This is a genomic window from Ferrimonas futtsuensis DSM 18154 (genome assembly GCF_000422645.1).
Taxonomy (GTDB): Bacteria; Pseudomonadota; Gammaproteobacteria; order Enterobacterales; family Shewanellaceae; genus Ferrimonas; species Ferrimonas futtsuensis.
This window is the reverse complement of sequence record NZ_KE383896.1, coordinates 119,263-175,545: the sequence shown is the minus strand read 5'-3', so window position 1 is coordinate 175,545 and position 56,283 is coordinate 119,263. Positions and strand designations below refer to the sequence as shown.

Annotated in this window: 52 protein-coding genes (2 of these 52 cut by a window edge); 30 read left to right on the top strand and 22 right to left on the bottom strand. The window is 59.5% G+C overall.

Annotated features, from left to right (window positions below; translation table 11 throughout):
* Together G505_RS0118490 and G505_RS0118485 are read right to left on the bottom strand one after the other, a co-directional pair.
* Positions 1 to 434, bottom strand: partial view of a GNAT family N-acetyltransferase gene (locus G505_RS0118490; RefSeq protein ID WP_028110881.1) — the 5' portion only. The gene continues 70 nt to the left of window position 1, outside the view; only the first 434 of its 504 coding nucleotides appear in the window; it begins with the start codon at positions 432 to 434; the stop codon falls past the left edge of the window.
* Positions 435 to 534: 100 nt separating this feature from the next.
* Complete coding sequence (locus G505_RS0118485; RefSeq protein WP_028110880.1) at positions 535 to 1,857, bottom strand: SLC13 family permease; 1,323 nt, start codon at positions 1,855 to 1,857, stop codon at positions 535 to 537.
* Between the two features lie 207 nt (positions 1,858 to 2,064).
* Here G505_RS0118485 and G505_RS0118480 point away from each other — a divergent pair, with 207 nt between their 5' ends.
* Positions 2,065 to 3,123, top strand: a complete 1,059-nt coding sequence (locus tag G505_RS0118480; protein WP_028110879.1) for a permease — start codon at positions 2,065 to 2,067, stop codon at positions 3,121 to 3,123.
* 58 nt (positions 3,124 to 3,181) lie between these two features.
* Here G505_RS0118480 and G505_RS21990 read toward each other — a convergent pair whose 3' ends face one another.
* The 9 genes from G505_RS21990 to G505_RS0118435 all read right to left on the bottom strand — a co-directional run bounded on the left by G505_RS21990 (position 3,182) and on the right by G505_RS0118435 (position 13,197).
* The gene (locus G505_RS21990) at positions 3,182 to 4,453 is read right to left on the bottom strand and encodes a quaternary amine ABC transporter ATP-binding protein (protein WP_051216445.1); all 1,272 of its coding nucleotides are present in this window, start codon (positions 4,451 to 4,453) and stop codon (positions 3,182 to 3,184) included.
* The gene (locus G505_RS0118470; RefSeq protein WP_028110878.1) at positions 4,446 to 5,345 is read right to left on the bottom strand and encodes an ABC transporter permease; all 900 of its coding nucleotides are present in this window, start codon (positions 5,343 to 5,345) and stop codon (positions 4,446 to 4,448) included. Before G505_RS0118470 ends, G505_RS21990 begins: the two co-directional genes overlap by 8 nt.
* Positions 5,346 to 5,419: 74 nt before the next feature.
* Positions 5,420 to 6,427, bottom strand: a complete 1,008-nt coding sequence (locus G505_RS0118465) for an ABC transporter substrate-binding protein (RefSeq protein WP_028110877.1) — start codon at positions 6,425 to 6,427, stop codon at positions 5,420 to 5,422.
* A 497-nt stretch (positions 6,428 to 6,924) separates the two neighbouring features.
* The gene (locus G505_RS0118460) at positions 6,925 to 8,313 is read right to left on the bottom strand and encodes a DUF4397 domain-containing protein (protein ID WP_028110876.1); all 1,389 of its coding nucleotides are present in this window, start codon (positions 8,311 to 8,313) and stop codon (positions 6,925 to 6,927) included.
* Positions 8,314 to 8,708: 395 nt separating this feature from the next.
* Positions 8,709 to 9,194, bottom strand: coding sequence for a DUF4920 domain-containing protein (locus G505_RS0118455; protein ID WP_084644066.1), 486 nt, complete (start codon positions 9,192 to 9,194; stop codon positions 8,709 to 8,711).
* Between the two features lie 357 nt (positions 9,195 to 9,551).
* Positions 9,552 to 10,916 (bottom strand): AmpG family muropeptide MFS transporter, encoded by a 1,365-nt coding sequence (locus G505_RS21985; protein ID WP_035385547.1) that lies wholly within the window; start codon positions 10,914 to 10,916, stop codon positions 9,552 to 9,554.
* 3 nt (positions 10,917 to 10,919) lie between these two features.
* On the bottom strand, positions 10,920 to 11,501 hold the full coding sequence (locus G505_RS0118445) for a peptidylprolyl isomerase (protein ID WP_028110874.1): 582 nt from the start codon (positions 11,499 to 11,501) through the stop codon (positions 10,920 to 10,922).
* A gap of 12 nt (positions 11,502 to 11,513) precedes the next feature.
* Positions 11,514 to 12,068 carry a YajG family lipoprotein gene (locus G505_RS0118440; RefSeq protein WP_028110873.1) on the bottom strand — a complete coding sequence of 185 codons (555 nt, stop codon included), beginning with the start codon at positions 12,066 to 12,068 and terminating at the stop codon, positions 11,514 to 11,516.
* 25 nt (positions 12,069 to 12,093) lie between these two features.
* On the bottom strand, positions 12,094 to 13,197 hold the full coding sequence (locus tag G505_RS0118435; protein ID WP_028110872.1) for a methyltransferase: 1,104 nt from the start codon (positions 13,195 to 13,197) through the stop codon (positions 12,094 to 12,096).
* A 216-nt stretch (positions 13,198 to 13,413) separates the two neighbouring features.
* Here G505_RS0118435 and G505_RS0118430 point away from each other — a divergent pair, with 216 nt between their 5' ends.
* The 7 genes from G505_RS0118430 to luxS all read left to right on the top strand — a co-directional run bounded on the left by G505_RS0118430 (position 13,414) and on the right by luxS (position 20,230).
* Positions 13,414 to 14,850: a glutathione synthetase gene (locus G505_RS0118430; protein ID WP_245568401.1), complete on the top strand. Its 1,437-nt coding sequence runs from the start codon at positions 13,414 to 13,416 to the stop codon at positions 14,848 to 14,850.
* Between the two features lie 87 nt (positions 14,851 to 14,937).
* Positions 14,938 to 16,077 carry a sugar diacid recognition domain-containing protein gene (locus tag G505_RS0118425; protein WP_028110870.1) on the top strand — a complete coding sequence of 380 codons (1,140 nt, stop codon included), beginning with the start codon at positions 14,938 to 14,940 and terminating at the stop codon, positions 16,075 to 16,077.
* A gap of 215 nt (positions 16,078 to 16,292) precedes the next feature.
* On the top strand, positions 16,293 to 17,180 hold the full coding sequence (locus G505_RS21980) for a glycerate kinase family protein (RefSeq protein WP_084644064.1): 888 nt from the start codon (positions 16,293 to 16,295) through the stop codon (positions 17,178 to 17,180).
* A complete protein-coding gene (locus G505_RS0118415; RefSeq protein WP_051216439.1) occupies positions 17,180 to 17,800 on the top strand; it encodes an alpha-ketoglutarate-dependent dioxygenase AlkB family protein in 621 nt (206 codons plus the stop codon). The genes G505_RS21980 and G505_RS0118415 overlap by 1 nt, the downstream gene beginning before the upstream one ends.
* 54 nt (positions 17,801 to 17,854) lie before the next feature.
* Positions 17,855 to 18,166 (top strand): BolA family protein, encoded by a 312-nt coding sequence (locus G505_RS0118410; RefSeq protein ID WP_028110868.1) that lies wholly within the window; start codon positions 17,855 to 17,857, stop codon positions 18,164 to 18,166.
* Between the two features lie 400 nt (positions 18,167 to 18,566).
* Positions 18,567 to 19,661, top strand: a complete 1,095-nt coding sequence (locus tag G505_RS0118405) for a TRAP transporter substrate-binding protein (RefSeq protein ID WP_028110867.1) — start codon at positions 18,567 to 18,569, stop codon at positions 19,659 to 19,661.
* Between the two features lie 59 nt (positions 19,662 to 19,720).
* On the top strand, positions 19,721 to 20,230 hold the full coding sequence (luxS, locus tag G505_RS0118400) for an S-ribosylhomocysteine lyase (protein WP_028110866.1): 510 nt from the start codon (positions 19,721 to 19,723) through the stop codon (positions 20,228 to 20,230).
* Between the two features lie 68 nt (positions 20,231 to 20,298).
* Here the strand turns inward: luxS and G505_RS0118395 are convergent, their stop codons facing one another.
* Positions 20,299 to 21,837, bottom strand: coding sequence for an MFS transporter (locus G505_RS0118395; RefSeq protein WP_028110865.1), 1,539 nt, complete (start codon positions 21,835 to 21,837; stop codon positions 20,299 to 20,301).
* A gap of 455 nt (positions 21,838 to 22,292) precedes the next feature.
* Between G505_RS0118395 and G505_RS0118390 the strand changes: the two genes are divergently transcribed.
* The 11 genes from G505_RS0118390 to G505_RS0118340 all read left to right on the top strand — a co-directional run bounded on the left by G505_RS0118390 (position 22,293) and on the right by G505_RS0118340 (position 33,662).
* A complete protein-coding gene (locus G505_RS0118390; RefSeq protein ID WP_028110864.1) occupies positions 22,293 to 23,633 on the top strand; it encodes a Na(+)-translocating NADH-quinone reductase subunit A in 1,341 nt (446 codons plus the stop codon).
* On the top strand, positions 23,633 to 24,859 hold the full coding sequence (locus G505_RS0118385; protein WP_028110863.1) for an NADH:ubiquinone reductase (Na(+)-transporting) subunit B: 1,227 nt from the start codon (positions 23,633 to 23,635) through the stop codon (positions 24,857 to 24,859). Before G505_RS0118390 ends, G505_RS0118385 begins: the two co-directional genes overlap by 1 nt.
* Positions 24,852 to 25,628 carry a Na(+)-translocating NADH-quinone reductase subunit C gene (locus tag G505_RS0118380; protein WP_028110862.1) on the top strand — a complete coding sequence of 259 codons (777 nt, stop codon included), beginning with the start codon at positions 24,852 to 24,854 and terminating at the stop codon, positions 25,626 to 25,628. The genes G505_RS0118385 and G505_RS0118380 overlap by 8 nt, the downstream gene beginning before the upstream one ends.
* A complete protein-coding gene (locus G505_RS0118375; protein ID WP_028110861.1) occupies positions 25,628 to 26,257 on the top strand; it encodes an NADH:ubiquinone reductase (Na(+)-transporting) subunit D in 630 nt (209 codons plus the stop codon). Before G505_RS0118380 ends, G505_RS0118375 begins: the two co-directional genes overlap by 1 nt.
* 9 nt (positions 26,258 to 26,266) lie before the next feature.
* Positions 26,267 to 26,875 carry an NADH:ubiquinone reductase (Na(+)-transporting) subunit E gene (gene nqrE / locus G505_RS0118370; RefSeq protein WP_028110860.1) on the top strand — a complete coding sequence of 203 codons (609 nt, stop codon included), beginning with the start codon at positions 26,267 to 26,269 and terminating at the stop codon, positions 26,873 to 26,875.
* Between the two features lie 34 nt (positions 26,876 to 26,909).
* Positions 26,910 to 28,133: an NADH:ubiquinone reductase (Na(+)-transporting) subunit F gene (gene nqrF / locus G505_RS0118365; protein ID WP_028110859.1), complete on the top strand. Its 1,224-nt coding sequence runs from the start codon at positions 26,910 to 26,912 to the stop codon at positions 28,131 to 28,133.
* Between the two features lie 13 nt (positions 28,134 to 28,146).
* Complete coding sequence (locus tag G505_RS0118360) at positions 28,147 to 29,184, top strand: FAD:protein FMN transferase (RefSeq protein ID WP_051216437.1); 1,038 nt, start codon at positions 28,147 to 28,149, stop codon at positions 29,182 to 29,184.
* Positions 29,181 to 29,405 (top strand): (Na+)-NQR maturation NqrM, encoded by a 225-nt coding sequence (nqrM, locus tag G505_RS0118355; protein ID WP_028110857.1) that lies wholly within the window; start codon positions 29,181 to 29,183, stop codon positions 29,403 to 29,405. The genes G505_RS0118360 and nqrM overlap by 4 nt, the downstream gene beginning before the upstream one ends.
* A 426-nt stretch (positions 29,406 to 29,831) precedes the next feature.
* Positions 29,832 to 31,835, top strand: coding sequence for a methyl-accepting chemotaxis protein (locus tag G505_RS0118350; RefSeq protein ID WP_028110856.1), 2,004 nt, complete (start codon positions 29,832 to 29,834; stop codon positions 31,833 to 31,835).
* Between the two features lie 113 nt (positions 31,836 to 31,948).
* On the top strand, positions 31,949 to 32,998 hold the full coding sequence (gene dinB, locus G505_RS0118345) for a DNA polymerase IV (protein ID WP_281169902.1): 1,050 nt from the start codon (positions 31,949 to 31,951) through the stop codon (positions 32,996 to 32,998).
* Between the two features lie 256 nt (positions 32,999 to 33,254).
* Positions 33,255 to 33,662, top strand: a complete 408-nt coding sequence (locus tag G505_RS0118340; RefSeq protein ID WP_028110854.1) for a hypothetical protein — start codon at positions 33,255 to 33,257, stop codon at positions 33,660 to 33,662.
* 75 nt (positions 33,663 to 33,737) lie between these two features.
* Here G505_RS0118340 and G505_RS0118335 read toward each other — a convergent pair whose 3' ends face one another.
* The gene (locus G505_RS0118335; RefSeq protein WP_035385545.1) at positions 33,738 to 35,195 is read right to left on the bottom strand and encodes an aminoacyl-histidine dipeptidase; all 1,458 of its coding nucleotides are present in this window, start codon (positions 35,193 to 35,195) and stop codon (positions 33,738 to 33,740) included.
* Between the two features lie 120 nt (positions 35,196 to 35,315).
* Here G505_RS0118335 and G505_RS0118330 point away from each other — a divergent pair, with 120 nt between their 5' ends.
* The 5 genes from G505_RS0118330 to G505_RS22585 all read left to right on the top strand — a co-directional run bounded on the left by G505_RS0118330 (position 35,316) and on the right by G505_RS22585 (position 43,021).
* Positions 35,316 to 36,836: a M17 family metallopeptidase gene (locus G505_RS0118330; RefSeq protein WP_028110852.1), complete on the top strand. Its 1,521-nt coding sequence runs from the start codon at positions 35,316 to 35,318 to the stop codon at positions 36,834 to 36,836.
* 1,657 nt (positions 36,837 to 38,493) lie between these two features.
* Positions 38,494 to 39,783: an NCS2 family permease gene (locus G505_RS0118315; RefSeq protein ID WP_028110851.1), complete on the top strand. Its 1,290-nt coding sequence runs from the start codon at positions 38,494 to 38,496 to the stop codon at positions 39,781 to 39,783.
* A gap of 128 nt (positions 39,784 to 39,911) precedes the next feature.
* Positions 39,912 to 41,030 (top strand): glutamate 5-kinase, encoded by a 1,119-nt coding sequence (gene proB / locus G505_RS0118310; RefSeq protein ID WP_028110850.1) that lies wholly within the window; start codon positions 39,912 to 39,914, stop codon positions 41,028 to 41,030.
* Complete coding sequence (locus G505_RS0118305) at positions 41,027 to 42,274, top strand: glutamate-5-semialdehyde dehydrogenase (RefSeq protein WP_028110849.1); 1,248 nt, start codon at positions 41,027 to 41,029, stop codon at positions 42,272 to 42,274. Before proB ends, G505_RS0118305 begins: the two co-directional genes overlap by 4 nt.
* 60 nt (positions 42,275 to 42,334) lie before the next feature.
* Entirely contained in the window at positions 42,335 to 43,021 is a 687-nt protein-coding gene (locus G505_RS22585) for a hypothetical protein (RefSeq protein ID WP_051216435.1), read from the top strand.
* Here G505_RS22585 and G505_RS23150 read toward each other — a convergent pair.
* Positions 42,921 to 43,796 (bottom strand): U32 family peptidase, encoded by an 876-nt coding sequence (locus G505_RS23150; protein WP_028110848.1) that lies wholly within the window; start codon positions 43,794 to 43,796, stop codon positions 42,921 to 42,923. The two genes, G505_RS22585 and G505_RS23150, sit on opposite strands and share 101 nt — an antisense overlap.
* 8 nt (positions 43,797 to 43,804) lie before the next feature.
* Complete coding sequence (gene ubiU / locus G505_RS0118290) at positions 43,805 to 44,800, bottom strand: ubiquinone anaerobic biosynthesis protein UbiU (protein ID WP_028110847.1); 996 nt, start codon at positions 44,798 to 44,800, stop codon at positions 43,805 to 43,807.
* Positions 44,801 to 44,939: 139 nt separating this feature from the next.
* Between ubiU and ubiT the strand changes: the two genes are divergently transcribed.
* Positions 44,940 to 45,380 carry a ubiquinone anaerobic biosynthesis accessory factor UbiT gene (gene ubiT, locus G505_RS21970; protein ID WP_051216431.1) on the top strand — a complete coding sequence of 147 codons (441 nt, stop codon included), beginning with the start codon at positions 44,940 to 44,942 and terminating at the stop codon, positions 45,378 to 45,380.
* Here ubiT and G505_RS0118280 read toward each other — a convergent pair.
* Complete coding sequence (locus tag G505_RS0118280; RefSeq protein WP_028110846.1) at positions 45,349 to 45,600, bottom strand: YfhL family 4Fe-4S dicluster ferredoxin; 252 nt, start codon at positions 45,598 to 45,600, stop codon at positions 45,349 to 45,351. The two genes, ubiT and G505_RS0118280, sit on opposite strands and share 32 nt — an antisense overlap.
* A gap of 460 nt (positions 45,601 to 46,060) precedes the next feature.
* Here G505_RS0118280 and G505_RS0118275 point away from each other — a divergent pair, with 460 nt between their 5' ends.
* Positions 46,061 to 46,339 carry a hypothetical protein gene (locus G505_RS0118275; RefSeq protein WP_028110845.1) on the top strand — a complete coding sequence of 93 codons (279 nt, stop codon included), beginning with the start codon at positions 46,061 to 46,063 and terminating at the stop codon, positions 46,337 to 46,339.
* A gap of 65 nt (positions 46,340 to 46,404) precedes the next feature.
* On the opposite strand, the gene trhP is transcribed toward G505_RS0118275, so the two are convergent.
* Complete coding sequence (gene trhP, locus G505_RS0118270) at positions 46,405 to 47,778, bottom strand: prephenate-dependent tRNA uridine(34) hydroxylase TrhP (protein WP_028110844.1); 1,374 nt, start codon at positions 47,776 to 47,778, stop codon at positions 46,405 to 46,407.
* 100 nt (positions 47,779 to 47,878) lie between these two features.
* Entirely contained in the window at positions 47,879 to 48,733 is an 855-nt protein-coding gene (queF, locus tag G505_RS0118265; RefSeq protein ID WP_028110843.1) for an NADPH-dependent 7-cyano-7-deazaguanine reductase QueF, read from the bottom strand.
* A 57-nt stretch (positions 48,734 to 48,790) separates the two neighbouring features.
* Here queF and syd point away from each other — a divergent pair, with 57 nt between their 5' ends.
* The gene (gene syd, locus G505_RS0118260) at positions 48,791 to 49,411 is read left to right on the top strand and encodes a SecY-interacting protein (RefSeq protein WP_028110842.1); all 621 of its coding nucleotides are present in this window, start codon (positions 48,791 to 48,793) and stop codon (positions 49,409 to 49,411) included.
* Positions 49,412 to 49,994: 583 nt separating this feature from the next.
* Positions 49,995 to 51,968 (top strand): Ig-like domain-containing protein, encoded by a 1,974-nt coding sequence (locus G505_RS0118255; RefSeq protein WP_157509282.1) that lies wholly within the window; start codon positions 49,995 to 49,997, stop codon positions 51,966 to 51,968.
* 68 nt (positions 51,969 to 52,036) lie between these two features.
* Here the strand turns inward: G505_RS0118255 and exaC are convergent, their stop codons facing one another.
* From exaC to G505_RS0118240, 3 genes are all read right to left on the bottom strand, one after another.
* On the bottom strand, positions 52,037 to 53,554 hold the full coding sequence (gene exaC / locus G505_RS0118250; protein WP_028110840.1) for an acetaldehyde dehydrogenase ExaC: 1,518 nt from the start codon (positions 53,552 to 53,554) through the stop codon (positions 52,037 to 52,039).
* A 196-nt stretch (positions 53,555 to 53,750) separates the two neighbouring features.
* Positions 53,751 to 54,527 (bottom strand): Zn-ribbon-containing protein, encoded by a 777-nt coding sequence (locus tag G505_RS0118245; RefSeq protein ID WP_028110839.1) that lies wholly within the window; start codon positions 54,525 to 54,527, stop codon positions 53,751 to 53,753.
* Between the two features lie 69 nt (positions 54,528 to 54,596).
* Entirely contained in the window at positions 54,597 to 54,881 is a 285-nt protein-coding gene (locus tag G505_RS0118240) for a hypothetical protein (protein WP_028110838.1), read from the bottom strand.
* A gap of 156 nt (positions 54,882 to 55,037) precedes the next feature.
* Between G505_RS0118240 and G505_RS0118235 the strand changes: the two genes are divergently transcribed.
* Positions 55,038 to 55,424, top strand: a complete 387-nt coding sequence (locus G505_RS0118235) for a DUF3192 domain-containing protein (RefSeq protein WP_028110837.1) — start codon at positions 55,038 to 55,040, stop codon at positions 55,422 to 55,424.
* Positions 55,425 to 55,477: 53 nt separating this feature from the next.
* On the opposite strand, the gene G505_RS0118230 is transcribed toward G505_RS0118235, so the two are convergent.
* Positions 55,478 to 55,711, bottom strand: a complete 234-nt coding sequence (locus tag G505_RS0118230) for a DUF2789 family protein (RefSeq protein WP_028110836.1) — start codon at positions 55,709 to 55,711, stop codon at positions 55,478 to 55,480.
* 149 nt (positions 55,712 to 55,860) lie between these two features.
* Between G505_RS0118230 and G505_RS0118225 the strand changes: the two genes are divergently transcribed.
* Positions 55,861 to 56,283 carry the 5' portion of a GNAT family N-acetyltransferase gene (locus G505_RS0118225; RefSeq protein WP_028110835.1) on the top strand. 222 nt of this gene lie beyond the right edge of the window, so 423 of the gene's 645 nt are visible here — the first part of the coding sequence; it begins with the start codon at positions 55,861 to 55,863; its stop codon lies beyond the right edge, outside the window.

The following is a 56,283-nucleotide window of genomic DNA, read 5'->3' as shown; positions in this document are numbered from 1 at the left end:
TAGTGCGCGGGCACTCCAGGGTATTCGAGAGTCTCATCGTGCCTGAAGCCGAACCTGGCGTAGTAATCAGGTTCTCCCAACACCACCACCCCCATGCTGCCAAGGCTTTTCATCTGGCGAAGTCCCTCTCTAATCAGTTCAGAGCCTATACCTTTGCTCTGGTGACCAGGCATAACTGATACCGGACCCAGTCCATGCCAGCTGCAATTGGCGCCATTCAGTTTCACCGGGGAAAGGGCCAGATGGCCCAGAATTTCACCATCTTCCTCTGCGACCAAGGATAGCGTCAGGGCGCCAGCCACTCTAAGGTGGTCGATGATCAAGTGCTCCCTAGGCTCTGTCCCTGGCGCATGGTGGGGATGCCCTTTAAAGGCGGTATAGGTCAGTGTACGAATCGTGTCGTTGTCTGATGGGGAGGCGGCTCGAATATGCATGATGCTCTGTTCCTCTGGGAGTATTAACAATTGTGCGCACTGTAAACTGTGAAGTAATAGACAGGTAAACCCCCAGATCCGCTTTTTTCGTTTCGGGGCGTTAAGGTGGGCTGAATGCCATGCCCCATAGCAGTAGGGTCAGCACCAGCGCCGCGGAGATCTTGTACTTCAGTCCAAATCCGCGTAGCCCTTGAGGGGTGACGTTGCCGCTGCCCACCACCAGGGTGTTGGCCGGGGTTGCACTGGGGAGGACAAAGGCCAGGGAGCAGCCAATGCCCACCAGGGCAGAGATCTGGGTCAGGCTGGCGCCTTGTGGCTGCAACAGCAGCAGCATCAGTGGCGCCAGCAGAGAGGCACTGGCCACATTGCTCATGTACTCGGTAAACACGCAGATCAGCAGCAGGAACACACCAATCTGAAGCATCAGAGGCAGATCGAACAGCAGGGGCGACAGCCACTCCACCAGTTGGTTACCGCCGCCGCTGTCGTGCAACACTTTGCCCAGGGTGATGGCGCAGACAAAGATGGTGATCACCCGCCATTTCATCGATTTGACCACCCCTACCGGGGTGATCAGTCCCCTCAGTATCAGCACGGCGACGGAGAACAGCGGCACCAGGGCATAGGCTTTGCTCATCCCCCTCAGGGCCAGTGCGCCACCGACCCAGCCAATCAGGGTGAGCAGCACAATGACCAGAGACTCTTTCTGAGCACGGGTGATGGCGGGGGCCTGGGGCAACGTCAGGGGCTGACTGAAGTCCGGGGAAAAGTGGCGTTCCAGCATCCACACCATCAGTAGCCACAGCAGCAGGGCGATGGGGGCGGCGGTCACCAGCCAGCCAATGAAGTCCACGCCGGCCAGTTCACTGGCGATCAGGCTGGTGGAACTGCCCACCTGGGTGGCCATGCCTCCCAGGGTGGCACTGAAGGCGATGCCGATGCTGAGGAACTGGATTTTCCCAACCCTGTGAGGGTCTGTGGCGGTCAGGGCGACGCTCATGGCCAGAGGCAGCATCAGGGCGGTGGTGACCACATTGCTGGTCCACATGGAGATAAGGCCGGTCATGGCAAACAGCAGACGGCAGGCGCGTTGCTCGTTTTCCCCAGACAGTCTGCTGAGCAGCGCCAGGGCCAGTCTGTCCAGCTTCTGCTCCCGGCTCAGGGTGGCGAAGCTGAAGCCGAAGATGAAGATCGCCAGGACCGGCGACATCAACATCTGAGCCAACTCGGCGGGGGTGATCAATTGCAGCAGCAGCGCCAGGACGGGGATCACCATCATGCCCGGCAACTCCCCCAGCAACCGGCTGGTCCACAGCACCACGGCCATCAGGAACAGGGCAAGCCCCTGCTCGAGATCGGTCAGGCCGACCAGAGAGGGCCAGGCGATGGTGAGAAACAGCAATGCGAGAAACCAGTGACGCATAAGACTCCCTTGGGTGAAGGTCCACTCTACTGAAAACTCAGTGGGGATGCTGCCGGACAGTTCAAAGAACAACACCCTGGCAATGAACTGAGTTCGCCCAAGTTGATTAACGTTATAGAAATTAGTTCGAAAAAAATAGAAATAAAGCCTTGACGGCAATATGCGTGGAAACTAACATTTCGACTAAGTTCGAAATGAGGTGTTCCCATGAGTCCCGAGTTTTACGCAAAACTGGCCGAAGCGGCCGACATGTTCCTGTTCCTTGCCACCGAACTGATCATCCTGTTTCTGGTGATCAGCTACCTGGTGGGAGTACTTCAGGAGTTTCTGACCCCGGAGAAGATCCAGTCGATACTCAGCTCTCGCAAGGGCAAAGGTTACATAGTGGCGGCGTTTCTGGGGGCCATTACCCCCTTCTGCTCCTGCTCCACCATCCCCTTCCTGAAGGGGTTGCTCAGGGCCAGGGCAGGGTTCGGCCCGATGATGGTGTTCCTGTTCTCCAGTCCTCTGTTGAACCCGGTGATCATCGGTCTGTTTGTGATCACCTTCGGCATCAAGGTGGCGGCCTTCTACTTCGTGGTGGCGATGGCGGTGTCGGTGAGTGCCGGTTACCTGCTGGAGAAGCTGGGTTTCGAGCGCTACGTCAAGCCCGAGGCCTATGAGGTGGCCGGTGCTACCACCAGTTGCTGTGGTGACAGCAAGCCGGTGGCCACAAACAACTGCTGTGACAGCCAGCCTAACGCCAAACCTGAGCCTGCAGTCAGCTGCTGCGCCAGTGCCGAGCCTCAGGTCAGCGTCGATGCCTCCGGCTGTGGCACCGCCACCGCCTGTGCTCCGGCTCAGCAGGTTGAGGAGAATCGCTGGATGCGCCTGTGGCGTGCCACCTGGAAAGACTTCAAGCAGGTGTTCCCCTACCTGATGCTGGGGATCTCCCTGGGGGCCTTCATCTATGGCTTCATCCCCACGGACCTGATTGCCCAGTACGCCGGTGAGGGCAACTGGTACGCCATACCTGTGGCGGCGGTGATCGGCATTCCTCTCTACATTCGTGCCGAGGCGGTGATTCCGCTGAGTTCCGCCCTGGTGGCCAAGGGGATGGCGCTGGGTTCGGTGATGGCGCTGATCATCGGCAGTGCCGGCGCCAGCCTGACCGAAGTGATTCTGCTGAAGTCCATCTTCCGCAACCAGATGATCGCCGCCTTTGTCACCGTGATCCTGACCATGGCCATCGGGGCCGGGGTGATGTACAGCGTGCTGTTTGGTTAAGAGCGGCAGCTGGCGTGCAATCTAAAAAAGCAGGGGCCTGGGCCCCTGCTTTCTTCGGTTATGCACTTTTGGCCTGTGGGCCATTGCCACCTTGCTCCGTGGGGGCGTCGGCTTCGGGCTGAGCCTCCTCCTCGGTAAGATCGGACAGAACCTCGGCCAGGTGATCCCGGGAGAGCTCGCCCTCCAAATCCCCCTCGGAATTCACCACCGGCAGTGGGAAATCGGCACCCATGCTCTCTGGAATGATGCTCTCCAGCGGAGCGTCGGGAGAGATGGGATCCAGTTCGGTGATCTCAAACTCCTCCATGGGCATGGCCAAGTCCTCCTTGGCGGCCTCCTCCAGCGCCTTTTGACAGACCACACCCTGATACCCCTCGTCACTGACGTAGTAGGCGTAGTCCGCAGGGATCCGCTTCATCTGCTTCAGGGCACCACCAATGGTGGTGGCCGTCAGCCGGTGCGCCGGGGGTTTCATGACGGTTTCCACCGTCAGGGCCCGGGCACGATTGACGTCCTTGACGAACGCCTCGACGTAGTCGTCGGCGGGATTGAGCAGGATGTCCACCGGTTTCCCCACCTGCACCAGGTTGCCGTCTTTGAGGATGGCAATGCGGTCGCCAATTCTCAGGGCTTCATCCAGATCGTGGGTGATGAAGATGATGGTCTTGTTCAACTGCTGTTGCAGCTCGATCAGCTGGTCCTGCATCTCGCTGCGGATCAAGGGATCCAGTGCCGAGAAAGCTTCGTCCATCAGCAGAATTTCGGCGTTGGTGCACAGGGCCCTGGCCAGGCCAACACGCTGCTGCTGCCCGCCGGACAGTTGGGAAGGGTACTGCTCCTCATAGCCCGTCAGGCCCACGGTATCCAGCCACTGGCGGGCTCGCTGATTGCGGGTGGCTTTATCCACCCCCTGGACGGTCAGGCCATAGCTGACGTTCTCCAATACGGTTCGGTGAGGAAGCAGTCCGAAGCGTTGGAACACCATGGACATCTTGTGGCGGCGGAACTGCTCCAGCTCTTTCTGGGACAGCCGCATGACATCCACCCCTTCCACCAGGATCTGCCCCTCTGTGGGATCGATCAACCGGTTGAAGTGGCGAATCAGCGTGGACTTGCCGGACCCGGACAGGCCCATGATCACGAAGATCTCCCCAGGCTGAATGGCCAGGTTGATCGCCTTGAGTCCGACGGTGTGGTTGGTCTGGGCCAGGATCTCATCCTTGGAAAGGCCCTCTCTGACCTTGGGCATCACCTTCTCGGGGGACTCCCCAAACACCTTGTAAAGGTCGCGTACCTCAATAAGGGGCGTGCTGGATTTGGTGTCAGCCATTGTGGCCTCCCTGAATGAATCTCTGGGAGCGTTTCGCGTAAGCCTGGGAAACCCGATCGAAGATGATCGCCAGGACCACGATGGCGAAGCCATTAAACAGACCCAAGGTAAAGTATTGGTTTGTGATGGATTTAAGTACGGGCTGCCCCAGCCCCTTGACCCCGATCATCGAGGCGATCACCACCATCGCCAGGGCCATCATGATGGTCTGGTTGATGCCGGCCATGATGGTCGGTCCGGCCAGGGGCAACTGTACGCCAAGGAGGCGCTGCATGGGGGTGGCACCGTAGGCGGTGGCCGCCTCCAGCACCTCTTTGTCGACCAGGCGAATGCCCAGGTTGGTCAGTCTGATCACCGGCGGAATGGCGTAGATCACCACGGCAATGACTCCGGGGATCTTACCTATCCCCAACAGCATGACGACTGGGATCAAGTATACGAAGGCTGGCATGGTTTGCATGATGTCCAGCACCGGGGTCACCACGGACTGGGCCCGGTTGGAGCGGGCCATCATGATCCCTATGGGCACCCCCAGGACGATGGCCAGCAGGGTGCATACGGTGATGATGCTCAGGGTGCGCATGGTGTCCTGCCACATCCCCAGGTAGCCGATCAGCAGAAAGGCGACGACCACGGACAGAGACATCTTCCAGGAGCGGCTGGCCAGATAGACCAGGCCGGTGATGGCGATCAGCACCGCCCACCAGGGCGAGTGCACCAGCAGTTTTTCAAACCAGATCAGGAAATCCAGCAGGGGATCGAAGAAGGCCTCGATGGAGTCGCCGTATTCGCGGGAGAAGTCGCGGTAAGCACCGTCGAGATACTTGCGGATCTCCAGCAGGTCTGAGCGGTCCATCTTCGGGAATGAGCCGAGCCAGGAGAAATCAGCCATCAGGTCTATTACCTCTGATTCTGTAGTGGGTGAAGTGTGGTGTCCCGGGGCATCAGGGCCCCGGGAAGAGGGCATCAGAGGTTATCCACCGCAGACTGTACTTTGGCGGCAATGTCGGCGGGAAGCCACTGGGTCCAGATGGTGGGGAACTCGATAAGGAAGTGCTCGGCAGCGATGCTGCCATCAGCCTGGTTGTCCTCCATCCAGGCGAGCAGGCTGTTCATCTGCTGATTGGTAAAGGCGCGTTTGCTCAGGTAGCCGAACGCTTCGGGCGCCCGTTTCTTGAACTCACTGGTGGTGATGGTGGCGACCTCAGCAGCCGGATACATGGAGACCTTTGGGGTGTCACAGTCGGGCTTGGAGATGCACTCCCGGAAGTGGTCGGCATCGGCCTTGGTGCCGAAATCGACTTTGACCATCTTGTATTTTCCCAGCACCGCGGTCGGGGCCCAGTAGTAGCCAAACCAGGGCTTCTGCCGCTCGTAGGCCCGGGCGATGGCACCGGCCAGGCCCGCGCCTGAGCCGGGATCTATCAGATCAAACCCTTTGCTCTCCAGCTGCAGGGCTCGGAACAGGTTTTCCGAGGAGATCTGACATCCCCAGCCTGCGGGACAGCCATAGAAGGCGGCCCTGTCCGGGTCTTCCGGATGCTCAAAGAGCTTGGCGCTGGCGATCACCCCGGCGATGGTGGCCAGGCTGGGATCCTGGTCCACCATATACTGGGGAACCCAGAAGCCCTCTTCGCCACCGTCTGACAGGGAGTGCCCCGCCTTGGCCAGGCGCCCTTCACTCATGCCACGTTCTACCAGGGCTTGCACGGCGTTGAACCACATCTCCGGTGCCACGTCCGGTTCGCCTTTCTCGATCATCGACGTGCTGGTGGGCATGGTATCTCCGGGCACCAGCTCCGCCCGGCAGCCATAACCATGCTCCAAAATAAACTGGTCCACATTGGCAATGAGGGAGGCGGAGCTCCAGTTCATGTCGGCGATGGACACTTTTCCACAGTCATCGGCGGCAAATGCGGGTTGAGACAGCGAAGCGCACAGCACCAACCCCGAGAGATATTTGGCGTTTTTCATAGGGGAACAACATCCTTTACATCCTTAAGAGATCCATTGATGTTACAGGTCTAATCATTTGGGTTCAAATTATCCGCTGGTGGTGGATGTTGTTTTGTGTTCACTGTTTGAACGGGGCGTGCACCCCAAACAGTACCATCGATAGGGCGGTGGGCGCGCCAGGTTAATCAGATGTTTCTGGTTGGGCCGGGCGTGGAAAGCTGTGGTCGAGCTGGCAAGTGGCGTGCCTCAGAGGGCTTTTGGGCCGGGGCTGACCTCGCTAATGGTACTTCTCAAGCGCGGCATTTTTGAAAGGTTGCGCAAATGTTGTCTGTCGCGGCGGTGGTTTTCAGCTGTGGCTGACTCAGCCTTCGGCTTGAGGGGGCTGTGCGTCATGGTTTGAGATCTAATGGTGCTGAGGCGGTGAAAGATGATAAAGGGCGGGTGTTGAGGGAAGTGGCAGCCGAATCAGGCCCCGAGATGGGGAGGGCAACCATCGGCCACCCTCCTGATTTGTCCTACTGGGCGTGATCTTGTGGGGCGGCCGTCAGACTAAAACCCGAGGTGGCTTGGTCATCCTCCTCCAGCAGCAGAAAGTACTCACTGCTGTGCTCGTCCAGAGTCATCTCCAGAGAGGCCAGCAGCAGCTCAGTGCCATAACTCTCGGTGACTGCCTGAATGCGGAAGCTGTCATTGGGCAGAATGATGCTGCTGGATTCGGAGAACGAGGCGGTGACCGAATGGCTGCTGTCGGCAATGGTTTCGCCGGGCAGCAGGAAATGGAAGGTGACCACACCATAGTCATCCACCAGGTTGACCACCTTGAACTGGTGGTCGTAGATGGAGCTGCGCTGGCTGTTGTTCAGGCTGAGGGTGTGCAGTTTCACCTCATCCTCCTGTTCGTCGTCCTCGTCATAGTCATACTCCTGCAGGTAGACAAACAGGGTCTGATCCTGATCGTCGGTCAGAGAAACCAGGTGGTTGCTTGCCAACGGTTCGCCAGAGGTGGTGTCAGAGAAATCCAGGGTGTAGTCTCCCGGCTCCAGGGTCTGAGCGTCGCTGAACAGACCTTCTGTCAGGGCGCCGATGGTGCTCACCGGCTCAGGCTGGTTGATGGTCACGTCGATGCTGCCGGTATACTCGGGCAGCAGCTCGTGTTGCCTCAAGCCGTTGTACAACCAAAGCTGGGCCTTGGTCTGGCTGTCGGGGTATTCCACTGCCCCTGTGCTGGTGGAGACCCTGTCCATGGACAACGGGGCGCTGCCATTGTCGTCCCTTAAGATCAGGATGTACTGGGTGGTGGAGTAGAACTGAACCGTGGAAGATTGGTAAAGCAGGTCGTCGCTGTCAGTGGCCGTGACAAAAATCTGATAGCCATCTCTGTCGAAATAGAGCTCTTCCGACTGAGTATTGGCATCCAGCTGGAACAGCAATTCAGCCTGGTCAAATCCCTCGTCCTCTTCGGCCCAGTAAATATTCATCGCTGGCACCGATTCGGACAGGTTGATAAAGCGAACACCAAACTGATCATCATCACTGTCCAGGTCCACTTCGGCAATCTGGAAGTGATTGACCTTTCCCTGGGTGATATCACCGGAGACGGTGAGCAACTCCCATTTCTCATTGGAGATCTTAATGGATTCCTCATACAGAGTGACGGTCTCTTCATCACTGTCTTCCCAGGAAAGGGCCAGGTCATAACTGCCGGTGTCATAGCTGAAGTAGCCTGAAGACTCAGGATAGGCAATGCCGGTGTGGCTGTACTCGTCGTCGCCCTGAGTCAGAGTAAGGGTCAGGCTGGGGGCGTTGGCTGAACCATTGTAGATCTGAATATGGCCAGCATTTGAACTGGAATCGGAATCGTCGGAATCGCAACCGAACAACCCCAGCCCAAGAAAAGAAATCATGGCCAGGGAGATTAAACTTTTATTTACATTCATATTTGGCTAGCCGGGAGAAAATAAGAGCTTGGATGCTAGCACAACAAATTGGCAACAGAGTTCAGCTTTGCACTGCTTTAATTTATTTTCATCAATTTACGAAAGGCGTGAAAATACTGACCTTTACATCCATTTCTTCGGTTGGAAATTATAAGCGGGCAAATTATCTCTGGAGATATATTGTAAAGGTGATGGAAGTTTGTTTCCGCTACTGATTTTGCCGCTCTTGGTATGGGTAAGAATATAGGGCTGACCTGGCCTTGGCGTCGAGACATCTTTGAGCGACTGTCCCTGAATGGGGAGGCTCGAAAACAGCAGGGTGGCCCTGGGGGCCACCTTGTAAGTATCAGCTGTTTGCCATCTTACTGTTCCAGGATGCTCACGCCGGTCGGGACCAGTTGGTACATGGTCATGGGCTCGGTGACGCTGGCGGGATCGAACTTCTCCCCCTTTTCTTCGGCCCAGTGGGCTTTCATCTTACGGGTCCGCTCCAGATCATACTCCAGCTTCTGCAGCTTGCCGGTGGCGATGGCGGTGCTGCCCTTGGTGCTCACAGGGAAGACCATCTCACCGTCTTTCACCTTGACCCGCAGGTTCTGGAATTGCTTGTCTGAAGCGATCTTCATCCAGCAGCCGCGCTTTTCACACACAGCCACTATGGTGCCCTCGATGGTCACCGGCTTGTCCAGGTAGTTGTCCGGGCTGGCCATCAGGGTGGAGATCTTGGTGATGTTGTCGGCTTCCACCGGAGTGCCAAAGTCCAGAGATGAGCCCTGGTCAGAGGCATGGGTCTGTATGGTGGCGCTCAGGCACAGGGCCAAGGCGGTGATGAGGGTCTTGATGCGCATGAGGGGTCCTATCCTTATCTCTTGTTTGGGAATGAGTCTACTGCCTGTATAGGTGGAGTCTAGTGCTTTACCTGGCCCTAGGGGTGCCGGGAGTCACACAAGTGCAAATCACTGCAATTCGGACGCACTCGGCGGCAACCGGAAGAGAGTCTGGGCAACGGGTGCGCAGGCCTCTGCCGATCAGTCTTGGGACTCGGTGAGGGAGCCTGGGGTAGGGCTGTGGGGTCAGGCAACCCGGCGCCGTCGCCCTATCAGCAGCAAGGCACCAATCAGCAGTGGCAGGCTGCTCAGGGAGCCGCTGCTGAAGCCTGAGCGGGTTTCAATTAAGGAGTTTGTAACCTGATGCGGCTGCCCACATCAGTGGTCACTCTGCTTGGCCGGTGCCCAGCGGTTAGCCAACACAATCAGCAGCAGCACCGGCAGTCCGGACAGGCAACAGATGAGGAAGAAGGTCTCATAGCCCACCGTATCCACCAGGGCACCGGAGAAACCCGCCAGAAACTTGGGCAGCAGCAGCATCATGGAGGACATCAGGGCGTACTGGGTGGCGGAGAAGGCCACATTGGTCAGGCTGGAGAGGTAGGTGATGAAGGCGGCAGTGGCGACACCTGCGCTGAAGCTGTCCGCGGCGATCACCAGGGTGAGCAACGTGGTGTCGTGGCCCACGCTGGCCTGCAGGGCAAACAGCAGGTTGGTCAGGGCGACAGACGCGGCTCCGGCGAACAGGATCTTCATGGTGCCGAATCGGGCGATCAGCACGCCACCGGCGGCGGCGCCGACCATGGTCATGATCACTCCGTACACCTTGGTGATGGTGGCGATCTCCCCTTTGCTGAATCCCATGTCCACGTAAAATACGTTGGCCATCACCCCCATCACCACGTCGGCGATGCGGTAGCTGGCGATCAGCAGCAGGATCAGCAGAGCCTGCTTGCCAAAGCGAACAAAGAAGTCGCGGAAGGGACAGACCACCGCGGTGTAGCCCCACATCAGCAGCTTCTGCAGAGGAGCCGGCAGGTGCAGCAATCTTTCCAGTGTCGGCAGAGATTCCAGCGCCAGACGGTCGCCGTTGATCCGGGGCTCTTTGGCGCACAGGGTCGCGATAATGCCCACCCCCATGGCGGCGGCCATGCACAGGTAGGCAGTTTGCCAGCCGATGGGGTTGTAGCCCTGGTCACCTCCGGCCCAGGCGGCTATGGCCAGGGCGCCGGCGGTGGCCAGCATCATCCCCAGACGGTAACCCGTCTGGTAGGCGGCGGCCAGGGCTCCCTGCATCTCTTCCGGGGCGGTTTCGATGCGAAAGGCATCCACCACGATGTCCTGAGTGGCGGAGAAGAAGGCCACCATCAGGGCGAAGCCCACCAGGGCGGTCAGGCTGGTGGTGGGATCCGAGCTGGCCATCCCCCCCAGGCCGATGATCAGTCCCACCTGGGCCAGCAACATCCAGCCCCGTCGTCGTCCCAGCGCTCGGGTGAGCAGCGGCAGTGGCATACGGTCCACCAGGGGAGCCCAGAGAAACTTGATGCTGTAGGCCATGGCCACCCAGCTGAGGAAGCCAATGGTGGTTCGGTCGAGTCCCGCTTCCCTCAGCCAAAATGACAGGGAGCCAAACACCAGCATCAACGGCAGGCCTGAGGAGAACCCCAGGGCCAACAGCAGCAGCACCCTGCGGTGCAGATAGACGGAGAAAGCGCCGAATCGCTGTTTCAGGCGGTCAACCAAGAGTTAGCTTTCCGGCATCAGGGTGGCTTTGATCAGCAGCAGGGGTTTGACGGGTTTGCTCGGTGCACCCATGTCCGCATCATACTCCACCGGCACTTCGCCCATGGCATCCAGTACCTCGAGCCCTTCGGTGACCATGCCAAACACGGCGTAGCCCCAACGGCGGCGGGAGGGATCCAGCCTGGTGTTGTCCACCAGGTTGAAGAAGAACTGGTTGGTGGCGGTATGAGGGGACTTCTCCCTGGCCATGGCGATGGTGCCGTACTCGTTGGACAGGCCATTGCCAGATTCATTGAACAGCTTATCCCCTTCGTCGATGGCGTCACCGTCGGCGGTGAAGCCGCCCCCCTGCACGACAAACTCCGCCACCACCCTATGGAAGCTGGTGTTGTCGTAGGCGCCCTTCACCACGTAGCGCAGGAAGTTGTCCACGGTCAGTGGGGCCCGGGTACGGTCCAGTTCGACAATCAGGGTGCCCAGGCTGGTTTCCATCTTCACCTGGGGGAAGAGGTTGTCACTCTGGATCTCGTCCGCCCAGGCGGGGGAGAGCAGCAGAGAGAAAAGCAGTGCGGTGAGAATGCGCATCCGTGCTTGCTCCTAGTTCAGGTGTTCGTGCAGTTCGGGGTCATTGACGATGTCGCTCATCAGCTGGCTGAGGCGATCATTCATCTCACGCTCGATGCGAGCCATCTCCGGTTTGAGTGGGCCGGAAAAGCTGCTGCGAACCCGGTACTCCTTGGTCAGGGTGTTGCCCAGGTTGTTGACCACCACCGTGGCCACCAGGTTGGTGGTGGCGTCGTGAGAGAAGGTGCCCTGGTCTATCTTCATCACCAGTTTGTTGAGGGAGAGGCTCATGGTAACGCTGGCCGCCGGATCGATGCGATAGCCCAGTTTGGTCAGGCCATCACGCACGCCCTGTTCCAGCAATTGTCGCGGCGGTTCGGCGGGGCTCAGCAATTCGGCGGCACCGTCATCCTTGCGCACCTCCACCAGGAACTGCTCGGGTCGATGGTCGACGCTGGCCAATGCCAGGGAGCCTTGTTGGCTGCCCGGCTGCACTATGGGGGCAGCCGGTGACAGGATCAGGGTGTTGGGGGCGGAGGCGCAACCTGCCAGCAGCAGGGCACCCAGCAGGGGCAGCAGAGATCTCATCGGTTTCTTTCTCCTTGGCCGGAATCTATTTAATGGCATCGAGAATAACAAATTTGGCATTGGCTGCCACGGTTTCCACCTTGCCAAACAGGCGCTTGAGCTTGATGTGGTAGCCCAGGTGGCGGTTGCCTATCACTCTCAGGCGTCCACCTGTGGCCAGGGTGCGCTTAGCGTCTCTGAACATTTGCCAGGCGATGTGGTCGGTGATCGCCTGTTGCTGGTGGAAGGGCGGGTTGCACAGCACCAGATCGGCGCTTTCCGGGTCCAGATCGGTGAGGCAGTCGTTCCAGAGAACCTGGAACTGTGCCTGAGGCAGTGCCCGGGCCAGGTTGGCCTGGCAGCTGGTCACCCCATGCCAGGACTCATCCACCGCCAGAATGTGGGCGTCGGGGTTGGCTTTGGCGGCTGCCAGAGCGAGGATGCCGTTGCCACATCCCAGGTCGACGATGCGGCGATGGCCCGTGGGGATCTGATTCAGCATCAGGTGAGCGGCCACATCCAGCTTCTGTCCGGCAAAGGTGTTGGGGTGGTTCTCCAACTGGAAGTCGGTGCCCTGAGCCTGCCAATTGAGTACCAGGGGAGAGCGGGCGCGGCGACCGCTGGTTTTACCGCTCAGCAGCCTGGCCTTCTTGCGAATGCGCGACGGCTGGATGTCGTCCAGATAGTGCTCGGTTACCCCTTTCAAGGTGGTGGGCATCTCCTTGAGGCGCGCGGCGATCACCACGGTGGTGCCTTGGGGAAGATGTCCATTCAGCCAGTCGAGCAGGTACTCCAGATACCTCAAGTTGCGTGGCAGCTTGATCCACACCTGGTCTATCTGCTCCTCGAAGGGCTCCAGGTCCGCCAGGCACCTGTCTGGCTGGGGCTGACCATTGAGATCCAGGTTCTGCTTCAGGGCCTGATGGGCGACGAAGGAGTCATTGACCCAGATAGGGTTCAGGCGCGCCGCGGCACAGCCCAGGGCGCCGAAGTGATCATTGATGATCAGCAACTGCCCATTCACTTGTGGCAGGGCATTGAGCATCAGCAGTTCATCGGCGGCGTCCCAGGCGATGAGTTCGCTTTGCTGGGTCTCAGGAAAGCGGCGGAGTCTCAGGGTGAGGGATTCCAGATTCAGGGTATCGGACATGGTATGGAGACTGAGATAAAGGTGGCGCTATTGTGGCAGAAGAAGCTGCGAGGACCAAACTGGCCGGGCGGGAGGACCAGAGAGAGCTCGACAATTCTGCATTTGTCGAATTATAGGTTGTGCACTGAGTCAGAGCTGTCTATATTTCTATTATTGTGGAAATATTGGTTGAGGCAAATGGGACAGACGTTGACTCGGCGATCCTCGGAGGAGGTGGTGCCCCAAAATAGCGAGATCCATGAGGAGGTTCTGGCGGCGGTAAACTGGGGGCTCTCCCATGGGGTCGGCTTCAAAACGGAGGCGCATCTGATGCGACAGGTGCCCTTCAGTTTCTCTCCCTCGGTCATCCATCGTGAGGATTACGCAAGACTTGCAAGCGCGGCCAGTTTGCTAGGCCGTCTGATTCACGGGGTGGCGCAGGACCGCCCCTTTCTTCGGCAGGCCATCGCCCCGGTGGCCAAGGCGGATCCGTTCTTTCGCGGGCTGTTGCGGATGCACCGGCGGATTCATGCCGGTTTGTCGCCCTATCGCCCCTTGCCGGTGCTGATCATGCGCAGCGACTTCCTGGAAGACCGCGATCTGGGTTTCCAGCTGGTGGAGTGCAATGGCATTGCCGCCGGGATGGGGCCTTTTGGCCAGCGTACCCATGAGCTGCACCGCTATCTTCAGCAGCGCAACCCTGGCCAGTTTCTGCGCTGGTCCCCCCCACATTCCGGTGAGTTGGTGCAGAACCCGGCACTGGAGCGTCTGGGGCAGGGGATCGCCTCGGCAGCCCACCAGGTTCGGGAGGAGACCGGTCAACCGGGCAGGCCAGTGATGTTGATGGTGGTGCAGGAGGGCGAGGACAATGTGTATGACCAGAGACTGCTGGAAACCGAACTGCTTCAACAGGGGGTCACGACGGTCCGTCGCAGCTTCCGTGAGCTGTATGGTGCCCTGTCCACCGGGGCGAACCGACGGCTGCTGCTGAGCGGTGTCGGCGGCATCGACTTTGTCTACCTGAGGGCCGGCTATCACTATCGTGACTATGTGGCCAACGACATCCGTCATGAGCCCTGTTGTGAGGCGCTCGCCAAGACACGAATCTTCATGGAGCGGCACCGGGTGGCCATCAATGCCACGGTGGACCAGCAGTTGGCCACCAGCAAGCGGGTGCAGCTGCTTCTGGGGCAGATGTCACCCCGGGAGTTATCGCGCTTTGGTCTTTCTCAGCAGGAGGCGGGTCAGATTCTGCCGCTGTTGAAGGCCAGCGTCCCTGTGTCGACTCAGACCCTGGCCGAGCTGGATCATCAGCCGCTGGACAACTGGGTGCTGAAGAATCAGGGCGAGGGGGGCGGACACTGTCTCTTCGGGGAGGCGATGGCCGTGCCCCTGGCGACCATGGCGCCGTCGGAGTACCCCGCCTGGTTGCTGATGAAACGGCTGAGGCCGGCTCCCCGGGGGCGGCCGGCCCTCCTGGTTCGAAATGCTCAGGAAGAGGAGGTGGCTGAACTGGTGAGTGAACTCGGGCTGTTTTCGGTGCACATCGACGGTCGCCAGGCCTATGGTGGCAGCGGCTACGCCGGTTACCTGGTGCGCAGCAAGCCCGCCGAGGTGACCGAGGGGGGCGTGCATTCGGGGATGGGGGTGCTGGACTCTCTGGTTTTTCAGTAGGACTTGCCTCGAATCGGGGTCAGGCGCATTGCCGCCTTAGGGGGCTCGTGGCACACTGCTGCGAGGAATTATGCACTTGGCCAAATCATGAGACTTACCGAATCCATCGCGCGTCAGATCGTGGAGCGCTCCATGAAGATTATCCAGTTCTCCGTCGTGGTGATGGATGAACATGGTTGGATCATTGGTTCCGGTGATCCCAAACGCCTGAACCAAAAGCACGAAGGGTCGATCATCGCCATGGGTGACAACCGGGTGCTGGAGATCGATGACGCCATGGCGGCCAGCCTGAAAGGGGTGTTGCCCGGCATCAACCTGCCGATTCTGTTTCAGGGTAAACCCATAGGTGTTGTGGGGATCTCCGGCAAGCCGGAACAGGTGCGCAGTTACGGTGAACTGGTGAAGATGACTGCCGAGATGGTGGTGGAGCAGGCGGCGCTGATGGACCAGATCCAGTGGAGCAAGCGTCATCGGGATGAGCTGGTGCTCAGCCTGATCCATGGTGGCGATCTCAACGAGTCTCAGCTGCTGTCATTGGCACACAGGCTGGAGCTGGATCTCACTCAGCCCAGGATCGCCGCCATCATCAAGGTGTTTTCCAAAGATCAGCATACGCCGGATCATCAGCATCTGAAGCGTCTGGTCCAGCTGCTGGAGTACCCGGAGCGCAATAACCTGGTGGCCATCTCCTCGGTGACCGACAACGAAGTGGTGGTGCTCAAGCCGGTGCAACTGACCGATGAGGGTTGGTCGGTGGAAAGGGAGCGTCGCCGGGTGGATAAGCTGCTCAACCGCATTCGGGGAGAGGCGGCTTTCGATATCCGCATCGCTCTGGGAGAGTATTTCCCGGGGTTGCGGGGACTGGCTCACTCCTATGACACCGCCAAAGCCACCCTGGATGCCCCAGGCAGCCTGGGGGATGTCTTGTTTTATCAGGACAATGTTCTGCCTGTGCTGGTCAGTGGCCTGCAGGAAGATTCCTGGCGGCGCAAACAGTTGCTGGACCCCATGGATCAGCTGGTCGCCAAAGACGGTAACGGCGTACTTCGCCGCACTCTGACTAGCTACTTTGAGCTGGACTGCGATCTCAGCCGCACCTGCAGTGCTTTGCACATCCACCGGAATACCCTGAGATACAGGCTGGATAAGATCAGCAGCCTGACAGGTTTGGATCTAAATCGTCTACCGGATCGCACTCGGCTCTATTTGGCCCTGCTGAGTCGCTAGCCCCGCCACATCGGCATTTTGCCCGCAAAACTCTCGTTGTTTTTGTGCATTCGCACAAAGATAGCGAGAGTTTTTCGTTTCAGATTCGGTCAATCGTCCAAAGAAGCAGCGCCGCCCCTATGTCATAGTGTGTTTGTTGAACGACTGTGATCCAGGTGTAACCGAGGTTGTGTCTCTCTGTGATCGCCAACAGCCTGGTGAAGAGGACTGAATCGATGAAAGTTGTCACTGCCCAAGACTCGCACCGAACGGTGAACCCCAATGAGGAGGTAATGGATGCCATCGAGAAACGACGTCCCACCCTGTCGCTGTGCGTCGAGCAGAGCCACGCGTTCCTGGCCGAAACCGCAGAAGGTCGGCTCCTTGCCCTTGTGGATGCTACAGGCGGTCGCGTTGAAACCTGCACGGTAACCGACCCCCTGGGTCACCCACGCCAGGCTCGATTCGGCCTCCTGGGTGACGGCATCACCGCGGTCATCGACAGCGATCAGGCCAACGGCCTTAAGCTGCTTGGCAGTGATCAACGCCATCCCATGGACACCTCCAGTTACGGCACGGGTGAGCTGATTCTCTCAGCCCTGGATGCCGGCGCCTCCCGAATCATCATCGGCCTGGGTGCCAGTGCCGCCAATGATGGCGGCCTGGGCCTTGTTCAGGCGCTCGGTGCCCGGATGAGCAACATCTTCGGTGAGGAGGCGGGCCGCGGCGGTGCCGGTTTGGCCGGCCTGGCCAGCATCGACATCTCCGCTCTGGATCCCCGCCTCGCCGACGTCTCCATCGAGGTGGCCTGCCTGAACCACAACCCCCTTTGCGGCCCTCGCGGTGCGTCCCGGCTCTACGGGTTCCAGCGCGGCGCCAGTGAAGAGACCATGTTGCAACTGGATGCCTACCTGTCTCACTTTGCCGACCTGATTCGGCACCAGCTTGGGGTTGAGGTCAAGGAGCAGCCTGGGTCGGGGGCCGGTGGCGGACAGGGGGCGGCGCTGCGTGGCCTGCTGAATGCGCCATTGCACCCTCTGAGCGAAGTGATGGAGTCTGAGTTGTTGCGTGCCCGGGCTTACGGTTGCCGTCAGGCGGCGAGTCAGATCGCCCTGGCTCACTGATGATGACTCTGGATGAGTGCCTGATTCCCCAGAGGCTGCACAAAGAGGGTGAGGAGCTGGCTCGCTACTGGAGCCGCTTTCTCTCCATCGAACGCTCGGATCAATTGCTGGAACGCTGCCTGGGATTGAATTGGCAACAACCCAAGGTGCGGGTGTTTGGCAAGGAGCACCTGATCCCCAGGCAGCAGTGCTGGCTCGGTGAACCGGGTTGCCAGTATCGCTACTCAGGTACCCTGCTGGAACCCGATCCCCTGCCCCCCTGGCTGGATGCGCTGATGCTGTCGGTATCCCAGCACTGCGGCATCCAGTACAACACCGTATTGGCCAACCGTTATCGCAGTGGCCAGGATAAGATGGGCTGGCACAGTGACAACGAGCCAGAGATGGGCTCCGAGCCCCAGGTGGCCATCCTCTCCCTGGGCCAGGCCCGTCCCCTGCAACTGCGATGTGGTGAGGGGCAGACCCAGGAGTTTGTGATGCCCCATGGCAGCCTGTTGCAGCTGTTGCCCGAAGCCCAGCGTCGCTGCAAACATCAGCTCCCCCCCCGGGCCGGTATCGAGGCTGAACGCATCAGCCTGACTTTCCGCCGCATTACCCCGGGCTACTGGTCCAGGGCTTGAGTTCGCCCTGCCCCGGGGGTATAAGGGAGCCTCAACACAGCAAGGAGTTCAGCGATGTCGATTCATCAGGCCATTGAAGCCAAGGTGAGCCAGGCTCTGGCACCCGCTCACCTGGAGGTGATCAACGAGAGCCACATGCACCGCACCCCCAAGGATGCCGAAACCCATTTCAAAGTGGTGGTGGTCAGTGATCAGTTTCAGGGGAAGAGGCTGTTGGCCCGCCACCGCAGCATCAATGAGCTGCTGCAGGCGGAGTTTGACGCCGGCCTTCACGCCCTGGCCCTCCATACCTATACCCCGCAGGAGTGGCAGGAGCGCGTTCAGGCGCCGAAGACGCCAGGGTGCACAGGTTCACTGAACGGATAATTCAGACGTCGCCATAAGGCGACGTTTTTCTTGCGGGTGTGTCTCAGCCTTTCCCCCGTGGATGTTCGCTTTTTGTACTTGAATCTGCTATCAAATTTATTCATAAACTTCAGATTCTGGCGAACGGAGTGCCGACGGGGAGGTTGTCTCCCGAAACAGATAAAATGGACTCTGTGGTTTACCCTTAGTAGTGCTGGCGGCGAAAACGCTCAGGTTGGTTCGGGAGAGGCGCACACCCCCTCCCCGGCTGCGAGCGCGACCGCTGTCATCGGCCTTGAACAGCTTGCCCCCTAGCAGTGATCGCGCACAGCCAACGAGTTGCCGTCTCGCATAAATGGTTAATAATTAATATAAACACCTGTGTTAACGGCAGTTATTGCCGTTATGAGGGAGGAAAACTATGCGCTTTATTGCCTTTGCTGCCGCGCTGCTGATTTTGGCTGGCTGTTATCAGAGACAGGCTGAGCAGATACAGGCTCAGCCCCCACAACAACTCTATCAGTGGAAGCTGGTCACCTCCTGGCCTAAGAACTTTCCCGGTCTTGGCATGGCTCCGGAACGCTTCGCAGAACGGGTAAATCAGATGTCCGGGGGACGTCTGACCATCATCGTCTACGGGGCCGGTGATCTGGTGCCCGCCTTTGAGGTGTTTGACGCGGTCTCCCAGGGCAGTGCCGAGATGGGGCACAGCGCTTCCTATTACTGGAAGGGTAAGGTACCTGCGGCGCAGTTTTTCACCTCGATCCCCTTTGGCATGAACGCCCAGGAGGTCAACAGCTGGCTCCAGTATGGTGGGGGCATGACCCTGTGGACCGAGCTCTATGCGCCCTTCGGGGTTAAGCCCCTGCGTGGCGGCAATACCGGGGTGCAGATGGGCGGCTGGTTCAACAAGGAGATCAACTCTCTGGAGGATCTGAAAGGGTTGAAGATGCGCCTACCCGGACTGGGTGGTGAGGTGCTCTCGCGACTGGGTGGGGTCCCTGTGACCCTGCCGGGCCGTGAGCTGTTTACCGCCCTGCAGACCGGAGCCATCGATGCCACCGAGTGGATTGGCCCCTATAACGATCTTGCGGTGGGGCTGCATAAGGCCGCGTCCTACTACTACTACCCGGGCTGGCAGGAGCCGGGGACCATCCTCGAGTTTCTCATCAACCAGAAGGCGTTTGATGCCCTGCCGTCGGACCTCCAGGCGATCGTGGTCAATGCCGCCGAAGGGGTGAATCAGGACATGCTCGATGAGTACACCATGCGCAACATCGAAGCCCTGGATGCCCTGGTGCTGGATCACAGCATCGAGCTGCGGGCCTTCCCCGATGAAGTGCTCAAGGCGATGCGGGCCACCACCCAGGAGGTGATCGCGGAACAGACGGCCACCGATCCCCAGATGAAGCGGGTGTATGACAGTTATCTGGAGTTCTACAAAGGGGTGCGCCGTTATCACAAAGTCAGTGAAGAGGCTTACGACAACTCCAGGGGCTCCCTGCACCGGGATTGATCTCGGCAGCAACAGGGAGTATGGTTTAGCCGTATAGACGTATAGAAGGAAGCTTGCCCATGCCACTGCTCGACAGCTTTACCGTTGATCATACCCGAATGGAGGCACCCGCGGTTCGGGTGGCCAAAACCATGGCCACCCCAAAGGGAGACACCATCACTGTCTTCGATTTGAGATTCTGCGTACCCAATGTGGAGATCCTGTCCGAGCGGGGCATTCACACCCTGGAGCACCTGTTTGCCGGGTTTATGCGGGATCACCTCAACCGGGGTGAGCAGGAGATCATCGACATCTCCCCCATGGGGTGTCGCACCGGCTTCTACATGAGCCTGATTGGGACGCCCACCGAGCAACAGGTGGGGGAAGCCTGGCAGGCGAGCATGCAGGATGTGCTGGCGGTGGAGAGCCAGGAACAGATCCCTGAGCTCAATGAGTATCAGTGCGGCACCTATGAGATGCACTCCCTGGAGCAGGCCAAGGCCATTGCCGAGGACATCCTCAAGCGGGGGATCGGTGTCAACAAGAACGAGACTCTGACCCTGAGTGACGAGCAACTGGCCAAGCTGTAGGTTGCTGCAGAACACCAAAAGGGGAGCCGATAGGCTCCCCTTTTTCGTGACGGGCTCTGGGTTTGGCCTTAGGCCGCCGCCGCCTTCTGAATGCGGAAGACCATCTTGGCGTAGAGGTAGATGCCGACGGCGGAGATGGCGCCCACGGTGGCGATGATGTACCAGGCCAAGCCGATGTTGTTGGCCTGATACAGGGTCTGGGTCATCAGCTCCGGGGTGCTGTTGGCGAAGGCCACCAGACGGTCGAACGCTTCACCCTGGGGGATGCCGGCAATGGCGTCGCGGGCCATGCCCAGTTCCGCCAGATAATCCCGGGAGATGCGCTCCTTGGAGGCGAAGATGTCGTACAACCAGGGGGCGATGAAGCCCTCCAGGGTCCAGCCGATACCCTGGGGCAGCATCACGAAGCCCAGGTACATCGCCTTCTTGTCTGCGGGGGCAATGTTGCCCATGAACTCGCCCTTCTTCGGGCTGAGCAGCATCTCGCCCAGGCTGAACACCACGATGGAGACGATCATGAACCAGGCGCCAGGGGTAAAGCCCACCAGCAGCATGGCGCCGGTGCAGAACAGGGCGCCAGCCAGCATGGAGCTCATGATGCGGAAGCGGGCGGTGCCGGCGGCCACCAGGAAGCAGCAGGTGGCGATCATCACCGAGTTGATGCTCATCATGAAGTCGGGCATCACCTTGGTGCCCTCATGATTGAGGCCCATCAGACCGATCAGGAAGGGGTTCTGGGTACCGCCGGCGCCGAAGATGTCGGTGACGATGGTGGAGGTGTCCACCCACTCCTTGATGTGCACCGGCAGCACGTCGAACATGGCGTTAAACATGAACCAGAAGCCTGAGAAGGCAAACATGTAGCCGAACACCAGGGGCTTGCGGATCTCGTTGAGGGAGTCTTTCCAGAGTGCCTGTTGCTTGATCTGGCCGGCTTTCACCGCCGCCTTACGCTCGAGACGCTCCTGCTTGTCCGGCTCGGTGTACATCAGCAGAAACAGGAAGTTCAGCGAGATGATGGCGGCACAGGCGAAAAACAGGTGGTCCCAGGAGAGCTGACGCAGCTGCACCGCCACCAGGGGACCGAGGAAACCGCCAATGTTCACCAACTGGTAGAAGATGCCCCAGGCCATGGTGGTGGACTCCCGTGGCACCGCTTTTACCATGGTGCCCTGAATGCCCGGTTTGAAGATGCCGGTACCGAAGGCCAGGGTCATGGCGCCCAGGGTAAAGCCCAGGAAGCTGGGGAAGAACGCCATGATCAGGTAGGCGGCGATCTTGATGACCGTGGAGAGGGCGATGGTCTCCTTATAGCCGAGACGATCAGACAGGCCACCGGTGACGATGGGCACCGTGGTTTGGGTCAGGGCGAACACGAACATGATGATGCCGTAGTCGGTCATGGTGATCCCCAGACCGCCCTTGGACGCGGGATCGCTGGCATAGATGCCGGCAGTGGCCTTGACGCCGTAATAGGCCAAACGCTCGATGATCTCCATTCCGCCCACCAGCCAGAAAATGTATCCCAGCCCGGCGATGGAGGCCCACAGCCCTAGTTGTTTGACCTCTCTCAGGTCGTTCTCTTTATATTTGTCCAGCTGTTGCACCTGTTATCCCTGTGTGATGGATGTAAGGAAGGTGGCCCGACTCTACAGGATACCGGGGCGTCAACTCAAGTGGGGCACTTTTCCGTACAAATAACCACCGATGATATCACTGGCAAATTTGGAATAAGGGGGCTGGAAATCATGAGGAATATGTGAGAGGTGAACATGGTTAGTAAGGGATTTCACCTGTTTTCCGCCTGTTTAAGCAATTTTTGTTAATAGAAAGCCATTAATTGCAGCAATCGATCCATTCTATGGTTATTTTCGTAGCAGTAACGATGTGTTTGGGGTATGATTCGCCCCGAGACAGCGTGACATGGATCTCACTAATAGTCATTTTTATGCGGCGGTTCATGTCTGGCTGGTGAATTGCTATCGACGTCAACATGAATGGTCTCTCAGGCCCTGGAAATCGGGGTTTGAGGGCGAAGTCCCAGACAGCAGTGCAAATGAGTATGATTACAATAAAGAAAGGATTGGATCTCCCTATCGAAGGGAGACCGGAGCAGACAATCGGTGAAGGCCCCAAGGTCTCTCAGGTTGCGCTCCTGGGTGAAGAGTACCACGGTATGCGCCCCACCATGCAGATCAAGGAGGGGGAACGCGTTAAACGAGGCCAGGTACTGTTCGAGGACAAGAAAAACCCCGGCGTAAAGTACACCGCACCTGCCAGCGGTACCGTCAGTGCCATCCATCGTGGGGCCAAACGGGTACTGCAATCCGTGGTGATCGACATTGAGGGCGATGACAGCGTTCGCTTCGCCTCTTACTCCACCGACGAACTGGCCAACATCAGCCGCGACCGGGTTCAGGACAACCTGGTCAACAGCGGACTGTGGACCGCCTTCCGCACACGCCCCTTCAGCAAGGCGCCTGAGCTGAACAGCCAGCCCGCCGGCATCTTCGTCACCGCCATCGACACCAACCCTCTGGCTGCCGATCCCATGGTGGTGATAGAGGAAGCCTACGAGGCGTTCTGTCACGGCCTGACCGTTGTCGCCAAGCTGACCGACGGTAAGGTGTACCTGAATACCGGCGAAGCCCGGCTGGAAGTGCCTGAATCCGATCACCTGCAGGTGAGCCGGTTCAAGGGCCCTCATCCGGCAGGCCTGGCGGGTACCCACATTCATCACCTGCTGCCCGCGAGCCTGTCACGCACCGTCTGGCACATCGGCTATCAGGACATCATCGCCATCGGCAAGCTGTTTACCAGTGGTGAACTGGACAGCAGCCGGGTGATTGCTCTGGCCGGCCCGCGTGTGGCCAAGCCAAGATTGCTTCGCACCACCCTGGGGGCCAACCTGGCCCAGCTGACCGACGGTGAACTGACTGAGCAGCACAACCGCATCGTCTCCGGTTCGGTGCTCAGCGGTCATACCGCCAATGGCGCCCACGGCTTCCTGGGTCGTTTCCACAACCAGGTCAGTGTGCTGGAAGAGGGCGACGACAAGGAGCTGTTTGGCTGGCTCAAGCCTGGTGCCAACCAGTTCTCCGTTACCCGAGCTTTCCTGGCTCACCTGAGTCCGGGCAAGCTGTTCAACATGACCACCTCCACCGGCGGTTCCGACCGTGCCATGGTGCCTCTGGGCAACTATGAGCGGGTGATGCCCCTGGATATCCTGCCCACCATCCTGCTGCGCGACCTGATCTCCAATGACACTGACAACGCCCAGCGACTGGGGGCGCTGGAACTGGATGAAGAGGATCTGGCGCTGTGCACCTTCGTGTGCCCCGGCAAGTACGACTACGGAGTAGAGCTGCGTCGTTGTCTTGAGATCATCGAGAGGGAAGGCTGATGGGTCTGAAGAACTTTATTGAACAAATCGAGCCGCAGTTTGAAAAGGGCGGCAAGTACGAGAAGTGGTATGCCCTGTATGAGGCCGCAGCCACCATTCTCTACACCCCGGGTAAGACCACCAAGGGTGGCACCCATGTCCGCGACAACATCGACTTGAAGCGGATCATGATCACCGTATGGATATGCACCTTCCCCGCCATGTTCTTTGGCATGTACAACGTGGGCCTGCAGGCTCAGTTGGCCATGGCCGAAGGCTTTGCCCTGCCCGACATGTGGCAGGTGGGTCTGTTCCAGTTGCTCGGTGGTGAGCTGACCGGGTCTACCGGCATCGGCGGGCTGATGCTTTACGGCGCCTGCTTCTTCCTGCCCGTCTACGGCGTGACCTTCGCCGTCGGTGGCTTCTGGGAAGTGGTGTTTGCCAGTGTGCGCAAGCATGAGATCAACGAAGGCTTCTTCGTCACCTCGGTGCTGTTCGCCCTGACCCTGCCTGCGACCATTCCGCTGTGGCAGGTGGCCCTGGGGATCACCTTCGGTGTGGTGGTGGCCAAGGAGCTGTTTGGCGGCACCGGCCGTAACTTCATCAACCCAGCCCTGGCGGGTCGTGCCTTCCTGTTCTTCGCCTATCCGCTGAACATGTCCGGTGACTCCATCTGGCGCGCGGTGGACGGTTACACCGGCGCCACCTACCTGAGTCAGGCGGCCTCCGGTGCCAAGAGCTTTGCCGACTACGGCTGGTTTGACGCCTTCAGCGACCAGGCCTGGTGGGACTCCTTCTACGGCTTTATCGGTGGCTCCATGGGTGAAACCTCCACCCTGGCGCTGGCCATCGGCGGCCTGATCATCATCTATGCCCGCATCGCCTCCTGGCGCATCGTCGCTGGCACCATGGTGGGCATGATCGCCATGGCGTCTCTGCTGAACCTGGTGGGCAGCGACACCAACCCCATCATGAATATGCCCTGGACCTGGCACCTGGTACTGGGTGGCTTCGCCTTCGGCATGTTCTTTATGGCAACCGATCCGGTTTCCGCCTCCTTTACCGAGCGTGGCAAATGGGCCTACGGCCTCCTCATCGGTGTGATGGTGGTGCTGATCCGCGTGGTGAACCCCGCCTTCCCCGAGGGGATGATGCTGGCAATTCTGTTTGCCAACCTGTGGGCACCTTTGTTCGACCACTTCGTGGTTCAATCCAACATCAAGCGGAGGCTGGCACGCAATGGCTAAGAGCAACGACAGTTTTGGCAAGACTCTGGGCGTCGTCATCGGCCTGTGTCTGGTCTGTTCCCTGGTGGTTTCCACCGCTGCGGTGGCGTTAAAGCCCCTGCAGGAGAAAAACAAGGCCCAGGATACCCAGAAGTACATCCTGGAAGCCGCCAGCCTGGCGGACAAGGTCAACGGCGATGTGGCGTCTGTGTACAACCAGTACATTGAAGCCAAAGTGGTAGATCTGGCCACCGGTCAGTTTGACGACAGCATCGACGCGGCCTCCTTCGATCAGCGTAAGGCCGCCCGTGACACGGCTACCTCGGTGGTGCCCAAGAACGATGTGGCCTCCATCAAGCGCCGCGCCAATCAGGCGCTGGTGTACCTGGTGAAGAGCGACAATGGCGAGCTGGACAGCGTGATCCTGCCGGTCCATGGCTACGGCCTGTGGTCCACCATGTACGCCTTCCTGGCCCTGGAGCCGGACATGAACACCGTCAAGGCGATGGTCTACTACGACTTCTCCGACAGCGGCGAAACCCCCGGACTGGGTGGTGAGGTTCAAAACCCCAAGTGGAAGGCGCTGTGGGTAGGCAAGAAACTGTTTGATGACCAGGGGAATCAGAAGATCCGCGTCACCAAGATGCCCACCGACAAGCAACATGATGTGGACGCACTCTCCGGTGCGACCCTGACCGCCAACGGTGTTCAGTACACCCTGGACTTCTGGCTGGGCGAAGAGGGCTTCGGTCCCTTTATCGCCAACGCCCGTAAAGGAGGAATCCTGTAATGGCTGAGAAAACCATGAAGGACATTGTCCTCGGTCCGGTAATTGCCAATAACCCCATTGCCCTGAACGTTCTGGGCATCTGTTCGGCCCTGGCGATCACCTCCAAGATGGAGACCGCCCTGGTGATGTCCATCGCCCTGACCACGGTGTGTGCCTTCTCCAACCTGTTCATCTCCATGATGCGCAACCACATCCCCAACAGCGTGCGGATCATCGTGCAGATGACCGTCATCGCCTCTCTGGTGATTGTGGTGGACCAGGTGCTCAAGGCCTATGCCTACGACGTGGCCAAGCAGCTGACGGTGTTCGTCGGCCTGATCATCACCAACTGTATCGTCATGGGTCGCGCCGAAGCCTTCGCCATGAAGAGCCCACCGGTCCCCAGCTTCCTCGACGGCATCGGCAACGGTCTGGGCTACTCCGCCGTGCTGCTGGCCATCGGCTTTGTGCGTGAACTGTTTGGCTCCGGCACCCTGTTCGGTGTGGAGATCCTGGCCAAGGTGACCGACGGTGGCTGGTACGTTCCAAACGGCCTGCTGCTGCTGCCCCCCAGTGCCTTCTTCTTGATTGGCTTTATTATCTGGGGCATCCGGACCGCACGTCCGGAGCAGGTCGAACCTAAGGAGTAAGGAAGGGTTATGGAACATTACATCAGCCTGCTGGTGCGGGCTATCTTCATCGAAAACATGGCGCTCTCCTTCTTCCTGGGGATGTGTACCTTCCTGGCGGTGTCCAAGAAGGTGAAGACCGCCATGGGTCTGGGTGTGGCCGTTATCGTGGTACTGACTCTGGCAGTGCCCCTTAACCAGCTCATCTTCCAATTCGTTCTCAAGCCGGGAGCGCTCTCCTGGGTCGGCATGCCCGACTCCGACCTGAGCTTCCTCAACTTCATCACCTTCATTGGCGTGATTGCGGCGCTGGTACAGATCCTGGAGATGATCCTGGATAAGTTCTTCCCGCCCCTCTACAACGCCCTGGGGATCTTCCTGCCCCTGATTACGGTGAACTGTGCCATCTTCGGTGCCGTGTCCTTCATGGCCAACCGCGATTATGGCCACATCGAATCCGTGGTCTTCGGCCTGGGTGCCGGCGTGGGCTGGGCCATGGCCCTGGTGCTGCTGGCGGGTATCCGCGAGAAGATGAAGTACTCCGACGTGCCCGATGGATTGCGGGGTCTGGGTATCACCTTTGTGACCGCTGGCCTGATGGCCCTGGGCTTTATGTCATTTTCCGGAGTGTCGCTGTAAGCGGCGCCGAGAGTTGAAGTAAAAGGATGTGTCGATGGAAATTGTACTCGGCGTAACCATGTTTACCGCGATTGTGCTGGTGTTGGTTCTGGTGATTATGTTCGCCAAATCCAAGCTGGTCTCCAGTGGTGACGTGATGATTAAGATTAATGATGATGCCGATAAGAGCATCACCACCGGTGCCGGCGACAAGCTGCTGGGCGCCCTGGCCGGCAACGGCATCTTTATCTCCTCCGCCTGTGGTGGCGGCGGTTCCTGCGGCCAGTGTCGGGTGAAGGTGCATGAGGGGGGCGGTGAGATCCTGCCTACCGAGCTGGACCACATCTCTAAGCGTGAGGCCAAAGAGGGTTGTCGCCTTGCCTGCCAGGTGGCGGTAAAGAGCGACATGGATATCGAGCTGCCTGAAGAGGTGTTCGGCATCAAGAAGTGGGAGTGTGAGGTTATCTCCAACGATAACCAGGCCACCTTCATCAAGGAGCTGAAGCTCAAGGTGCCCGCCGGTGAGGTGGTGCCGTTCCGTGCCGGTGGTTACATCCAGATTGAAGCCCCTGCCCACCACGTGAACTACGCAGACTTCGACATTCCGGACGAGTACCGTGCCGACTGGGAGCGTTTCGGCTTCTTCAAGCTGGAGTCCAAGGTGGATGAAGAGACCATCCGTGCCTACTCCATGGCCAACTATCCGGAGGAGGAGGGCATCATCATGCTGAACGTGCGTATCGCCACGCCTCCGCCAAACAACCTGACCCTGCCTCCAGGCAAGATGTCCTCTTACATCTGGAGCCTCAAGGCGGGCGACAAGGTAACCATCTCCGGTCCGTTCGGCGAGTTCTTCGCCAAAGAGACCAAAAACGAGATGATTTTCATCGGTGGTGGTGCCGGTATGGCCCCGATGCGATCTCACATCTTTGATCAGTTGAAGCGACTGAACTCCGATCGTAAGATCAGCTTCTGGTACGGTGCCCGCTCCAAGCGTGAGATGTTCTATGTAGAGGACTTCGATGGCCTGGCGGCGGAGAATGACAACTTCGAGTGGCACGTGGCCCTGTCCGATCCTCAGCCTGAGGACAACTGGGAAGGTTACACCGGTTTCATTCACAACGTGCTGCTGGAAAACTATCTGAAGAATCACGAAGCGCCCGAAGATTGCGAGTTCTACATGTGTGGACCACCGGTGATGAACGCCGCGGTGATCAACATGCTCAAAGATCTGGGTGTGGAAGACGAAAACATCCTGTTGGATGACTTCGGCGGCTAACCTGAGAGGCTTCATGCTGTATCGAGCCCCTAAAACTGTATGGCTGGCCCTCATCGGGCTGGCCATTGTTCTCTCTGGCTGCACTCAGGCTCCCCGGGTGGAGTCTGTGTCCGGCCATACCATGGGCACCACCTATCACGTCAGTTGGGTGGACGGTCCTGACCATCACGACCCGCTGCTGCTGCAGGGGGAGATCGACCTGCGGCTTGGGCAGGTCAATCGCTCCATGTCCACCTGGAAGCGCAGCTCAGAAGTGAGTCGTTTCAACCGCATGAGCCGGGTAGGTGGCATGGAGATCAGCGCGGAGTTCGCCACCGTGCTGCTGGAAGCCAAGCGCCTGACCGAGATGACCGGGGGCGCCCTGGACGTGACCGTCGGCCCCCTGGTGAACCTCTGGGGCTTTGGTCCCGATGGTCGCATCGAGCATGCCCCGGACGAGGCGGAGATCGCCCGCATCAAAGGCGTGGTGGGTGACGACAAACTCTCGGTGAAGGGGCGTTGGCTGTTCAAGTCTGAGTCCGAACTCGAGGTGGACCTCTCCGCCATCGCCAAAGGCTATGGTGTGGATGTGGTCGCCGAGGTACTGGAGTCCCGCGGCATCCATAACTACCTGGTTGAGGTGGGAGGGGAGCTCCGGGTGAAGGGACTTAAGCCTGGGGATCAGCCCTGGCGTATTGCCATAGAGCAGCCGGATCCCATGGGCCGTGACGTGTTCAATGTGATTGAGCCCGGCAACAAGGCGGTGGCCACCTCCGGGGACTATCGCAACTTCTTCGAGGAGGACGGCGAGCAGTTCTCTCACATCATCGATCCGGCCACTGGCCGGCCGGTGAATCACCATGTAGTGTCGGCGACGGTGATCACCGACACCTGCATGACCGCCGATGGCCTGGCCACGGCGATGATGGTGATGGGAGTGGACAAGGGCCTGGCCCTGGCAAAAGAGAACGCCCTGGCGGTGATGCTGATAGAACGCAGCGAGGGCCAGTTCAAGGTGCATTACAGCCCAGCTTTCGAGCAGTATCTGGAGAGCAAGGAGACTCAGTCATGAACACCTTTATCGCCACCTTTTTTGTGATGGTGTCCCTGGTGGGGTTGATGGCCATCGGCTACATCATCAAGCGCAAAACCATCAGCGGCTCCTGCGGTGGCCTGGGTTCGGTCGGGGTCGACAAGGCCTGTGACTGCCCGGAACCCTGCGACCGTCGTAAGAAGAAAATGGCCGACGACGCCCGTCGCCAGAAACTGATGGAGCAACAGCGGATTCTCTGAATTCTGCCTGAGGCCAAATTCAGCGGGCTCCCCTGCCAAGGGGAGCCCGTTTTTTTATCTCTGCCTGCGAGACCGTCAGGCTGACTGCGCCTCCGGGGTGGATGGCGTGGGCGGTTTCCGTAGGGGGGCGGGTTTTCTCACTGGCGTTTTCTATAAACCATGTTTATTTATAAAAAGTTATAGTTAAAGTGCCGGGCGATTCGTTGATATTTCAACACGGTTACTTTGCTGAACCTGGTTTGAAGTTCGGCTGGTCGGTCGTCGTTGTGGCGATTGCTGCTGCTGTGCAGGCGCTCAGCCAGTGAAACTGAGCGTTTGTCTGGATAGGTCTGGTGGCCATCTTGAGAGCTTGTATCATCTTCAGTTTGGGTAATTTTGGCCGATAAGCAAAATACCTACGGGAAAACAATAATTTCAGGGAAGATTATGGACTGGTTCAGAGCTTCTTTAACCCGTCAGCTGGTGGGATCCATCGGCGGCGCACTCTTTCTGATTCTAACACTGATGACCATCTACCAGGTCAGCCAAACCCGCGAGGCGACCCGGCAGCAGGTGAGCCACGAGGTCGGCCAGCTGGTGTCCGACAAAGCCGGCAAGATTGCCGCCTTCTTCGAGGCCAAGGGGGCCATTGTCCAGTCGGTGTTTGCCAGTCCCCAGGTTCAGCGGTTCTTCGCCGACTACGACGACCGGGGCGGGGATCTGGCGCCGTTTGAAGACTATCCCCAGGTGACTCGCTACTTCCGGCACTTTTCCGATAAAGACAGCACCATCAAGAGTCTGTTTTTCGGCAGCGACGCCACCCACGAGTACTTTGATCTCAACGGCCGTTACTCGGACGATCCCAATTACTACACCAGCAAACGCCCCTGGTGGGGAGAGGCACTGGCCAAGAATCGCCTCTATGTCACCGAGCCGGCGGTCGACGCCAATGATGGCTCGGTGTCGGCCACGGTGAAACAGACGGTGTATGACGCCCAAGGCCGATTCCTGGGCATCGGCGGCATGGACATCCTCATCTCCACCATTGGAGAGACCCTGCTCTCCCAGGTGACCTACCAGGGCCAGGGGCAGGCGTTCCTGGTGACGGGCGACGGCAAATTGGTGTTTTTCCCGCTGTTTTCCCAGGCATTTCCTCCAGGGTCGATGTTGAGTGAGGTCGACAGTCAGTTTAGCGCCAGCCAGGGTTTTGCCACCCTGGCCAGAGAGATTCTGGCCCAGCCCGAAGGGCAGGGTGAGGTGCGGCTTCAGGGGCAGGATCAGCTGGTGGTGTGGCAGCCGGTGGACAGTGAGTTTCCCCAGCTGCACTGGAAGCTGGGATTGCTGCTGCCCACCAAGGTGGTCGGCGCCCGGGTGACCGAAGAGGCCTGGGCTACCGGCACCGTGTCGGTGATGCTGACCCTGCTGGTGTCTGCGGTGGTGTGGCTGCTGTTGCTGCCCTTCAGGTCGCAGATCCGGCGACTGGTGGCGGCCATGGAGACGATCGCCCAGGGGGACGGCGATCTCAGCCAGCGGATCAAGCTGAACCGTCGGGATGAACTGGGTCAGCTGGGCCGGGCGTTCAATCAGTTTGCCGATCGGGTACATCAACTGGTGAACCAGAGCAAGGGACTGACGGAATCGGTGTCCCACAGCAGTGCCCTGGCCACAGAGATCTGGGGGGAGACCCTGAGCTCCATGTCGGCCCAGAAAGGGGAGGTGGAACAAGCGTCCACCGCAACCAGTCAGATGGCGCAGACCAGCGCCGAGATGGCCAGCCAGGCGGCGCAGGTGGCCTCCCACGCCGACCAGGTGCATCAGCAGATGGGACAGGCAGGGAGCGCCATGGGGGAGGGCAAGGAGTCCCTGGCTCAGTTGGCGGGACAGATGCAGGAGTCCAGTGAACTGGTGTCCCGGCTCAGACAGAACGCCGATCAGATTGGAGAGGTGCTTAATGTGATCCGCACCATCGCCGAGCAGACCAACCTGCTGGCTCTGAATGCGGCCATCGAAGCTGCCCGGGCGGGCGAGCAGGGGCGGGGCTTTGCCGTGGTGGCGGATGAGGTACGCACCCTGGCCTCAAAGACTCAGGATTCCACCGCCAATATCCAGACCATCATCGCCGGGCTGCAGCAGGCCAGCATCGAGGCGGAGCAGGCGATGACCCAGAGCTGTGAGCAGTTGCAGCAGAGCCAGCAGCGCAGTGACCAGATCGTCGATACCCTGGACTTGGCCGGTCGGGCAGTGGCGGGGATTCAGCAGCAGGTGCAGGAGATGACTCAGGCCATTGCCCAGCAGGCCGGGGTGGCCGAGGAGATTGCCGCCACCGTTACCCGGGTGAATACCCTCTCCGATGACGCGGTCTCCCGGGGCGACCAGCTGGAGCGCAGTCTGGAGGAACTGGTTGAAGGGGGAAGCCAGTTGGCTCAGGGGCTGAACCGTTATCAGGTGTAGCCCGCCCCCCTGGCGATGACAGAAGGCGCCAGATGGCGCCTTATTTGATCTTTGGGCTTTTGGCGTTGGGGTGATATGATTTAACTGTTCATATATACAGTATTGGTGTGCGGGTGCAGCGCAAGATCATTCATATCGATATGGACTGCTTCTTTGCCGCGGTGGAGATGCGGGACAACCCCAGCTTGCGGGACAAGCCGATCGCCGTTGGTGGGCGTGCGTCCGGCCGTGGGGTGATCGCTACCTGCAACTACGCCGCCCGCGCCTATGGGGTACGCTCCGCCATGCCGACCCACAGGGCGCAGCAACTGTGTCCGGACCTGGTTCTGGTGCCTCATCGCATGTCGGTGTACAAGGCGGTGTCTGGGCAGATCCAGGCCATCTTTCGCAAGTACACCGAACTGGTGGAGCCCCTCTCTCTGGATGAAGCCTTCCTCGATGTGACCGGCAAGCCCCATTGTCAGGGCAGTGCCACCCGGATGGCCCAGGCGATACGGGCGGAGATCTTCGAGGCCACAGGCCTGACCGCCTCCGCCGGCATTGCGCCCAATAAGTTTCTGGCCAAGGTGGCCTCCGATGAAAACAAGCCCAACGGCCAGATGGTGATTCCCCCGGAGCGCACCGCCGAGTTCGCCGCCCGCCTGCCTCTGAAGAAGATCCCCGGGGTAGGCCCAAAAACCGCAGAGCGCCTCGCTCGTCGAGGCCTGCTCAAGGGGGAGGATGTCCTCGGCCTGTCGGAGGTGGATCTGGAGTCGATGATGGGCAAGTTTGGTCCGGTATTGTGGCGCCGCTGCCGCGGCATCGATGACCGTCCGGTGGAGCCCAGCCGCATCCGCAAATCCGTGGGGGTGGAAACCACCTTTGCCCGGGATCTGCCAGACCTGGCCGCCTGCCAGCGGCAGTTCGACACCCTGCTGCCGGAACTGGAGCGGCGCCTGAGTGCCAGCAAGCGGGGCATCAAGGGGCAGACGGTCAAGCTGAAATTTGCCGATTTTGAGCTGACGACGGTCACTCAGCAGAGCCAGCAGCTGGACCCGGAGCTGTTCCGCGCCCTGATGGGCATCGCCTTTCGCCGGGGTAATGGCCGCCAGGTCCGGCTGGTGGGGATCTCCGTGGAGCTGGCCGAGAACAAAGCCCTTCGCCAATTGCCCCTGCCTTTGTGACCGGAAGCTTGTTTGATCCCTGTCAAAACGATTAATAAAGCAACGAATTAATCTGGGGGTGAGCTTCCGAAAAATGTCCGCTAAAAACCCAGAGACGTTAGTGAAGCGGTTAGCCAGGTGTGTCCACTCTTTCTACCCCCAGACACAGCCATCCTGGCTCGGTGCAGAGCCTGACCCCCTATCGGCCACCTGGCCACTCAGCCTCTGCCGTCAGCCGGTGACCAGCAATCCGCCGGCGCAAGGAAGGAGGTTAAGGATGAGAACCCTTACCAAACAACTGTGCCTGGCTGCGGGTCTGATGACCCTGGTTGCCGGCGTCTGTTACGGCCTGGGATATGGCTTCTACCAACACAAACCCCTGCGCGATGCAGACTACTTCAGCCTCTATATCGGCGATAAGACCTTCTGTCGCACCGTCAACTACTACGACGACAAAGGGGATCAGAAGAAGGTGACTGCCCTGCTCAGCTACGCAGAGGAGAACGCCATGAGCTACCTGATGCGCCGCTTCGGCAAGGACAAGGGCTCTGCCATTGTCAAAGCCTGTGAGGTGGAGCGTCACGAGGCCCTTAGGGCCAACTGCCGCACCAACCCGGATGACCAGGTGGAGCTGGTGGTACTCGAGCTGAATAAGCCCCTGGTGAAACAGCAGAAGCTGATCTAGCTGTCATTAAAAAACGAAATGGGCATGAAAAAGCCGTCCTTGTGGACGGCTTTTCTTTTCCAAGACGCGGTGGTCTTAACGGTTGGGCACCGCCTTGAGCACCTCGGTCAGCAGTTGCCAGTACTTCTCCACGGTGGCGATCTCCACCTTCTCATCGGGGGAGTGGGGGAAGCGAATGGTGGGGCCGATGGAAACCATATCCAGCTTGGGGTAGGGCTTTTTGAACAAACCGCATTCCAGACCGGCGTGGATCACCATGATGTTAGGCAGGGCACCAAACTTCTGCTGATAGGTTTCACGGACCACCTGCATGATGGGGGACGCCGCGTCTGGCTTCCAGCCAGGGTAGGCGCCGGAGAGGCCCAGTTCGGCACCGGAGAGCTGAGCCAGTGCTTTGAGCATGTTCTCAACCATCTCCCGGCCACTGTCGATGGTGGAGCGGATCAGGCAGAGCACCTCCACCTTGTCGGCGTCGGTGGTGACCACGCCCATGTTCAGGGAGGTTTCCACCACGCCGTCGAACTCATCGCTCATGCGGATCACCCCATTGGGGGCGCCGTGCATCAGGGCCACCAGTTTCTGCTGGTCTGCGGCGGCGAACACCTGGGCAGGGGGCTGGGCGCTGTTCATGGTCAGGGACAGGCCGGGTTCCACGGCGGCCAGCTCATTTTCCAGGATGGCGCGGTAATCGCCGATGCGTTGCTCCAGCTGAGCCAGGTTGGCCTGCGGCAGACTGATGGTCATCCAGGCTTCCCGGGGGATGGCGTTACGCAGGGAACCGCCACGCAGCTCGGACAGACGCAGCCCCAGCTCTTCGCCATGACCAAACAGGAAACGGGCCAGCAGCTTGTTGGCGTTGCCCCGTCCAAGGTGGATGTCGCAGCCTGAGTGGCCGCCTTTGAGACCGGTCAGGGCGATCTCAACCGTGGTCATCCCTTCGGGCAGGGCTTCGTGGGCCACTGTCAGGGTCAGGGCCGCATCCACGCCGCCGGCGCAACCCATGTACACCTCGCCCTCCTCTTCGGAGTCGGTGTTGATCAGGATATCGCCGGTGAGTACGCCCGCCTCCAGGCCAAAGGCGCCGGTCATGCCCGCTTCTTCGTCGATGGTCAGCAGTACCTCGATGGGGCCATGCTCCAGATCATCCGCTTCCAGCACCGCCAGGGCGGAGGCCATGCCGATGCCGTTGTCGGCCCCCAGGGTGGTGCCTTCGGCGGTGACCCAGTCGCCGTCGATGTGGGCGCGGATGGGATCGCAGGCAAAGTCATGGTCGGTGTCGGAGTTTTTCTGAGGCACCATATCCAGGTGAGCCTGGAGGATCACCCCTTTGCGTTTCTCAAAGCCGGCGGTGGCGGGCTTGCGGATAATCAGGTTGCCTACCTGGTCCAGCAGGTTTTCCAGTCCACGAGACTGGGCCCAGGCCTGGATGTGGTCTCGCAGGGCAATCTCCTGCTTGGAGGGGTGGGGGATAGAGCAGATGGTGTCAAACCAGCGCCACAGGGGTTGTGGGCTGAGGGAGCTGATTGGCTGCACGAGCGGGTACTCCTGTATTCGCCTTTGTTTTAGTGTCGCGTCAGTCTACCACAGCGGGAAGTGGGCGACGTGCTATAGTGGCCGAACAAGGATTTTCCCGCGTAAAAGGAAGAGAACATCATGGCACAAGTGGAATTTTTTACTCCGGCCGAGGACGCCCAATTTGGTGAAGGTGGCTGGGATGCGCTGCTGGTGGTCAGCCAGGATTTTACCCTGGAAGCCAACCCGGAACTGGGTCAGCTGGTGGACCACGCCGCCTCGGTGGATCAGCGCATCGGCAAGGAACCGACCCTGTTGCTGGCACCGGGACTGGCGGGGGGGCGTCTGGTGTTGGCACCCACCGGCGACATCAGGGATGACTACGAGGATGTTCGCCGGGTGTATGAGGCGGCGGAAGAGGGAGCCAAGATGGCGTTTCGGTCCGGCGCCCGCGACATCTTGCTGTTGCTGGACCTGCCCGATGGCGACCCCCGTTATCTGAACGCCGCCGAGGTGGCGGCCCTGGGCTGTGGTCAGGGGCTCTATCTTAATCCGGACGTGGAAGATCAGCCCCGGGTGCGTATCGGCTTGATGAATGGCCAGGATGTGGCGCGTCTCAATGCGCTGGAGGCGGGCCGGATTGCCGCCCGGGATCTCTGCGGCGGCGACCCGGAGCAGATGGCGCCGCCTGCCTTCGCCGACTACTGTGTCGGTCTGTTTGCCGAGGAGCCGGTGGAGCTGACGGTGATCGACGATCAGGATCAACTGGTGAGGGAGTATCCCCTGCTCAGCGCCGTATCCCGCACCAGCTTCGCCGTTGCCCGCCATGCCGCCCGGGTGGTCCGGGTCGAGTACAACCCGGAAGGTGAGGTACACCAGACCTGGTTGATCGCTGGCAAAGGGGTCACCTTCGATACCGGCGGCGCCGATCTTAAGGTGGGGGGCGCCATGGCCGGCATGAGCCGGGACAAGGGCGGAGCGGCGGCCACGGTCGGCTTTATGAAGACGGTGGCCATGCTCAGACCCAAGGGGATCCGCATCATCGCCGAGATGGGCCTGGTGCGTAACGCCCTGGGCAGTGACGCCTTCGTACCCGATGAGATCATTACCTCCCACGCCGGGGCACGGGTGCGCATCGGCAACACCGATGCCGAAGGACGGCTGGTGCTGGCGGATCTGTTGTCACACCTTCGTCAGGATGCTCAGGGCGCGGTGTCGCCAAGGGTGTTCTCCATCGCCACACTCACCGGTCATGTGGTGCGCGCCTACGGCCCCTACACCGGAGTGGTGGAGAACAGTGTCGCCCGCCGAGGTCAGCAGGGGCAGTTGATGCAGCAGATTGGTGAGCGCTGGGGCGAACCGGTGGAGATCTCCACCCTGCGGCGTGAGGATTTTGCCCAGGTGGCGGGTCGCAGCGAGTCCGAGGATCTGCTCTCCTCCAACAATGGCGCGTCGGTGAACATCAGCCGGGGCCATCAGTTTCCCCAGGCGTTCCTGCTTAAGGCGTCGGGGCTGGATAAGCACCAGCTGGCCAGTGACAGCCCCATTCCCTACCTGCATCTGGACATCGCCGCCACCGCGGTGGAGAAACGGGATCCCCTCTACGGCAAACCCAGCGCCCGGCCGGTGGCGACTCTGCTGGCGATGATGGAGGAGCTGTAATCCCCGCAAGAGTGGGAGGCCTGCGGGCCTCCCTGTTCATCGGGCCCGCGGCACGGGCTCAGGGGAACAGCACCAGCTTGTCTACATGTGGCTTACCGGGGAACGCCTCCTGGGCCTGATGAATCTCCGACAGGGGCGCTCCTGGTGACCTGTGGAAGTTGTTCCCCCTCCTCTATATAAGGTAACAGAGCCTCGAGCAGCTCTTAGGGCTGGCCGGTGTTGCCAGGTCAGACCCTTCAGCAAGAGGTGGACGTTCAGTTCTTCCTGCGGCTCGTTACTCCCTAGCGTCCTACGGCATTCAGCCCCGACTGCAAAGTGCCGAACTCAGGGTGACCGGCAGTTTCCTGCCGAGCCTGGTGCGTCAGTCCTGTTGTCTTTGGGGCGGAGTTACAGTTTCTGTGTCCAAGCAGCTAAAGAGTTGAGTTATTCCCTTAGAAAAGTGTGATCTGTGCATGGGTGTTTATGGTGGCCTGTGCGTGATGTCGGGCATTTCAGTGAAAACGTGATCCTGGTCACGCCTCTGCAGCCCATATCAATTGGTTATCATGTAATAAACTTTCAGAAATTGGCTTTTTTTCAAAAAAGATCACGATAAGGCTTGTAATAAAATTACATATCGGTATTATAGCAACTGTCGGGAGGCAACTCCCCCTAGTAAAGACCGAGTTGGTCTTCATCGTCTCAACGGTTGAGACGTGAGTTTCTCCAAGGAATCGAGACCGCTGTGCCAAGGAACCGCACCACTTGAACTAGGTGTTAGCAACTTTATCGGAGAAAAGATTATGAACTACCCATTCGGTTACGACGTTACCCTGTACGGTTCCTGGTCCCAAGGCCAGTGGAACGCCACCAGCATCTACTACGCTGGCAAGAAGTAACGTACGGCGGTCAGCCCGCCATCTGCCTCAATGAGGCAAAGCGTCTCCAAGGAACCGAGTGCTGTGCCAGGGAACCGCACCACTAATTGACAATCAGTGTTAGCAACTTTAGGAGAACACCCTATGAATACCCAGTTTGAATACCAAGTCCGCCTGTACGGTACCTGGTCTGCTACCGACTGGAACGCATCTGCGCTCTACTACGCCGGTTAAGCAATCCACTCTGGCGGCGGAGCCGCCCATGCCTCAAAGCGCTGAGGCAGCATACTCTCCACGGAACTGAGTCGTTGTGCCAAGGAACTGCACATTATTTGTGTTTGCAACGAATTTAGGAGAATGCCTTATGAACGCCCCATTCGATTACTCTGTGAATCTGATTGGCAGCTGGGCTAGCGCCAGCTGGAATGCGACCGCGATCTACTACGCTCGCTAAGCATCAACCTCGTGTAATTTCATCAGTTATTGGACCCCATCTGTGTCGTCGGCTGCTTTGGCCGGCGGAGTAAGGCCGAACATTTGTCATCCTTTGCGCCGGTAACCTTGTTGCCGGCGTTTTTTTATCTCTTTTCTCTGCATATCCCATCGATTTTCGCCACCTTGAGTGGGGGTAAGATCTGCTCACCGGGATCACATTCCTGAGCATTTTCGCAACAGTTTCATGCTCCTTTTACTCCCTTCCCTTGCTGAGGGGGGATGAAATCCGCATAATTGCGCCGCATCTGCCCCAGGCAGAAACTCTGTACCCCAAAATATTAAAAAATTAAAAATTAGGACATCCTATGATGGAAAAGCTCTTCAAGCTGAAGGCTCATGGGACCAGTGTGCGCCAAGAGGTGATCGCTGGCCTGACGACCTTCCTGGCTATGGCTTATATTATCTTCGTGAACCCCTCCATGCTGGAAATGGCTGGCATGGACTCAGGGGCCGTGTTCGTCGCCACCTGTCTGGCAGCCGCCATTGGTTGCTTTATCATGGGCTTTGTCGCCAACTACCCCATTGCTCTGGCGCCCGGTATGGGCCTGAACGCCTTCTTCACCTTCGTGGTGGTGGGTCAGATGGGCTACTCCTGGCAGACCGCCCTGGGTGCGGTGTTCCTCTCAGGTATCTGCTTCTTGCTGCTCTCCCTGTTCAAGGTGCGTGAGTGGATCGTCAACGCCATTCCCATGTCCCTGCGACTGGGTATTGCTGCCGGCATCGGTCTGTTTCTTGCGTTTATCGGCCTGCAAGGTGCAGGCATCATCGTCGATAATCCGGCAACCCTGGTGTCCCTCGGTGATGTGACCAAATTCGAAAGCATCATGGCGATGTTCAGCTTCCTGCTGGTGATCACCCTGGTCCAGTTTCGCAACAAGGCGGCGGTCCTGATCAGTATCCTGGTCGTCAGTGCTGTCGCGGTGCTGACCGGCAAGCAGGAGTTTACCGGCATCATGTCTGCGCCACCGTCCATCACTCCGACCCTGATGCAGATGGATCTGGCCGGTGCCCTGGATGTGGGCATGATCTCTGTGGTGTTTGCCTTCCTGTTTGTGGACCTGTTCGATACCTCGGGCACCCTGATCGCCGTGGCTCAGCGCGGTAACCTGCTGGATGACCGCGGTCGCCTGCCGCGCCTCTCCAAGGCGCTGTTTGCTGACTCCACCGCCACCATTGCCGGTGCCATGCTGGGGACCTCCACCACCACCAGTTACGTTGAGAGCACCGCGGGTGTGGCCTCCGGCGGCCGCACCGGCTTGACCGCCGTGGTGGTGGGTGTGCTGTTCATCGCCTGTCTGCTGTTCTCCCCTCTGGCGGGCATGGTGCCTGCCTATGCCACCACTGGCGCCCTGCTGTATGTGGCGATCCTGATGATGTCCGGTTTGGTGGGTGTGGACTGGGAAGATCTGACCGAAGCGGCTCCCGTAGTGCTGACCACCCTGGTGATGCTGCTCAGCTACTCCATCTCCCACGGCATCGCCGTTGGCTTTATCAGCTACGCGGCCCTGAAGCTGATGACCGGCCGGGTGAAAGAGCTGAACCCGGCGGTACTGGTGCTGGCCCTGGCCTTTGTCGTGAAATACGCAGTGCTATAAAAAGCCTGTATAAAGAAGCAACATATCGTGATGGGCGTCCCTTTTAGGGGCGCCTTTTCTCGTTTTTAAGATGAGCTTTGAACTGGCCTGGGTTATAAAGGAGGGATGAATTTTTATCAGTGATTCCGATGTCTTCTCTCTCTGTTCCCTACAAGCGCGTGGTGGTCAAACTGGGCACCAGTGTCCTGACTTCAGGCGGTAACAGCCTGGACCGGGCCCATATGGTGGAGCTGGTCCGGCAGATGGCTCGTCTCAAGCGTGGTGGTTGTGAAATCATCCTGGTGACCTCCGGGGCCATTGCCGCAGGCCGTGAGCACCTGGGCCAGCCGGACCTGCCCGCCAGCGTGGCCAGCAAACAGATGCTGGCGGCGGTGGGTCAGAGCCACCTGATGCAGACCTGGGAGCACCTGTTCAACCTGTTCGATATGCACGTGGGGCAGATGTTGTTGACCCGGGCCGATCTCAATGACCGGGAACGCTATCTCAACGCCCGGGACACCCTGAACGCCCTGCTGGATTTTGGCATCATTCCCGTGGTGAATGAGAACGACGCCGTGGCCACCGCCGAGATCAAGGTGGGGGACAACGACAACCTCTCCGCCCTGGTGGCGATGCTGGCGGACGCAGACAAGCTGATCCTGCTGACCGACCAAAGTGGCCTGTTTACCGCCGATCCCCGCTCCAATCCGGATGCGGTGCTGATCAGCGAGGTGAACCGCATCACCGACGAGCTGCGCAAACTGGCCGGCGGCAGTGGCACCAGCCTGGGCACCGGTGGCATGGCCACCAAGCTGCAGGCGGCCGACGTGGCCCAGCGGGCCGGCATTCAGGTGGCCATCGCCGCGGGGCACAGTGAAGGGGTGATAGAGCGCCTGGTGCGGGGCGAGCCTGTGGGCACGCGCTTCTGTGCCGATGAAGCGCCGCTGGATGCCCGCAAGCAGTGGTTGCTGGCGGCGCCTGCGGCCAGCGGCTGCCTGACCGTGGATCAAGGGGCGGTGCGGGCCCTGGTGGAGAAGGGCTCCAGCTTGTTGCCCAAGGGGATCACCGCCATCGATGGGCGCTTCGAGCGCGGGGCGGCGGTCTCCATCTGTGACCCCAAGGGGCGCACCATAGGCCGAGGGATCGTGCGCTATGATCATGCCAGCCTGGCCCGCATCATCGGCTGTCATTCGGAGCAGATTGAGCAACATCTGGGATTCAGCTATGGCACCGTGGCGGTGCATCGAAACGATTTGGTGATTCTATGACGACAGACTTACAACAGATGGGCCGCGATGCCCGTCGTGCCAGCTTTGCCCTGCTGGGACTGGGCCGGGCCCAGAAAGATGCCCTGCTGCAGACCATCATCGACCAGCTTCAGGCGCACCAAGCCACCATCCTTGAAGCCAACGCCGAAGATGTGAAAGAGGCGGAAGCCAACGGCATCAGCGGCGCCATGTTGGATCGTTTGCTGCTGACCCCGGAGCGCCTGACCGCCATCTGTGACGACATTCGTACCGTGATAGGTCTGCCGGACCCCGTCGGTGAGGACATTGACTCCAAGCTGCTGGAGAACGGCCTGCGTCTCAGTCGCCGTCGTATCCCCCTCGGGGTGCTGGGGGTGATCTACGAGGCACGCCCCAATGTCACCATCGATGTGGCGGTGCTGGCCCTGAAGACCGGCAATGCCGCGATCCTGCGTGGAGGCAAGGAGACCCTGCGCTCCAATCTGGCCCTGGTGGCGGTGCTGCACCGGGCCCTGAAAGCCCATGACCTGCCCAAGGCCGCCATTGGATTGATTGCGGATCCGGACCGGGCCCTGGTGGCCCAACTGTTGAAGCTGGATAGCCACGTGGACATGATCATCCCCCGTGGCGGTGCCGGCTTGCACCAGCTGTGTAAGGAGCAGGCCACCATCCCGGTGATCACCGGCGGCATCGGCATCTGCCACCTGTTTGTGGATCAGAGCGCGGATCTGATGCGGGCCCTGGACGTGATCGAGAATGCCAAGGTGCAGCGCCCGACGGTGTGCAATGCCCTGGACACCTTGCTGGTTCACCAGGCCGTGGCTGCCGAGCTGCTGCCCAAGGTGAAATCCCGCCTGACGCCTCAGGGCGTGATCCTCAAAGGGTGCGCGGTCAGCCGTTCACTCATCGACATCGATGCGGCCGCAGAGGGGGACTTCGACCGCGAGTGGCTGTCTCTGACCCTGGGAATCAAGGTGGTGGCCGATGTGGAAGAGGCGATCGAGCATATCCGCAGCCACTCCAGTGAACACTCCGAGTCGATCCTGACTCAGGATATGGCCAATGCCCACTATTTTGCCGCCAGCATCAACTCGGCGGCGGTGTACATCAACGCCAGTACCCGCTTCACCGATGGCAGCCAGTTTGGCCTGGGGGCCGAGGTGGCGGTCAGCACCCAGAAGCTGCACGCCCGAGGCCCCATGGGGCTGGAGGCCTTGACCACCTACAAGTGGTTGGCCCAAGGGGATTACCACATCCGCGGATAAGCCCTTTAAATGCCGGGTTAGTGTAGCTACACTAGCCCGGTTATCTATGCGGAAAAACCCATGAAATATCAGCATCGTCCTTTGGTTCGTCTCACCAATCGCATCGGCATTGCCGCCCTGGCTCTGCTGGTGCTGCCCTCCCTGGTGGCGGCCCTGGCATTTCGTGGCGAAGCGGGGGAACACTTCAGTTTTCTCAATCACAGCCTGTCTGAGCTGGGCCGTTATGGCGAGACTTCGCCCCTGGCGGTGATGGTCAATGGCGGGTTGTTTTTCGGTGGCCTGGCCCTGAGTCTCTCTTTTATCTTCTCAAGTTGGCTGATTAACAGGCGCTTTCATTCGCCACTGCTGGTGTGTGGCGTTCTGCTCAGTCTCTGTCTGTCCGGTTGCGGGCTGTTTCCGGTGAATGTCGGCAATCTGCACTCCAAGGCGATGATGGCTTTCTATGTGATGACCATCCTCTGTGCCCTGGTGTATTGCCGTTCCATCTTAATGGACAAGCCGCCACGCTGGGGGGTGATCCCCGCCGTAGCGGCGGCGTCACTGGCCACCACCCTGCTGCTGCGTCAGGATGCCCTGATGGTGTTGCAGGACCGCTATCCCTACGGGCTGTTCGGTGAGGTGCGCCCTACGGTGTGGTGGCCTGCCCTTACAGGCTGGCTGCTGTTGCTGTGTGTAACTCTGTGGCTGTTCTATGCCCTGGTATTGGTATTTCGCGACGCAGACGAGACGCCCTCTCTGGATGGCTGAGCTCCTCCAGGCTCTGTAACCACTCGCCCTGTTGCCAGGGACCAGGGATGATTCTCAGCCAGCGGGCGCCGACCTGCTGCCAGTGAGCCAGCCCGTCCAGCCTGTCCACCGGTTTGACGCCGTGATTCTGCGGGCCATTGAGCAGCAGCAGGGGTTCCTGTTCCAGGGTGCTGGCCATGGGCACCGGATGGTGCTGGCACACCTTGTCGCAGTGCTCCTTGTTGCGGCCATGGATACGGGCGGTGGCACAGCGGGCAGACACCGCCAATTGTGGCCAGCCGAAGCCGAGTATCTCTCCCTCCAGCCCCAGCTCATTACCCGCTTCCAGCAGCAGCGCCATGTTCTCCTCGCTCATGTCGATGGGGGGCTGGTAGCCCATGGCACCCAGTCTGGCGATCCAGGCCAGGCTTTCCTTGTTGTAGATGTTCAGGTTGGCGCCGGCCCAGAAAGGCTGGTCCAGCTCATTGAGCAGGGCGGCGGCGGTCAGATCATTGGCTTCCACCATCAGGGAATGCTGACCACACACCTGTTCTACCAGCTTGAGTTCCCGGGGACCATTGACCAGATTCAGGCTGGCCAGCACCACCTGGATGCCGCTGGCCTGGGCGACCTCAGCCACCTCAAGCAGGGTACGCAGAGAGGGACGGTCTCTTTTTTCGCAGACGGTTTCTCCCAGAACGATGCGCGCCACCGGTGCCTGGGTCAGGGCATCCAGCTGCTGGCTTTGTTGCTGGCGGGTCAGGGGCCAGCAGTTGAGTGTCAGTGACAGTTTCATGAGGCCTCCTAATGCCAGCTTCTCAGATAGGCGCCGGCGGTCACCAGGCCGCCCTCTGCCAGGGGTTTGAGCTGCAGGTGCCATCCTGGCTCGCTTCGGTAATGTTCGGGATCCGCCAGCCAGCGGTCGATGGCCTCGCGCCACAGCCGGGTGACCTGACGGGTGTAGTAGGGGCTGCGCTGTCGTCCTTCCAGTTTTAGGGCCGCCACCCCGGCTCGGCCAAAGCGGGCCAGCAGCGGCAGGGTGGAGAGAGAGCAGGGGCGGGAGATGGGGTAGAGGGGTTTGCCCTCCACCAGATACTGGCCCTTGCACACTGTCGGGTAGCCGCCGGCCTCTCCGGGCTGCACCTTGTCCAGCAGGTGACCGTCCAGGCGAACTTCGCGCTCACCCTGGTGCTCCTCCCAGCTGACCAGACTGCCCGGAGAACAGGCGCCGCCTGAGTTGGGCGAGTGGCCGCTGACATAGTGGGAGAGCTGACAGCGTCCCTCGGCCATGACGCACAGGCTGCCGCCGGCAAACACTTCGATCTCCACCGGGCTCTCGGCACAGATCGCTTCCACGGTATCGATGTCCAGCACCCTGGGCAGTACCGCCCGGGTGATGCCAAACTCCTGGTGGAACAGTTTCAGGGTGGGCAGATTGGCGGCACTGGCCTGGACCGACAGATGGCGTTCGACGCCCGGATAGTGTTTCTGGGCGAAGGCGAGCAGGCCGGGATCGGCCATGATCAGTGCCTGTACTCCGGCTTCGGCGGCCACGGCGACTGCGTCCTGCCAACGGGACTCCTGGCCGGGCTGAGGGAAGGTGTTGATGGCCACCATCAGGGCTTTCTGCCGGCTCCGGCAGCGGCGGGCGGCCTCCTGCAACTCCTGTGGTGTGAAGTTGATGCCGGCAAAGCGGCGGGCATTGGTGTCGTTCTTTAATCCGACATAGACGGCGTCGGCGCCCGCATCCAGGGCGTTGTCCAAGGCGGCCAGGTTGGCCACAGGAGCAAGCAGTTCCATTGTCCTTGTTCCAGGTTCCAGTGTTGCGTCGTGCCACTCTACCCAAACCAACAAACCAGACTTTGATCCTGAACACTGATTGTGATGAATGCCCTGTTTACAATGTGTTTTTTGATCTGTGAATGGATTTCAGACTGCTATGAATCTGCCTAACCCCCCGGTTACACCCGTCGCTCTGGCCCTGACGCCACTGCTGACTCATCGATTCGGTGAATTGGTTCGCCAGGGAGAGCTGACGTTTCTCGAGGGACGGCGCATCGCCATCGCACTCAATGGCGTGCCCTTGGCCCTGGCTCTGGGTCTGGAGCAGGGACAGTGGCAGGTGGAGTGGGCCCAGGGGGATGAACCGGCTCAGCTTCAGGGGAGCCTGAAGGCGTTTGCCATCCTGGCCTGTGGTGAGGGAGATGCCGATGGCCTGTTCTTTCAGCGGGAGCTGGAGATGCGTGGTGAGACTGAGCTGGCGATGGAGCTCAAGGCCTTGTTGGGGCGGGTGAGCCTGTTGCCACCGGTGCCACAGCCGATTATGGCTGCCCTGGCCAAGCTTAAGACTATGCCTTTCCTGTCAGGATCAGGTATTTAGCCATCAGAGTGGCGTCATCTTCCGGGTGCTTGGGATCCGGATCGATGCAGTCGATGGGGCAGACACTGACGCAGGTCGGTTTGTCGTAGTGGCCAACGCACTCGGTGCAGCGGTCAGGATCGATCTCATAGATCTCCTCACCCATGGTGATCGCCTGGTTGGGACATTCAGGTTCGCACATGTCGCAGTTGATGCAGCTGTCGAGAATGATTAGGGCCATGTCTACGTCGGTCAGTTATCGCTAAGGGCGGCGACTTTACCATAAGTTTAGCCGGGCAACAAAAGCGCGCCGCTCTTGGCCGAGTTAAGGCCGCAGTTACTCTCTAACGCCGGTGTGAGCCGCTGTCCCTCCGATTTGCCTGCCAACGAGAACGGGGCCTGTGGTCCTTGCGGACGTTCCCGGTCACGTTAACAGCCCGTCATGTTCGGCGTCATCTCTGGTTATCCATGCGATTCATCACTTTTATCAGAATAAACTACTGTTTTTAATCTTTTTATTGTCATGGTCCCAAGCGGGAGGAAGGGGTGGGAGGCCGGTATGCCGTTTGAGCCTCAACCGGCAGCCAGGGCGAGTCTGCCTGGCAACCCTGCTGTTCCGCTTGTCGATTTGTCGTCTTTACTTGTTGGGCAACCGGCACGGTGTCGGCTGCCTGCAAACCCCATTTAACAAGGAAGAGACAATGGCGATTACCTACGAGTTTGATACCCATGCCTGCGGCGCCGATGCCCGTGTGCTGAAGCTGAGCAACAACGGCCCGCAAGTGTCCCTGAAGCTGGGCGGTGCCAACGCCTTTGAAACTGAGATCCAGGGTGGCATCAGCACCCTGACCCCGCCCAAGGGCAAGTACTGGCATGTGGACATGAACACCGCCACCGGCGGGGTCTCCCTGGGCGGCACCCACGGTCCGGTGATCATGCCCTCCGGCTCCTCGGTGCAGTGGTACCTGTCTGATCTGTAAACGAAGCGCGTATATAGAACCGAAAAAAGGCGCCGTCAGGCGCCTTTTCTGTGGGCAAACACCGGTTAAGCCGGCTTGACCGGGTTGCGGGTGGTCTGCCCTTCGTCCAGGTTGCGCATCAGGATGGCATGGCCCAGATCCAGCTCTTGTGGCAGAGGCAGATAGACGGTGTGGCCATTGCCCGGGGCGACGTCCACCTGCTCGCCCTTGCGGTTCTCGATGTGTTCCAGATTGAAGTTGAGATTGCCCGCCGGGGTCATCAGTTCAACGCTGTTGCCCGCTTCGAAGCGGTTCTTCACCAGCACTTCGGCCAGGCCCTGGGCGTTGCGTTCGCCGGTCAGCTCGCCGACAAACTGCTGTTTCTCGGAGACCGAGTAGCCATAGTCGTAGTTCTGATACTCGTCGTGGGTGTGGCGGCGCAGGAAGCCTTCGGTGTAGCCGCGGTGGGCCAGGGACTCCAGGGAGAGCATCAGGTTGGGGTCGAACGGACGACCGGCGGCGGCATCGTCGATGGCCTTGCGGTAGAGTTGGGCGGTGCGGGCCACATAGTAAAAGCTCTTGGTGCGGCCCTCGATCTTCAGGGAGTGGACCCCCATCTTGGCCAGGCGCTCCACGTGCTGGATGGCGCGCAGATCCTTGGAGTTCATGATGTAGGTGCCGTGCTCATCCTCGAAGGCGGGCATGTATTCGCCGGGACGGTTGGCTTCCTGCAGCAACACCACCTGGTCGCTGGTAGGGCCCTGGCCCAGGGTAGGCTCCACCCTCTGCACGCCGCTGTCGGCGGGGTTCACCGCCACCACGTCGCCGGAGTCGTTCTCCTTGGCGTCGTGGACGTTGTAGTTCCAGCGGCAGGCGTTGGTGCAGGTGCCCTGGTTGGGATCCCGTTTGTTGATGTAGCCGGAAAGCAGGCAGCGGCCGGAGTAGGCCATGCACAGGGCGCCGTGAACAAACACCTCCAGCTCCATCTCTGGGCACTGCTGGCGGATCTCCTCGATCTCATCCAGGGAGAGCTCCCGGGAAAGGATCACCCGGTCGATGCCCTGGCGCTCCCAGAATTTGACGCTGGCCCAGTTGATGGCGTTGGCCTGCACCGACAGATGGATGCTCTGCTCGGGGAAGGCGTCTTTGACCATCATTATCAGGCCGGGATCGGACATGATCAGCGCATCCGGCTTCATCTGAATTACCGGCTCGATGTCGCGCAGGTAGGTCTTCAGCTTGGAGTTATGAGGAGCGATGTTGGACACCACATACAGCTTCTTGCCCAACTGGTGAGCCTCTTCGATGCCCGTAGCCAGGTTGTCCAGGTTGAAGTCATTGTTGCGCACACGCAGGCTGTAACGGGGCTGACCGGCGTAGACCGCATCGGCACCGTAGGCGAAGGCGTAGCGCATATTTTTCAAAGTCCCGGCGGGGGACAGCAGTTCTGGCTTAAACATGGTGTTCCTATAAGCTCCTCAAGGCGGCGGGCATTCTACAGAATGGCCGCCTCCGGATGCAAATTTTGATTATAAAGTAGCCACTAAATTTGTGTGGCTATTACTGTCTTGCCAGGCGGACATTGGCCGGCACCGGCTCGAAGTCGCTGCGATAGGGGTTGATGTCCAGGCCGCCGCGGCGGGTGTAGCGCGCGTAGACGGTCAGTTTGTCACAGCCGCAGTACCGCTTGAGATCCATGAAGATCCGTTCCACACACTGTTCGTGGAACTCGTTGTGGCGACGGAAGCTGATGAGGTAGCGCAGCAGCTTTTCCCGGTCGATGGCACGCCCCTGGTAGCGGATCAGCACGCTGCCCCAGTCGGGCTGAGAGGTGATCAGGCAGTTGGACTTGAGCAGGTCCGAGCGCAGGGTCTCCTCCACCGGTTCGCCGGTGGCGGCGCCTTCCAGGTAGTCCGGATTGAACTCGTAGTCGTCGATGGCGATATCCAGCTCATCAATCAGCTCACCCTCAAACTCGGTGACCTGCTCTGCTTCAAACTCAGAGGGCAACAGTATGCGAACGCTCACTTCGCCCTGGGCACACTCGGACAGGTCCTTGGTCAGGGCCTGCTGCACCGCCTCGACACTGTCGAATCTGGTCTGGTTGAAGCTGTTGAGGTAGAGCTTGAATGACTTGGACTCCACCAGATTGCTGGAGGTGACCGGCAGGGCGAAATGGGCAATGGCCACCATCGGTTTCCCCTTGCCATTCAGCCAGGAGAGTTCGAAGCCGGTCCAGACATCGGCGCCGTCGAACGGCAGCGTCTCGCCCAGGCCGATGGCATCCCGGTTCAGCTGGCGCGGCACGCCCTGCAGCAGCTCGGGCGCGTAGTGGTCCTGGTACTGGGTCTGATGGCCCAGGGTCAGCCCCTCGAGGGCTTCGGCGCCCTGATAGGGATCATGGTGATCTGTCATAGTGATTCCGAAACGTGGCACAATATCCCGCTATTCTAACCCAGAGATGCCAACCCCATGAACCATCGCTCGCCTCTTGGCCAGTTTTTCGACCGTCATGCCTCTGCCTGGACCCAGACTCATGGCCACCTGCCCGTGACCGACCGTCCCGAATCCGGTCCCGCCAGTGCCGGGGAGCATGATCTGGGTCAGCTGTGGCAGCCTGCAGCCCGTGCCACGGCGGACTTTGCCAACCTGGCCCAGGCTCTGGAGCTGGAGTTGCATCCGGCCCTGGCTGATTTCTACGGCCAATTCTACGCAGGCAATCCCGGCTTCGATGCCCCCTTCGGTGCCGGTGAACTGCTGCAGCCCTGGAACGAGGAGGATTTCGAGTTCCTGCAGGAGAACCTGATTGGCCATGCCCTGATGAAGCAGAAGCTGAAGCAGCCGCCCACCTGGTTTATCGGCGTGATGGCGGACTCGGATCTGATGCTGGTGCTGGACAACAGCGACGGCTCCGTCTGGCTGGAATTGCCTGGCCAGGAGCCGCAAACCCGGGTGGCGGACTCCCTGGCGGCACTGTTTGATGGCCTCTCCCCCCGGGTGGTATTGCCAGAGCCGATGGCGATGGAACCTGAGCGACCCGGCTTCTGGACCAGAGTGAAAACCATGCTGGGTCATCTGACCGGCCGACGTTAATACCAGCAGGCTGGTTTAAATGAAGTTCATGATGGGGAACGTTTTTTTGGACGTTCCTTTTTTGTGTTTGGCACCTTGAAGCAGGTTAGCGTGATGATTATTACCCCCTCTTCCGCCTGTGCATCTCCGATATTTAATGTTAACTGACTTGCCGTGAAGTGCTGATGGTCTGGAGGGCGCGAGGTGAAGCGGGTTGATGCTTAATTTTCGTCACTTAAGCTAAACCTTGTCATTAACATTCAAAAGTTAGATGTTTTGTTTTGAGTTCGCGCAATTTGAGGCAACAGAGTGTCAAGCTCAAGATATTGAATTGACTAGAGTTTGATAATTCTTAAACCCTGGACTATAGAAAAAGCACCATTAATGCACAGGGTTGGTGAATCTAATGAAACTTGCAGGAATAAGGGAATTTCTTGTTCTTTTTTGCGCCTTAGGAGTGATGGTGGGCTGTGGAGGCGATGGAAGCCTGGATCAGCAAGACCCTACAGAGCGGCCTGAGACCTGGCGTCCAGGGGGTGATAACGATGACGGTAGCACCGGAAGTGGGGACAGCACGGCCGCCGCTCACACTCTTGAGATGAGCATGTGGGATTGTCCCGATCCCTATGCTGATACCCTCGACTCCTGTGCCCAGAGCACCAGCTTCGATGCTCAGAAAGCGGCGGTGTTGCGAGTGCACGCCCGGCGTGACGGTTCGGACTCTTCGGGCGAATTGGTTAATGTGTTCAGTGACAAAGGCAGTCTGATCCCCGCGGATGGCCGGGTGTTGACCGGTGAGGATGGCAGCGCCCTGATTCGCATCCAGGCCGATGACGATGAAGGGGTGGTAGCCATCAGTGCCAGCTATGCCGATGCCACCAGTCAGATGTATGCCCAGATCAACGCCATTCAGGTGGGCCTGACTCTCTCCACCAGCCTGGCCGATGGTCAGGTGCTCTCCGATGGCTCCACCATGGCGGTGACGGCGTCGCTGACCGTGAACGGTCAGCCCTACATGGAGCCCCTGTCGGTCAGCTTCTCCTCCACCTGTGCCCTGAGCGACAAGGCGGAGATCGATGAACAGGTCCTATCCCAGGGGGGCGAGGCGGTGGCCACCTATCGCTCGACCGGCTGTGAGCAGCAGGACCAGGTGACCGCGACCCTGGCCCTGGGGGGCAGCACCGCCACCGACAGCCTGATCATTCCCCTGGCCTCGGTGCCCATTGCCAGCATTCAGTTTGTGTCGGCAACACCCGACTACCTGCAGCTTGAGGGCACAGGCGGCGTGCGAACCACCACCTTGCTGTTCCAGGTCCTGGATGAAAATGGCCAGCCCAAGCAGGGGGTGGATGTGGCCCTTTCTGCGGCCAGTGGCGAGGAGCGTTTCTCCTTGACCACCCAACTGGCCAGGAGTGACAACCAGGGGATGGTCTCGGTGGCCCTGACCTCCAAGAACCTGCCCGGGCCCTTCCGGGTGAAGGCCGAGGTGGTGGACAGCGATCCCCTGATAGTGGCGGTCTCTCAGGAACTGAGAGTGGGTACTGGCCTGCCGGATAAGAACAGCTTTGACATCAGCTTCTCGGTGCTGAATCCGCAGGCCTGGCGCTATAACGGTGTACGGGTAGGCATCAATGTTTACGCGGCCGATCACTTTAATAATCCGGTGCCAGATGGCACCGCCATCTCTGTGGTAACCGAGGGTGGGTCGGTCGGAGCCAATTGCCTGACCGAAAACGGCATCTGTAATGTTGAATGGGTTTCTCAGGATCCTCGTCCTGACGATGGTCGGGTAACCGTAACGGCCTTTATCGAAGGAGAGGAATCCTTTGACGATGTTAATGGCAATGGTTTCTACGACCTGGGCGAATGGGATGGTGATGATGAGCATGAGGTGTTCTTCGATCATAACGAAAGTGGCACCTACGACGACGGTACAGGCGTTTCTACCATTGAGCCCTTTATCGATCGTAACCACAGCACCGACTGGGATACCGGAGACGGCCAGTATAACGGCCTGCTGTGCCAGGGCGAGCCGTTGACCAGCGGTGACTGCAGCAGAGAACTGGTAGACCTAGGCGTTTCAGGCGTTATTGTGATGTCCGGAGCCAGACCAGAAGTGTATTTCTGTCATTTCGACGCTTTGGGTGTTGATGCAGATGGCGATCAATTAGAGGGGTGGTTTGACTGTTGGAATGACCAAACAGATGAGCCTTGGCTGGCAACGGCGCCGGTTGATGGCAAGGTAGCTGTATGTGTGTTGGATGTGGCAGACAATGGTCAGTTTCCTAATGCACCGTTTGGTACGTTCAACCCTGTCCCGTATGGAACTACAGTGACGTTTGTAACGGATGGAGATGTGGAAGCTGTCGGCCAAACGAGCTTTGTTCAACGAAGTACTAACGTGCCGATACATCATGTTGATGAGGATGGTGTTGTTCGTGCCGATAATAGAAGTACTTGCGGCACGGGCAGGTATGGAAGCAGCCTAAGAGTTGGGCCAGGTGGAGGAACACTGTCTGTCGAAGTGGAATTACCTGACGGTCTCTTCATTTCCACATCCATGAATGTTTCCCCTTAAGCGCAGTGAAGCCCGGCACTTCCGGGTGAAGTAAAAACGGCCTCAATTGAGGCCGTTTGTTTATGGGGCTAGAAGAAACCCAGAGGGTTGGGGTCGTAGCTCACCAGCAGGTTCTTGGTCTGCTGATAGTTGGACAGCGCCATCTTGTGGGTTTCCCGCCCGATGCCGGACTGCTTGTAGCCGCCGAAGGTGGCGTGGGCCGGGTAGAGGTGATAGCAGTTGACCCAGATCCTGCCGGCCTCGATAGCCCGCCCCAGGCGCATGGCCCGGTTCTGGTCCATGGTCCACACCCCTGCACCCAGTCCGTAGTCGGTGTCGTTGGCGATGGCGATCGCCTCCGCCTCATCCTTGAAGGTGGTGATTCCCAGGGTGGGGCCGAAGATCTCCTCCTGGAACACCCTCATGTCGTTGGTCCCCTTGAGCAGGGTCGGCTGCACATAGAAGCCGCCGCTGCCGTCGGCCGGGGTAAAGGCCTCGCCGCCCAGGAGAAACTCGGCGCCCTCCTCGCGGGCCACTTTCATGTAGCTCATGATCTTATCGAACTGTTCCTGCGACGCCTGGGCGCCCACCTGGGTATCGGTATCCAGGGGATTGCCCTGCTTTATCGCACTGGCCCGCACCAGCACCCGCTCAATGAAGCGGTCGTAGATCGACTCCTGCACCAGCGCCCTGGACGGGCAGGTACACACCTCACCCTGATTGAAGAAGCCCAGCAACAGCCCTTCGACGCACTTGTCGATATAGGCGTCATCCTGCTCCATGATGTCTTCGAAGTAGATGTTGGGGGATTTGCCCCCCAGCTCCAGCGTCACCGGGATCAGGTTATCCGCTCCCTGGTGCATGATGTGGCGTCCCACCTGGGTGGAGCCGGTGAAGGCCAGCTTGCGGATGCGCTTGGAACTGGCCAGAGCCTGTCCCGCCTCCTCGCCAAAGCCGTTGACCACATTGACCACCCCTTCAGGCAGCAGGTCACCGATGGTTTCCATCAGCACCAGGATGCTTGCCGGGGTCTGCTCGGCAGGTTTGAGCACCACGCAGCAGCCGGCGGCCAGGGCAGGAGCCAGCTTCCAGGCGGCCATCAGCAGCGGGAAGTTCCAGGGGATAATCTGTCCCACTACCCCGATGGGTTCGTGGAAGTGATAGGCGTTGGTGTGGGCATCCAACTGACCGATGCTGCCCTCCTGGGCGCGCAGGGCGCCGGCGAAGTAGCGGAAGTGGTCCACGCACAGCGGCAGGTCCGCCGCCAGGGTTTCGCGAATCGGCTTACCGTTGTCCCAGGTCTCCACCAGGGCCAGGACCTCGCTGTTGGCCTCGATGCGATCGGCAATCTTCAGCAGCAGGTTGGCACGTTCTGCTGCGGGGGCATTGCCCCAGATGGGTTGGGCCTTGTGGGCGGCATCCAGGGCCAGCTCCATATCTTCGGCACTGGAGCGGGGGATCTCGCAGATGGTGGAACCGTCCACCGGCGTGGTGTTGGGGAAGTAGCGACCCTGCACCGGTTCAACCCACTGGCCGCCGATGAAGTTCTGATAGCGGGGCTTAAAGCTGAACAGGGCACCTGGGGTGCCGGGCTTCTGATAGATCATGGTGCGTCTCCTTCGCGGTTTGCGAGCTCCGGCACGGCGGAGACGACCTGCCCTGATACGACCTGGGCTTCGGCGGTGCCGAACGCTCTGGGGATGGCGGCTCAGTGAAGAGCCGATGTTTGAGTATGCCGGGGATAGCCGGTCTTTCCCATAGACTTTAGTCGTAGGGCGCGGCGGTTGATGCTGACGGAGGAGCTTAGATCAGATCCCAGGAGAGGTTTGAGACCAGGCGGCAGTCGTGGCAGACGAAGTGGAACAGATCGTGGATGGTCTCACCCAGATACCAGTCGGGGTTGCCGCAGCGGGGGCAGGGCCGGGCTTTCTCCTCATCCAGAGACCCTCCGCCAACCCGGTACAGGTAGTAATAGGTGGGGACCTTGGTCAGGTACTCGATGCGACCGCGCAGATCCCAGCCCCGGCGAAACAGGGCGCTGTTGATGTTGGTGATCTCGTCCAGGGCGGCAAACTCCACCGCGCCACTGCCGGCCATCTGCAGTTCATCACAGGCCTGCCATTCACTCTGCCATTTGATCAGCGCCTTGTGGTCACCGTTAAAGGTGGCAGGCAACCGGTACAGGGGCACGGGCATCATGGTTTCGCCGTCTCGCAGCGGTGAGCAGGTGTGCACATAGGTGGCGTAGAGCAGCTGCCAGTTGGTGGGCAGTACCGGAGAGCTGGCCTCGCTGTTGATGTCCCGCCCCAACACCTTGAGGCGGGGGCGGGTCAGCTTGGCGTCTGCCAGCAGGTCGATGCGCCTCTGAGCCCAGGCGGAATGAAACCTGGGGTGCAGGCTCTCCTCTTCAGGGCAGAGGGCTCGCAGCCTGAATTCGGCATCGTGCTGCATCACAGGGAACTCTTTCCCCAGAATCTGACCATTGGCCCGCCACGCTTCCACCAGTTGATTGATGGCGTACTCCACCTGAGAGAGGGTGGTGTCGGCAAAGCACTCAAAGCGAAGTTCGACCAGGTACATAGGGGGCTCCAATATCGTCAGGCGGGCAATTATAACGGCCGGGCCAATGGGAGCAAGGAGATATCAACCCTATGAGGTTCGGCTAAGCTTGGCCTCAACAGCGGCCAGGCGGGCGGTCAGCTCCTGTACCTGGCGCTCCAGCTGGCTGAGTCGGTCCTCCTCGGGGGGCGTTGGTTGTGGCGACTCGGGGAGTTGGGCCAGTATCCCTTCGGAATCTGCCTGATAGGCCTTGATGGCCTGGATCAGTGCCGGCATGGGATGGCGGCCGATGGCGGCCGCCTTCAGCTTGGCCAGGGTGACCTCCTGCCCCTGTCGGTGCAGCTTGGCCAAAGCCAGAAGAATGTCTTGGTTCATGTTGATAAAAAGTAGTGAGATTTACCAACAGTGTGGCGCAATTCCTAAAAACGAGACAAGGAATATATGTAATTTATTGAAATTTAGTGTTTTTAAATTTTGGCAAACCTCTTGCTACTCCTTAATCGTTATCGAATTTGACAAGGAGAATTAAGAATGAAGAACCAACTGATGCTGCCTGCCGCCATTGCCCTGACCCTGAGCCTGTCCGGATGTGTTATTGCCGTGGGTGGCGACGGCTGGGAGGGTGACGCCTGGGATGGAGACAGCCACAGCTCCTGGGAGGAGGTGGAGAAGCGCAACCGGGAGAGGTTGTCCCAGCTGAGCCCGGGTATGAGTGTGGATCAGGTGGTGGCGCTGATGGGCACTGCCGAGTTCAATGAGTTCTATCGTGAAGAGAGCAAAGAGGTTCAGGTGTTGTTCTACCGAACTCACCGTACCAAGGGGGATGGTAAGACCTCCAAAGATGAGTGCACTCCGGTGGTGTTTGAAGGGGGCAAGGTCGTCGGCTGGGGCAACAAGGCCTACAGTACCTCCATCTAGGGTGGCAGAGCACAGTCAAGAGGAAACGCCGGCATAGCCGGCGTTTTTTTCATCTAGTTCTTGTGCAGCAGGGTGTCCAGCTGATCGATCACTTCACTCCACTCCCCATCACTGCTGCGCCCCTCTTTGAGAAAATCAGCCTGAGCCTGGGTCCAGAAACCGGCGGCTTCGATGGGGGTATCGGCGTCGAGGTGATAGCCCTGAATAAAGTGAGAGACGGAAACCGGATCACTGGCCATGCCCAGCTGGTCGAACAGGTTGTTCAGATTGGCTTTGGTGGTGTCCATAACTGCATCCTTTCCAATGAAGAAACACCTTGAGTGTAGTCTCAAAGCTGAGCCTTGGTGGGGGCTTAAACCAATGGTCGGGGTACACTGGAAAAAGATCTTGTGTTATCAAGGTGTGTGTAGAGAGAGTTGAACGCAGGAGAGAGAGTATGGGCCAAGGGCAGAGCGCTGAGATCAAGGCCAGCTACCTGACGGCTGAAGAGCTGAGGGTTGCGGCTTCGTTACTCTACAACGCCTACCACGATGACCTGTTTTTTCAGCAGGCCTTCGGTCGACAAGGCTATGGTCAGAAGCTCCGGGCTGCGTTGCGTGAGGAGCTGGCCGAGCTTTGGCAGCATAAACAGAAGCTGGTGGGCTTCTACCAGGAGGATGTCCTGGTGGCGGTCGCCTGTATCGTCGATAAGGAGTACCCGCAAGGGGAAAGTCGCTACTGGTACTGGCGGCTGAAGATGGCGTTGGGCACCGGCTGGAGCCCGACCCGGCATTGGATGGAGCGGGAAGATGAGCTCAAAGGGATGTTGCCGGGTGATAATTACTGGCTGTTGCAACTGATTGCCGTCCATCCCCAGCAG

What these genes read in the sequence shown, in the direction of transcription:
- G505_RS0118485 (WP_028110880.1), bottom strand. Translation starts at nt 1,857, where the DNA reads ATGCGTCACTGGTTTCTCGCATTGCTGTTTCTCACCATCGCCTGGCCC.
- G505_RS0118480 (WP_028110879.1), top strand. Translation starts at nt 2,065, where the DNA reads ATGAGTCCCGAGTTTTACGCAAAACTGGCCGAAGCGGCCGACATGTTC.
- G505_RS21990 (WP_051216445.1), bottom strand. Translation starts at nt 4,453, where the DNA reads ATGGCTGACACCAAATCCAGCACGCCCCTTATTGAGGTACGCGACCTT.
- G505_RS0118470 (WP_028110878.1), bottom strand. Translation starts at nt 5,345, where the DNA reads ATGGCTGATTTCTCCTGGCTCGGCTCATTCCCGAAGATGGACCGCTCA.
- G505_RS0118465 (WP_028110877.1), bottom strand. Translation starts at nt 6,427, where the DNA reads ATGAAAAACGCCAAATATCTCTCGGGGTTGGTGCTGTGCGCTTCGCTG.
- G505_RS0118460 (WP_028110876.1), bottom strand. Translation starts at nt 8,313, where the DNA reads ATGATTTCTTTTCTTGGGCTGGGGTTGTTCGGTTGCGATTCCGACGAT.
- G505_RS0118455 (WP_084644066.1), bottom strand. Translation starts at nt 9,194, where the DNA reads ATGCGCATCAAGACCCTCATCACCGCCTTGGCCCTGTGCCTGAGCGCC.
- G505_RS0118445 (WP_028110874.1), bottom strand. Translation starts at nt 11,501, where the DNA reads ATGCGCATTCTCACCGCACTGCTTTTCTCTCTGCTGCTCTCCCCCGCC.
- G505_RS0118440 (WP_028110873.1), bottom strand. Translation starts at nt 12,068, where the DNA reads ATGAGATCTCTGCTGCCCCTGCTGGGTGCCCTGCTGCTGGCAGGTTGC.
- G505_RS0118435 (WP_028110872.1), bottom strand. Translation starts at nt 13,197, where the DNA reads ATGTCCGATACCCTGAATCTGGAATCCCTCACCCTGAGACTCCGCCGC.
- G505_RS0118425 (WP_028110870.1), top strand. Translation starts at nt 14,938, where the DNA reads ATGAGACTTACCGAATCCATCGCGCGTCAGATCGTGGAGCGCTCCATG.
- G505_RS21980 (WP_084644064.1), top strand. Translation starts at nt 16,293, where the DNA reads ATGAAAGTTGTCACTGCCCAAGACTCGCACCGAACGGTGAACCCCAAT.
- G505_RS0118415 (WP_051216439.1), top strand. Translation starts at nt 17,180, where the DNA reads ATGATGACTCTGGATGAGTGCCTGATTCCCCAGAGGCTGCACAAAGAG.
- G505_RS0118410 (WP_028110868.1), top strand. Translation starts at nt 17,855, where the DNA reads ATGTCGATTCATCAGGCCATTGAAGCCAAGGTGAGCCAGGCTCTGGCA.
- G505_RS0118405 (WP_028110867.1), top strand. Translation starts at nt 18,567, where the DNA reads ATGCGCTTTATTGCCTTTGCTGCCGCGCTGCTGATTTTGGCTGGCTGT.
- luxS (WP_028110866.1), top strand. Translation starts at nt 19,721, where the DNA reads ATGCCACTGCTCGACAGCTTTACCGTTGATCATACCCGAATGGAGGCA.
- G505_RS0118390 (WP_028110864.1), top strand. Translation starts at nt 22,293, where the DNA reads ATGATTACAATAAAGAAAGGATTGGATCTCCCTATCGAAGGGAGACCG.
- G505_RS0118385 (WP_028110863.1), top strand. Translation starts at nt 23,633, where the DNA reads ATGGGTCTGAAGAACTTTATTGAACAAATCGAGCCGCAGTTTGAAAAG.
- G505_RS0118380 (WP_028110862.1), top strand. Translation starts at nt 24,852, where the DNA reads ATGGCTAAGAGCAACGACAGTTTTGGCAAGACTCTGGGCGTCGTCATC.
- G505_RS0118375 (WP_028110861.1), top strand. Translation starts at nt 25,628, where the DNA reads ATGGCTGAGAAAACCATGAAGGACATTGTCCTCGGTCCGGTAATTGCC.
- nqrE (WP_028110860.1), top strand. Translation starts at nt 26,267, where the DNA reads ATGGAACATTACATCAGCCTGCTGGTGCGGGCTATCTTCATCGAAAAC.
- nqrF (WP_028110859.1), top strand. Translation starts at nt 26,910, where the DNA reads ATGGAAATTGTACTCGGCGTAACCATGTTTACCGCGATTGTGCTGGTG.
- G505_RS0118360 (WP_051216437.1), top strand. Translation starts at nt 28,147, where the DNA reads ATGCTGTATCGAGCCCCTAAAACTGTATGGCTGGCCCTCATCGGGCTG.
- nqrM (WP_028110857.1), top strand. Translation starts at nt 29,181, where the DNA reads ATGAACACCTTTATCGCCACCTTTTTTGTGATGGTGTCCCTGGTGGGG.
- G505_RS0118350 (WP_028110856.1), top strand. Translation starts at nt 29,832, where the DNA reads ATGGACTGGTTCAGAGCTTCTTTAACCCGTCAGCTGGTGGGATCCATC.
- G505_RS0118340 (WP_028110854.1), top strand. Translation starts at nt 33,255, where the DNA reads ATGAGAACCCTTACCAAACAACTGTGCCTGGCTGCGGGTCTGATGACC.
- G505_RS0118330 (WP_028110852.1), top strand. Translation starts at nt 35,316, where the DNA reads ATGGCACAAGTGGAATTTTTTACTCCGGCCGAGGACGCCCAATTTGGT.
- G505_RS0118315 (WP_028110851.1), top strand. Translation starts at nt 38,494, where the DNA reads ATGATGGAAAAGCTCTTCAAGCTGAAGGCTCATGGGACCAGTGTGCGC.
- proB (WP_028110850.1), top strand. Translation starts at nt 39,912, where the DNA reads ATGTCTTCTCTCTCTGTTCCCTACAAGCGCGTGGTGGTCAAACTGGGC.
- G505_RS0118305 (WP_028110849.1), top strand. Translation starts at nt 41,027, where the DNA reads ATGACGACAGACTTACAACAGATGGGCCGCGATGCCCGTCGTGCCAGC.
- G505_RS22585 (WP_051216435.1), top strand. Translation starts at nt 42,335, where the DNA reads ATGAAATATCAGCATCGTCCTTTGGTTCGTCTCACCAATCGCATCGGC.
- G505_RS23150 (WP_028110848.1), bottom strand. Translation starts at nt 43,796, where the DNA reads ATGAAACTGTCACTGACACTCAACTGCTGGCCCCTGACCCGCCAGCAA.
- ubiU (WP_028110847.1), bottom strand. Translation starts at nt 44,800, where the DNA reads ATGGAACTGCTTGCTCCTGTGGCCAACCTGGCCGCCTTGGACAACGCC.
- ubiT (WP_051216431.1), top strand. Translation starts at nt 44,940, where the DNA reads ATGAATCTGCCTAACCCCCCGGTTACACCCGTCGCTCTGGCCCTGACG.
- G505_RS0118280 (WP_028110846.1), bottom strand. Translation starts at nt 45,600, where the DNA reads ATGGCCCTAATCATTCTCGACAGCTGCATCAACTGCGACATGTGCGAA.
- G505_RS0118275 (WP_028110845.1), top strand. Translation starts at nt 46,061, where the DNA reads ATGGCGATTACCTACGAGTTTGATACCCATGCCTGCGGCGCCGATGCC.
- trhP (WP_028110844.1), bottom strand. Translation starts at nt 47,778, where the DNA reads ATGTTTAAGCCAGAACTGCTGTCCCCCGCCGGGACTTTGAAAAATATG.
- queF (WP_028110843.1), bottom strand. Translation starts at nt 48,733, where the DNA reads ATGACAGATCACCATGATCCCTATCAGGGCGCCGAAGCCCTCGAGGGG.
- syd (WP_028110842.1), top strand. Translation starts at nt 48,791, where the DNA reads ATGAACCATCGCTCGCCTCTTGGCCAGTTTTTCGACCGTCATGCCTCT.
- G505_RS0118255 (WP_157509282.1), top strand. Translation starts at nt 49,995, where the DNA reads ATGTGGGATTGTCCCGATCCCTATGCTGATACCCTCGACTCCTGTGCC.
- exaC (WP_028110840.1), bottom strand. Translation starts at nt 53,554, where the DNA reads ATGATCTATCAGAAGCCCGGCACCCCAGGTGCCCTGTTCAGCTTTAAG.
- G505_RS0118245 (WP_028110839.1), bottom strand. Translation starts at nt 54,527, where the DNA reads ATGTACCTGGTCGAACTTCGCTTTGAGTGCTTTGCCGACACCACCCTC.
- G505_RS0118240 (WP_028110838.1), bottom strand. Translation starts at nt 54,881, where the DNA reads ATGAACCAAGACATTCTTCTGGCTTTGGCCAAGCTGCACCGACAGGGG.
- G505_RS0118235 (WP_028110837.1), top strand. Translation starts at nt 55,038, where the DNA reads ATGAAGAACCAACTGATGCTGCCTGCCGCCATTGCCCTGACCCTGAGC.
- G505_RS0118230 (WP_028110836.1), bottom strand. Translation starts at nt 55,711, where the DNA reads ATGGACACCACCAAAGCCAATCTGAACAACCTGTTCGACCAGCTGGGC.